Annotated in this window: 32 protein-coding genes and 1 pseudogene; 20 read left to right on the top strand and 13 right to left on the bottom strand. The window is 70.2% G+C overall.

The annotated features are described in order from the left end of the window. Positions 1 to 90: 90 nt before the first annotated feature. A complete protein-coding gene (locus ACZ3H8_RS36790; RefSeq protein WP_467409224.1) occupies positions 91 to 582 on the bottom strand; it encodes a MarR family winged helix-turn-helix transcriptional regulator in 492 nt (163 codons plus the stop codon). A gap of 518 nt (positions 583 to 1,100) precedes the next feature. Between ACZ3H8_RS36790 and ACZ3H8_RS36785 the strand changes: the two genes are divergently transcribed. Further along, on the top strand, positions 1,101 to 2,312 hold the full coding sequence (locus ACZ3H8_RS36785; RefSeq protein ID WP_467409223.1) for a PIN domain-containing protein: 1,212 nt from the start codon (positions 1,101 to 1,103) through the stop codon (positions 2,310 to 2,312). Positions 2,313 to 2,616: 304 nt separating this feature from the next. On the opposite strand, the pseudogene ACZ3H8_RS36780 reads toward ACZ3H8_RS36785, so the two are convergent. Both ACZ3H8_RS36780 and rpmG read right to left on the bottom strand, forming a co-directional pair. Continuing rightward, positions 2,617 to 2,772 (bottom strand): annotated as a pseudogene (locus ACZ3H8_RS36780) (50S ribosomal protein L31); the annotation flags it as partial. Between the two features lie 31 nt (positions 2,773 to 2,803). Then, positions 2,804 to 2,968 (bottom strand): 50S ribosomal protein L33, encoded by a 165-nt coding sequence (gene rpmG / locus ACZ3H8_RS36775; protein ID WP_467409220.1) that lies wholly within the window; start codon positions 2,966 to 2,968, stop codon positions 2,804 to 2,806. Positions 2,969 to 3,036: 68 nt separating this feature from the next. Here rpmG and rpmB point away from each other — a divergent pair, with 68 nt between their 5' ends. Further along, positions 3,037 to 3,273, top strand: a complete 237-nt coding sequence (rpmB, locus tag ACZ3H8_RS36770) for a 50S ribosomal protein L28 (RefSeq protein ID WP_467409219.1) — start codon at positions 3,037 to 3,039, stop codon at positions 3,271 to 3,273. Further along, positions 3,273 to 3,578, top strand: a complete 306-nt coding sequence (rpsN, locus tag ACZ3H8_RS36765; RefSeq protein ID WP_467409217.1) for a 30S ribosomal protein S14 — start codon at positions 3,273 to 3,275, stop codon at positions 3,576 to 3,578. Before rpmB ends, rpsN begins: the two co-directional genes overlap by 1 nt. Before the next feature lie 260 nt (positions 3,579 to 3,838). On the opposite strand, the gene ACZ3H8_RS36760 is transcribed toward rpsN, so the two are convergent. The 5 genes from ACZ3H8_RS36760 to ACZ3H8_RS36740 form a co-directional block, all read right to left on the bottom strand. Then, positions 3,839 to 6,022 (bottom strand): heavy metal translocating P-type ATPase, encoded by a 2,184-nt coding sequence (locus tag ACZ3H8_RS36760; protein WP_467409215.1) that lies wholly within the window; start codon positions 6,020 to 6,022, stop codon positions 3,839 to 3,841. Between the two features lie 2 nt (positions 6,023 to 6,024). Next, positions 6,025 to 6,336 carry a DUF1490 family protein gene (locus tag ACZ3H8_RS36755; protein ID WP_467409213.1) on the bottom strand — a complete coding sequence of 104 codons (312 nt, stop codon included), beginning with the start codon at positions 6,334 to 6,336 and terminating at the stop codon, positions 6,025 to 6,027. Between the two features lie 104 nt (positions 6,337 to 6,440). Then, positions 6,441 to 7,364 (bottom strand): metal ABC transporter permease, encoded by a 924-nt coding sequence (locus ACZ3H8_RS36750; RefSeq protein ID WP_467409210.1) that lies wholly within the window; start codon positions 7,362 to 7,364, stop codon positions 6,441 to 6,443. Next, positions 7,361 to 8,245: a metal ABC transporter ATP-binding protein gene (locus ACZ3H8_RS36745; RefSeq protein ID WP_467409208.1), complete on the bottom strand. Its 885-nt coding sequence runs from the start codon at positions 8,243 to 8,245 to the stop codon at positions 7,361 to 7,363. Before ACZ3H8_RS36745 ends, ACZ3H8_RS36750 begins: the two co-directional genes overlap by 4 nt. After that, a complete protein-coding gene (locus ACZ3H8_RS36740) occupies positions 8,245 to 9,177 on the bottom strand; it encodes a metal ABC transporter solute-binding protein, Zn/Mn family (RefSeq protein ID WP_467409207.1) in 933 nt (310 codons plus the stop codon). The genes ACZ3H8_RS36745 and ACZ3H8_RS36740 overlap by 1 nt, the downstream gene beginning before the upstream one ends. A 198-nt stretch (positions 9,178 to 9,375) precedes the next feature. On the opposite strand from ACZ3H8_RS36740, the gene ACZ3H8_RS36735 reads away from it, so the two are divergent. Continuing rightward, a complete protein-coding gene (locus ACZ3H8_RS36735; protein ID WP_467409205.1) occupies positions 9,376 to 9,774 on the top strand; it encodes a YybH family protein in 399 nt (132 codons plus the stop codon). A 487-nt stretch (positions 9,775 to 10,261) separates the two neighbouring features. Here ACZ3H8_RS36735 and ACZ3H8_RS36730 read toward each other — a convergent pair whose 3' ends face one another. From ACZ3H8_RS36730 to ACZ3H8_RS36715, 4 genes are all read right to left on the bottom strand, one after another. Further along, positions 10,262 to 11,431, bottom strand: coding sequence for a GTP-binding protein (locus ACZ3H8_RS36730; protein ID WP_467409204.1), 1,170 nt, complete (start codon positions 11,429 to 11,431; stop codon positions 10,262 to 10,264). A gap of 5 nt (positions 11,432 to 11,436) precedes the next feature. Then, positions 11,437 to 11,607: a 50S ribosomal protein L32 gene (rpmF, locus tag ACZ3H8_RS36725; protein WP_398507852.1), complete on the bottom strand. Its 171-nt coding sequence runs from the start codon at positions 11,605 to 11,607 to the stop codon at positions 11,437 to 11,439. A 148-nt stretch (positions 11,608 to 11,755) separates the two neighbouring features. Beyond that, positions 11,756 to 12,148, bottom strand: a complete 393-nt coding sequence (locus tag ACZ3H8_RS36720) for an SCO5389 family protein (protein ID WP_467409203.1) — start codon at positions 12,146 to 12,148, stop codon at positions 11,756 to 11,758. 60 nt (positions 12,149 to 12,208) lie between these two features. Then, positions 12,209 to 13,168 carry an ATP-binding protein gene (locus ACZ3H8_RS36715; protein WP_467409201.1) on the bottom strand — a complete coding sequence of 320 codons (960 nt, stop codon included), beginning with the start codon at positions 13,166 to 13,168 and terminating at the stop codon, positions 12,209 to 12,211. 479 nt (positions 13,169 to 13,647) lie between these two features. Between ACZ3H8_RS36715 and ACZ3H8_RS36710 the strand changes: the two genes are divergently transcribed. The 4 genes from ACZ3H8_RS36710 to ACZ3H8_RS36695 are packed head-to-tail and all read left to right on the top strand — an operon-like array spanning position 13,648 to position 19,419. After that, entirely contained in the window at positions 13,648 to 15,219 is a 1,572-nt protein-coding gene (locus ACZ3H8_RS36710; protein ID WP_467409200.1) for an ABC transporter substrate-binding protein, read from the top strand. Continuing rightward, positions 15,216 to 16,190, top strand: a complete 975-nt coding sequence (locus tag ACZ3H8_RS36705) for an ABC transporter permease (protein ID WP_467409199.1) — start codon at positions 15,216 to 15,218, stop codon at positions 16,188 to 16,190. Before ACZ3H8_RS36710 ends, ACZ3H8_RS36705 begins: the two co-directional genes overlap by 4 nt. Further along, entirely contained in the window at positions 16,187 to 18,670 is a 2,484-nt protein-coding gene (locus tag ACZ3H8_RS36700; RefSeq protein WP_467409197.1) for an ABC transporter ATP-binding protein/permease, read from the top strand. The genes ACZ3H8_RS36705 and ACZ3H8_RS36700 overlap by 4 nt, the downstream gene beginning before the upstream one ends. Further along, positions 18,667 to 19,419: a thioesterase II family protein gene (locus ACZ3H8_RS36695; protein ID WP_467409195.1), complete on the top strand. Its 753-nt coding sequence runs from the start codon at positions 18,667 to 18,669 to the stop codon at positions 19,417 to 19,419. The genes ACZ3H8_RS36700 and ACZ3H8_RS36695 overlap by 4 nt, the downstream gene beginning before the upstream one ends. Here ACZ3H8_RS36695 and ACZ3H8_RS36690 read toward each other — a convergent pair. Beyond that, on the bottom strand, positions 19,403 to 21,037 hold the full coding sequence (locus ACZ3H8_RS36690; protein ID WP_467409193.1) for an MFS transporter: 1,635 nt from the start codon (positions 21,035 to 21,037) through the stop codon (positions 19,403 to 19,405). The two genes, ACZ3H8_RS36695 and ACZ3H8_RS36690, sit on opposite strands and share 17 nt — an antisense overlap. A 126-nt stretch (positions 21,038 to 21,163) precedes the next feature. Between ACZ3H8_RS36690 and ACZ3H8_RS36685 the strand changes: the two genes are divergently transcribed. The 12 genes from ACZ3H8_RS36685 (at position 21,164) to ACZ3H8_RS36630 (ending at position 48,728) form a co-directional block, all read left to right on the top strand. Next, positions 21,164 to 28,735: an amino acid adenylation domain-containing protein gene (locus ACZ3H8_RS36685; protein ID WP_467409191.1), complete on the top strand. Its 7,572-nt coding sequence runs from the start codon at positions 21,164 to 21,166 to the stop codon at positions 28,733 to 28,735. Then, a complete protein-coding gene (locus ACZ3H8_RS36680; protein ID WP_467409190.1) occupies positions 28,732 to 29,832 on the top strand; it encodes a saccharopine dehydrogenase NADP-binding domain-containing protein in 1,101 nt (366 codons plus the stop codon). Before ACZ3H8_RS36685 ends, ACZ3H8_RS36680 begins: the two co-directional genes overlap by 4 nt. Next, positions 29,829 to 32,069: a Gfo/Idh/MocA family oxidoreductase gene (locus tag ACZ3H8_RS36675; RefSeq protein ID WP_467409188.1), complete on the top strand. Its 2,241-nt coding sequence runs from the start codon at positions 29,829 to 29,831 to the stop codon at positions 32,067 to 32,069. Before ACZ3H8_RS36680 ends, ACZ3H8_RS36675 begins: the two co-directional genes overlap by 4 nt. Positions 32,070 to 32,106: 37 nt before the next feature. Beyond that, positions 32,107 to 32,811, top strand: coding sequence for a VOC family protein (locus ACZ3H8_RS36670; RefSeq protein WP_467409187.1), 705 nt, complete (start codon positions 32,107 to 32,109; stop codon positions 32,809 to 32,811). Positions 32,812 to 32,814: 3 nt separating this feature from the next. Then, a complete protein-coding gene (locus tag ACZ3H8_RS36665; RefSeq protein ID WP_467409185.1) occupies positions 32,815 to 34,221 on the top strand; it encodes an FAD-binding oxidoreductase in 1,407 nt (468 codons plus the stop codon). Next, positions 34,218 to 39,653, top strand: coding sequence for a non-ribosomal peptide synthetase (locus ACZ3H8_RS36660; protein WP_467409183.1), 5,436 nt, complete (start codon positions 34,218 to 34,220; stop codon positions 39,651 to 39,653). Before ACZ3H8_RS36665 ends, ACZ3H8_RS36660 begins: the two co-directional genes overlap by 4 nt. A 29-nt stretch (positions 39,654 to 39,682) precedes the next feature. After that, a complete protein-coding gene (locus ACZ3H8_RS36655; protein ID WP_467409181.1) occupies positions 39,683 to 41,023 on the top strand; it encodes a salicylate synthase in 1,341 nt (446 codons plus the stop codon). A gap of 2 nt (positions 41,024 to 41,025) precedes the next feature. Further along, entirely contained in the window at positions 41,026 to 42,621 is a 1,596-nt protein-coding gene (locus tag ACZ3H8_RS36650) for a (2,3-dihydroxybenzoyl)adenylate synthase (RefSeq protein ID WP_467409180.1), read from the top strand. Continuing rightward, the gene (locus ACZ3H8_RS36645; protein ID WP_467409177.1) at positions 42,618 to 44,417 is read left to right on the top strand and encodes an ABC transporter ATP-binding protein; all 1,800 of its coding nucleotides are present in this window, start codon (positions 42,618 to 42,620) and stop codon (positions 44,415 to 44,417) included. Before ACZ3H8_RS36650 ends, ACZ3H8_RS36645 begins: the two co-directional genes overlap by 4 nt. After that, the gene (locus ACZ3H8_RS36640) at positions 44,414 to 46,174 is read left to right on the top strand and encodes an ABC transporter ATP-binding protein (protein WP_467409176.1); all 1,761 of its coding nucleotides are present in this window, start codon (positions 44,414 to 44,416) and stop codon (positions 46,172 to 46,174) included. The genes ACZ3H8_RS36645 and ACZ3H8_RS36640 overlap by 4 nt, the downstream gene beginning before the upstream one ends. A gap of 1,178 nt (positions 46,175 to 47,352) precedes the next feature. Beyond that, complete coding sequence (locus tag ACZ3H8_RS36635; protein ID WP_467409174.1) at positions 47,353 to 48,459, top strand: chymotrypsin family serine protease; 1,107 nt, start codon at positions 47,353 to 47,355, stop codon at positions 48,457 to 48,459. A 50-nt stretch (positions 48,460 to 48,509) separates the two neighbouring features. Beyond that, a complete protein-coding gene (locus tag ACZ3H8_RS36630; RefSeq protein WP_467409173.1) occupies positions 48,510 to 48,728 on the top strand; it encodes a hypothetical protein in 219 nt (72 codons plus the stop codon). Positions 48,729 to 49,026 lie beyond the last annotated feature (298 nt).

Here is a 49,026-nt window from a genome sequence, read left to right as displayed (position 1 = left end):
AGCGGCTCCAACTTCGGGCCCCGACGAGGAACTGACGCACCAGCAGCAGAAGTCACACAACAACTAACGATCAACTACTGACGCAGGACACTAGGAGTCCCCGTCGCCCTCAACGTTGGCGACCATCCTGCGCAGCACCTTGAGCGCGGCCACGTACTCCTCATCGCTGATGCCCTCGTGGACCACGGCGCGCAGCTCGGTCACCAGCTCGCGCAGCCGCACCCTGGCAGCCTCCCCGGCATCGGTGAGGTGCAGGCGCTGCCCGGCGTCGATCCGGAGCCAGCCGCGGTAGAGCAGCTGGTCAACGACCCGCGCAATCTCGTGCTGCCCGTCCGCAAGGGGGGTCAGCTGGCTGACGACCTCCTCGCGGCCCGGCGCTGCGGACCCGCCGTTCACGCGGTTTAACACCCAGTACTGCGGCTGCGTGACGTCGATCCTGGCCATAGCGTCACGCAGATGCCTGGTGACGGCTGCGTGGGCGAGGCCGCTCCAGTAGCCGATGGGCTGGGTGGCCAGTACGTCGTCGGTGGCGGCCGGATCGGCCGGCGCCTGGTCGGTGGTGGTGTCAGTCAGCGGTTTCATGATCGCGACGCTATATCCACCTAGCGCAACACCGCCGAACCTGCGTCAAACGTCTCCAACTCGCCATCGCCTACCGTGCCGCACTCCACCTCGCCGCCATCCTCATCTGGACCCGACGCTGACCAAAGAGACAGACCCTAGCGCAGCATGGTGACGCATGACCGGCAAGGCACCTGCGTCCCCGTCGCCCTGATCGTGGTTCTCGCCGAAGGGGACACGTGCCTAGATGGCCGCCAGGACTTGTGACGGCGGCCAGCTCAGTCGGCGGAGTGCTGTGCGTAGGCTCGGGCCTGGGTGAGGGCGAGGCGGTAGGACTCGATGCCGGTCTGGATAAGGTTGCCGCCGAAGGCGAGGTGGTCGGCGATGGCCGCGCATTGAGCGAGTCGGGCCTGCCGGCTCGTCCGGCTTCATGGGGTGCGTCGATGAGCTACCGGTCTGTCCCGACGATACTGCGTGGTCGCGGTACGGCCCCGACTGGGAAAGTGGATGGCTCATCACACCTGGGGATGGAGCGCATTTTGATCATTCTGGACACCTGCATCATCCGCGGCCTCGGCCTTGAGAGCGCGAGCGCCGAACTGCTCAGGACGATCCGCGAGTCCGGAATCGAGGATGTCGCTGTTCCCTGGATCGTCATGGAAGAGCTGGCAGCACAGCATGCTGTGACCTACATGGCCAAGTACGCAGCCGCCGTCGGCGCCCTCGAAACGCTGCAGCGGGCCACCCCTTGGGAGCTGCCCGGGATGATGACCGCCCGCAACCCCGAAAGGGTCCGCGAACACTGGCGCGCGGCATGTCGAGGCATCGTCAACGTGATCCCCACCAGTGATGCTGTGCTCCGCGAGGCGGCCCTCCGCGAAGCCAACGCGCTGCCTCCCGCGAGCAAGGCGGACAAGGCTGGCGGACGCGGCCCCAAGAGCGGTTATCGTGACGTCGCCGTCTGGCTGTCGGCGATCGAGTACGCCAAGGCTCACCCCGCCGAGACGGTCTACTTCGTCAGTGCCAACACCAGGGACTTCGGCGACGGCTCAGCCTACGAATACCCCATGGACCAGGACCTCGACGGCCTGAAGGATCGGTTTGTCCACCTCATCGATGTCGACGCGGTCGTTTCACGCATCGCGGAACCGACCGACGTCCCCGTTGAGCGCATCCGTGAAGTGCTTGCAACCTCGGAGGTCTGCGCCACCCTCAGCGACCGCGCCTTTGACGGCATGCAGGCTCACCTCGGGCGGTCGCCCTACGAGATGTCCACGTTCCGCACCGGCGACCTCCGACGCCTAGCGCAAGAGTGGCTGGCCGGTTGGACCGAACCGCCGGTCGCCGTCCTCGACTCCGTCCGAGACATACAGACCTATAAGGTCGCCGAAAACGAGTGGTGCACTGCCACCGTCCGCTGGATTCTCGGCGGCCCGGCCTTGGTCCTGACTCCTAGCATCGCCGTGGCGTCGGCCTGGAGCTCCTGGGAGACTCGCGTCCTGTTCACACCGCAGGACGGCTCCCGGCTAGTGGTCCTACGCAGCGGCCCCTCAGCTGAAGTGACATCGGAAGAAGCAACACGATTCCTCAACGCTGCCCCGAGTCGTCCCGAAGGATTCCCCTCGCCACACCAGCCCACGGACGTCCGGAAATTCAGTGGCATTGGATTCCACGAATTGCCTGGCGACCTGGGCGCTGAGTTCGAGAACATCGTGAACAGGCTGCTCGCCGTACAGCCCACCGGAGAGTGACTGCCTCCCTGGGGCGACGCTGCACGGCGCACCGCTGCTGACACCCTTTGGGCGCGCTAACCTCCGCGTTTCGCTTGATGCCTGTTGAGCTGGATTGATCGTGCTCGCGGTGGTTGTGCGCTGTTGATCGCGGTGTGGGCATGGCGAGGGCCCGACGCACGGGCCGGGTGCTCCAGGGTTCCTTGGGTTGTGGGCGGGCGGCGGTGGGTTCGCCGGTCAGGCTGCCGGTCGGGCTAGAGCTGCGAGGCGGGCGAATGCGGCCGTGAGCTCGTGGCGCCAGGGCCAGGTTCCGGCGATCCGCAGGGTTCGAGATCTCGACGTCGACGACGGGGTACGTGTTGGCGTCCTCCCACTCGATGGTCTTGTCGCTGGTGGCGGTGGAACGAGTGAGGAAGGCGGAGCCGGCGGCTTTGTCGCGGAAGACAACGGGGCCGTACGGGGGGTGGATTCCGGGCTTCATGGTGTGGTCCTTCAGCGCAGGGGTGGTGGGGTCAGCGTTCTTCGCGGAAGTCGACGTGCTTGCGGGCGATCGGGTCGAACTTGCGCAGGACGATGCGGTCGGGATCGTTCCGCCGGTTCTTGCGGGTGACGTAGGTGTAGCCGGTCCCGGCGGTGGAGCGGAGCTTGATGATCGGGCGTACTTCGTTGCGGGCCATGGGGGCTAGTATATGATAATGGTTTCCATTACCAAAAAGAAGCCGTCTCAAGAGAGGCAGGTAACACCTTGTCCGCTCACTGCCAACTGACCGGCGCCCAGCCGGGCTTCGGCAACAACATCTCCCACTCGCACCGGCGTACGTCCCGGCGCTTCGACCCCAACATCCAGCGCAAGCGGTACTGGCTGCCCGGCGAGGGCAGGCATGTACGCCTGACGCTCAGCGCCAAGGCGATCAAGACGATCGACAGCATCGGTGTCGAGGCGGCCGTGGCCCGTATCCGCGCCCGCGGGGTGAAGGTCTGATGGCCAAGCAGAGCAAGATCGCGAAGAACGAGAAGCGCAAGGCGATCGTCGAGCGGTATGCCGCCCGTCGGGCCGAGTTGAAGGAGCTCATCCGCCGTCCGGGCACCCCGGAGACGGAGCGGGACGCTGCTCTGACGGAGCTTCGACGGCAGCCGCGCGACGCCAGTGCGACCCGAGTGCGCAACCGGGACAGCGTGGACGGCCGGCCCCGGGGACACCTGCGGCGGTTCGGGCTGTCCCGCGTCCGCATGCGCGAGCAGGCCCACGCCGGATTCCTCCCCGGAGTCACCAAGTCGTCCTGGTGATGGTGCCGTCCTCGCGGCGGATTGGCTGTACTGGCCGTGACTCGGCGGAGTCACGGCCAGCAGCTCATCGGTCCGGCATGTGGATGAGGGCGCGAGCCCGGCAGGCTCAGATCTCGCGGCAGGGGTGAAAACGCCAGGCCGCACCTCTTCGCTGAGAAGTGAGTGGAGTGAAGCAACAGAACTGACCCGTGTGCCGGAAGCAACTTTGTGCACGTCCCCATTCGGTCGCCGCTGGGCGCTGCTCGTACGCGGGGCAGGTGTCAGCGGACCCGGCGGTCTGCCAGGGGGGCCGCCTTCAGCCCCTCGTCGGTTGTGCGGGGTAGATGTGGGGTGTGGTTGACCAGGCGGGCCGAGTTTCCGACGACCGCGATGCTGCTGGTGTTGTGCAGCAGGGCGGCGAGGACGGGGTTCATGGAGCCTCCGGCGCCAGCGATCAGGCCGACGAGGTTGACGCCGATGGCGAGGCCGTAGTTCTGGCGTACGACGCGCAGGGTGTGGCGGCTGAGTTCGACGACAGCGGGGACTTGGCGCAGGTCGTTGCCGGCGAGGGCGATGTCGGCGGTTTCCAGGGCCACGTGCGAGGAGTGTTCGCCCATGCTGATGCCGACGTCGGCGAGGGCGAGGGCGGGGGCGTCGTTGGTGCCGTCGCCGACCATGGCGACGGTGTGGCCTTCGGCCCGCAGGTCGCGGATCAGCTGGAGTTTGCCCTCGGGGAGGGCGTGTGCGTGGACTTCGGTGATGCCGAGAGTGTCGGCGACGACTTGTGCGGTCTCCGGTGCGTCACCAGTGAGCAGCACCACGCGGGACACACCGAGGTCTCTCAGCTGCTGGATGACAGTGTCGGCTCCGGCGCGTACGGCGTCGGACACGCCGAGCATGCCGATCAGGTTGTCGTCGTGGGCGAGGCAGATGACGGTCTCGCCGCCGGCCCGGAGCCGTTCGGTCCAGCCCTGGGCCTCGTCGGTCAGATTGACGCCGTGCTGGCGCAGCAGGGCGGGGCTGCCCACCAGCAGGCGGGTGCCGTCCAGTTCGGCGCGCATGCCCATGCCGAGGACGACCTCGCAGGCTTGGTGGATGGGCACGTGGAGGTGTTGTTCCTCGGTGCGGGCGACGATGGCCTGGGCGAGCGGGTGCCGGGCGTGCAACTCGCCTGATGCGGCCAGGCTGAGGACCTCGTCGGCGGTGAAGCCCTCGTGGAAGGTGACCACGCTGGTGACCAGGGGTCGCCCGAAGGTGAGTGTGCCGGTCTTGTCGAAGACGACGGCCGTGACCCGGCCGACGCCCTCCAGGTGCGTACCGCCCTTGATGAGGGTGCCGCGGCGGGCCCCGTTCCCGATGGCCGCGCTGATGGCGGTCGGCGTGGCCAGGCCCGCCGCGCACGGGCAGGCGATCAGCAGCATGGTCATCGCACGGCGCGCGTCACGGGTGAACACATAGGTCAGCGCGGCCAGGGCGAAGGAGACGGGGACGAAGCGCCGGGTGAATCGAGCAGCCACGGTCTGGATCGGCGCCCGGTCCGCCTGGGCCTCCTCGACCCGGCTGATGATCCGGCCCACCGTGGTGTCCCGCCCGACCGAGTCGGCCCGGACCGTGAGCGAGCCGGAGGTGACGATCGTCCCGGCGTAGACATGCGTGCTGGCCCGGGCGTAGACGGGCAGGGCTTCACCGGTGACTGCGGCTTGGTCGACCAGGGCCTCGCCGGAGACGACATGTCCGTCGACCGGGATCCTGTGGTGCTCGTACACGGCGACCACGTCACCCGGCTCGACGTCCTCCAGTGCCACCTCGACCTCGACACCCTCCCGCACGAGCCAGACGCGCTCCTCACCGATGGTGAGCAGCTCCTCGATGGCGCGCCGGGTGCGGCGCAGGGTCAGGTTCTGGAGGAACTCACCGATGTTCAGCAGCCACAGCACGGTGAGGGCCACGACGTTCTCGCGGAGCACCAGCGAGATGACCGTCGCCGCCGTGACCAGGGTGTCCGTCCCGGGAGAACGGCGTCCGCGCAGCGAGCGCAGCGCGCCCCGGAAGAAGGGCAGACCGGTGAAGAGCGTGACCGCGCCGAGGAATCCCGAAGAGCCGACGGTGATCCGAGGCCGGCGCAGCAGGCGGCGCAGTGCCACCAGCGCCAGGACCGCGCCGCCGACCACCAGCCGAGCGACCTCACCGGTGGAGGAGTCGGGCGTGGACCGGGTGGGCTTGGCCGGTGCGGACGCCGACGGGGCTTCCTCAAGCGCGGCTACCAGCCGGTCGATGTCCAGTTGGTCCGGAGCCACCCAGATCACGACGCTGCCGGTGCGGGGGAAGATCCGCAGCGCGCGGAAGCCGCTGACGCCCATCAGGCGCTCGTCGACCAGTCCGGCGCTGCCGGGGCGGGCCCGTACCCACGGAACGGTCAGACGGGCACGGCCTGCGGCCACCGAGCGTACGACCACGCCAGCCATGATCAGTGCTCGTGTCCGTGATCGTGGTCCTCGACGCTGACCGCTGAGGGGGGAGGTACCTCCTCGCCCAGCGTGGTCCGGGCTTCCGCAACCATGTCCCCCGCCTTCAGCCGGGCTTCCTCGGCGGCCGACGCGAGCCAGCGGCCGGCGACGATTCCGTTCGCGATACCTCCGACCAGCGCTTTGCGGGCAACCGGTTTGGCCTCGGGAAGGCGCCTGGCCGCCCCCCGGATGATCAGGCCGCCTACCACTCCGGAGATGGCGTAATGAGCGAGGCGGCCTGCAGCGGCACCAGCGAGAGCAACGGGATGCATAAAAGGCTCCTTCCGTCTATGCCGAACGGGCTCGACGGACCTCTCTTCAAGTGTGCGCCCGTACGGCGAGCCGGGGCGAACGGGGACCACGGCAAGCGGTCCCGTCAGACCCGTGCCGCGGTCTGTTCCGGCGCGGAAAGCATGGCCCCGGGCGCCCGGTTGGCCCGCCGTGTGCTCGCCAGACGACAGACCAGGTAGATCACGAACGAGATGGTCGTGACGTACGGGCTGATGGGGACGGTGCTCCCGAGGGCGAGCAGAATCCCTCCCTCCATCGAGATCAGCGCGAAGGCGACGCTCAGCACGGGCAGCAGCACGGGAGAGGCGGTGATCCGCGCGGCCGCCGCCGCCGGAGTGACCAGCAGCGCGAGCACCAGCAACGCTCCGACAATCTGTACGCACAGGGCGACCGCGAGGCCCAGGACCAGCATGAACACCAGAGACAGCGCGCGTACCGGAACGCCCCGCGCCTCGGCTACCTCCGGATCGACGCTGGCGAAGGTCAGCGGCTTCCAGACGATCGTGACAGCGACGAGCACCACCACGGACGTGCCGACGAGCCAGGACATCTGCGGGGTGTCGACGGCGATGATCTGGCCGGTCAGAATGCCGAACTTGTTCGCCGCGCGCCCTTTGTAGAGCGACAGGAAGAGCACGCCCAGGCCGAGCCCGAACGGCATGATGATGCCGATGATCGAATTGCGGTCCCGGGCGCGGACACCCAGGACACCGATCGCTCCCGCCGCCAGCAGGGAACCCGCGATGGACCCGGCCACGATGTTCACTCCCAGCAGCAGCGCCGCCGAGGCGCCGGCGAATGACAGCTCGCTGATCCCGTGGACGGCGAACGGCAGATCGCGCATGATCACGAATACTCCGACCAGGCCGCCGACCAGGCCCAGGAGGGCCCCGGCCAGCAGCGAGTTCTGAACGAGGCCCAGCAGTTCGCCGTAGTTGTCGAAGTTGAAGATCTGATGCCAGACGCTGGAGTCCTCACTGCCGGACGCGAGCAGCCCGAGCCCTGTCACGGCCGTCCACCCCCGTTCGGACCGCTGGCGTGGTTGTGCACGGTGGCAGCGTCAGGTGCCCCGACGACGATGATGCGGCCCCTGACACGCACCACGTCGACCTGTGTTCCGTACAGCTGCGACAGGGCGGTGGAGGTCATCACCTCGTCCGTCGTCCCGATCCGGAATCCGCCCCGGGCCAGATACAGGACCCGGTCCACCAGCCCCAGGACGGGGTTGATCTCGTGCGTCACGAAAACCACGGCGGTGTCGGCGGCGCGGCGCCGCCGGTCCACGAGAGTGGTGACGGTGCGCTGATGCTGCAGATCGAGAGAGAGCAAAGGCTCGTCACAGAGCAGGATCCGCGGGTCGGTGGCCAGTGCCTGCGCGATGCGGACGCGCTGCTGCTCGCCGCCCGAGAGCTTTCCGACGGGAACATCCGCATAGGGCGTTGCTCCGACCGAAGCCAGGATGTCGTCCACGCGGCGGCGGATCGTGCGGGGGGCGAGCGACAGCCCCCAGCGATGGCCTTCCATACCGAGCTGCACCAAGTCACGGGCCCGCAGCATCGTGTGTGCGGGGAGGGACTTCTGCTGAGGGACGTAGCCGATATGTCTGCTGCCGCGCCGCGGAGCCCGGCCGAGAACCGTCAGTGACCCCGCGGTGAGCGGCTGCCGGCCCAGGAGCACGCGCAGCAGGCTGGTCTTGCCCGATCCGTTCGGGCCCAGCACCGCGAGGAACTCCCCGGGGCACACATCGAGGTCCAGGTCGCGCCACAGCACCCGGTCGCCATAAGCCAGTGCGGCGCCCCGCAGAGTGATCACCGGTGCGGCGGGGGCGGCGCTCCCGGGGGCGGCTCTGCCTCGGTGGGGGAGCGGTACGACGGCCTCCGTGCGGTCCATCAGCTGTCCAGGGCGCTCTTGAGTGCGTCGACGTTGGCCGTCATCCAGCTGATGTAGTCCTCGCCCTGCGGCAGGGTCTCGGTCACGGGAACCACCGGGATATCGTTGTCCTCGGCGGCCTGCTTGACCTTCTCCGTCTGGGGGCCTGTGGTCTGCTCGTTGTACACCAGCGCCTGAACCTGCTTGTCGGTGAACAGATCCAGCGTCTGCTGGAGAGTCCTCGCAGAGACCTCCTCACCCTCCTCGACGGCTTCGCTGAAGTCTGAGGGCGTGCTGTTCCGCAGCCCGCTCGCCTCGATGAGATACAGCGGGACAGGTTCTGTGACCGCCACGGCGGCGCCCGCGTGGTACGCCTTGATCTGCCCTTCCTTGTCCTGGAGAGGCGTCAGCTTCTCCTTGAACGCGTTCGCGTTCTGCTGGAAGACGTCCGCGTCGGCGGGAGCGGCCCTGGCCAGGGAGTCCGCGATCCGGTCGGCCAGCTTTCCCACCGTGGGGAAGTCGTACCAGACGTGCTCGTTCAGTTCGCCGCCCGTCGGCGGGGTCTTTCCCGAAACGTCTACGGCGTCGATGACGTCGGCCGAGGAGTTTTTTGCGCTACGGAGCATCCTGCCGATGAAGTCGTCGTAGCCGCCGCCGTTCTCGACGACGACCTTCGCTTTGGACAACACCAGCTGGTTCTGCGTGCTGGCTTCGTACGAGTGGGGGTCCTGTGCCGGGTCGCTGATGATCGAGACGACATCGACCTTGTCGGCGCCGATCTGCTCGACGATGTCCCCGTAAACGTTGGTGGAGGCGACCACCGGTATGACGGACGACGGGGTGGCGCTCGGCGTGCTGTCGACGGGGGCGGCGTCCACGGAGCTGCCGCAGCTGGTTATCAGCGCCAGGGCGACACCGATAAGCAGAGCCGGGCCGCGGACTGAGGACTGCATACGCGTCCTCCCAACCGAAGCGAAACCGAAACGGTTATCACTTGAATTATCGCCCCATCGCTTGACGCCCTCCACAGGAGTGGAATGGGACCGGGCATGGTCGAGGAGACCGATGAGCCACGGTCGTCGAGCCGGTCCTCACTTCATACGCACTCGAAGAACGTCGCCGAAGGGCGGCATCCTTGAAGGGACGCAGCCGTGGATGATGACGAGACGCAGATCCGGGCGCTGATCGAGCGTTGGGCGGAGGCCGTGCACGCCGGGGATTTGGACGGTGTCCTCGTCGATCACTCGGACGACATCGTGATGTTCGATGTGCCGCCACCAAAAGCCGGAGTACGGGGCATTGACCTCTACCGTGAGACGTGGCCGCCGTTCTTCGAATGGCAGCGGCAAGGTGCTTCGTTCGAGATCGTCTCGATCGACGTCACGGCGGGGGACGATGTCGCCTTCGCGCACGCACTGCTGCGCTGTGGAACTCAAAAGGAGCTGCTGGAAGACCCCGATAGCCGGCTGCGTCTGACGGTCGGGCTGCGCAGGGAGGGGGGACGCTGGGTCGTGGCGCACGAACACCATTCATTCCCGAGCCTGGACTGACGAGGCGGATCTGTCCGTCCTGGAGCACATCGCCGCCGGGCGTGTTCTGTGCGCCGGTTCATGCGCCGGGCGTCAGTGCGCTGGGCGACGGCCACGCAGACGGTCTGCCAGGCACGGAAGCCGGGGTGAGTCAGCCAGTCTGCTGCGCGGCGGCCCAGGCGAGCCCGACGACGGCCGGTGCTGAGACAGCGCCTGCTGCAAGGACGGACGCCCGGGCGGGGCGACCCGACGTAGTGCCTGTCCCGGGCTGCCTGGGGGTGTCGACCCGCAGGTCTTTCACCAACCCGTCCGCTTCGTTCACGCCGGCTCCGGTTGTCTGAGAGAGGCATCACGATAACCGCGGGATGCTCTCATCCCCGGAGATTGGCTGATGCTCGCCATCGTCGGACACACGGTCGAGCCGGCATGGTCCACCGCCCTCGTAGGGCGGGTGGGCGTACCGGGTTGGGCAGTGCCGTGGCTGCGACCACTGCCCAACCCGGTGGCTTCACATGTGCGGTACGAGTTCGGGGTGCTCGTGCTCGCAGGCGTCGTCGATGCCGTAGGTGTCCCACGCGGGGAACGGATCGGCGGCCTGGAGGCTTTCGCCATCTTTCATGAGGCAGTCGGCAACGGCGGCCTGAAGTGCCTCGGTGCGCAAGCCGGTACCGATGAAGACCAGTTCCTGGCCCTGTGCGCTCGCCGCGTCCCGGGCGCCGGAGGGTTCGAAGCGGGCGACGGAGCCGGCCTGTGACCACAGGCCGGTCACGCCCGGGCGGCTGGCCAGCCAGAAGAACCCCTTGGAGCGCAGGATCTGACCGAAGGTCCCGCTGTCGAGTCCCTCGGTGACGAACGTCCACAGGCGGCCAGGGTGGAACGGCACCTGGGAGCGGAAGACCGTGCTGGAGATGCCGTACTCCTCTGTCTCCGGCACGTGATCGCCGTTGAGTTCCATGACCCAGCCCGGGGCCTGTTGGGCCCGCTCCAGGTCGAACAGCCCGGTACCGAGCACCTCGCTCAATTCCACGCGCCCACGGGTCGCGGTGACGATTCGTGCCACCGGGTTGAGGCGGGTCAGGGCGGCCCGGAGCTTCGCCGCCTGCCCCTCGTCGACCAGGTCGAGCTTGTTGACGACGATGACGTCGGCAAACTCGATCTGGTCCATCAACAGGTCGCTGACCGTGCGCTCGTCGTCCTCGAACTGGTCGAGTCCGCGCTCGGCGAGCCCGTCCCCGCCTTCCAGTTCCGGCAGGAAGTTGGCGGCATCGACCACCGTGACCATGGTGTCGAGGCGAGCCAGGTCGCCGAGGGTGGCGCCGTCGTCGCGGGGAAAGGCGAAGGTGGCGGCGACGGGCATCGGTTCGGAGATGCCGCTGGACTCGATGAGGAGATAGTCGAAGCGACCCTCGCGGGCGAGACGGTCGACCTCCTCGAGCAGGTCGTCGCGCAGGGTGCAGCAGATGCACCCGTTGGTCATCTCGACCAGGCGTTCCTCGGTCCGCGACAGGGCGGCCTCGCCGCCGCGCACCAGTGCGGCGTCGATGTTGATCTCGCTCATGTCATTGACGATGACCGCGACGCGCAGGCCCTCGCGGTTGCTCAGAACATGGTTGAGCAGAGTGGTCTTGCCCGCTCCGAGGAAGCCGGACAGGACGGTGACGGGCAGTCGTTCGGCCATGCCCGTCAGCCTTCGGGGCGCAGCAGACCGCGCTCGTACGCCTTGGCCAGCCGCTGCGGCACCAGATAGGCGGCGCCGTCGACCGTGATCGGCACCAGCTGCGGCGTGATCGCCTTCCACTGAGCGCGGCGGTGACGGGTGTTGCTGCGGGACATCTTCCGCTTGGGTACAGCCATGGTTCGGGTCCTCTCTGGATGGCGCGACGCAGACGCTACATGAAAATGGATTCCATTTCTAATGTGGTCGGGCCTGCCGTCGGTGCTCGGCCTTGACGTACACCCGGGACGAGCTGCGCGGTCGTGCCCGGCGGGTAGCGCTCGGCGATCAGCAGTCGCGGAACTCGGGTGACTGGTTGAGGATCTGCGAGCGCAGTGAGGTGAACCTGGTGTGAGTCTTGCCGCCGACCGCCTCGGGGCGGAAGACGGCGACACGGTGGCAGTTCATGAACGCCAGGGTGACGCCGAAGTGCCGCTCAAGGCTGCCGCGGATGGCGTCGCTGGACAGGGCCCGCAGCAGCTGGCCGCGCTCCCTCTCCGAGGGCGGCGGTGTGTGATTGTCGGCGAACTCGGCGACGCCGTCGCGCAGCTCGTCGACGAGGCCGGCGATGAGGGTGTAGGCGTACGGCAGAGAAGTGCGGACGGTCTCTGCGAAGTCCTGTTCACGGACCTCGCCGTGTTCGGCGTCTGCGAGCAGCTGCGGGGAAACATCGAGTGACATGAAATGCGAGTCCTGTCCGTTGGTGAATGGCTGCGGGTGGTGGCAGCAGGAGAGGCTTGCTCAGGAGGCGGGCGTCAGTGCACCGGGGCCGTGCCGGAAGCCGGGGTCGACCTGTTCGGCGAGGTCGGTTCCGGTGGCCTGATTCGCCCAGGCGGTGGCGTTGCGCACGTGGAAGGCGACGGCGTGTTTCTGGAAGGCCGCCCAGTCCTTGGTGCAGACGTCGACAGCGGTACGCAGTTGGCGCAGGGCGTGGAGGTTGTGCGGCTCGAGCTCGCCGTGGCCGCGGCCCTGTTCCTGGGCCCGTACCCATGCAGAGTGCTCGAAGTGGGCCAAGAGATCGTCGCCGACCTGCTCCTTGAGGAAGAGCAGGTCGTCCTCGCCGGAGACCTTGTTGCCGACGACCGCGATCGGGATCCCGAATTCGCGGGCGTGGTCCCGGTACTGGCGGTAGACCGAGACCCCCTTGCGGGTGGGCTCGGCGACCAGGAACGTCATGTCGAACCGGGTGAACAAACCGGAGGCAAAGGCGTCCGCGCCGGCGGTCATATCGACGACGACGTACTCGGCGGGCCCGTCGACGAGGTGGTTGAGATAGAGCTCCACCGCTCCGAGTTTGGAGTGGTAGCAGGCCACACCGAGATCGCTCTCGTCGAACACACCGGTCACCATCAGCGGAACCCCGCCTACGCTCTGCAGGTGGTTGCTGTGCACTGTGTCGTCGCCTAGCAGACGGAGCAGGCGCGAACCCCGTCCGGGCGGGGTGGTCTTGATCATCGCTTCCCGTGAGGGGATGCGCGGATTGTTGCCGCGCAGATAGTCCTTGATTTCGTCCAGGCGGGAACTGAGGGGTGGGGCGGTGAAGGGTTCACCGTCGCCCAGGCCGAGGGCCCCAGCGAGGTGTTGATTGATGTCGGCGTCGATGGCGACGACGGGCGCTCCTGAGTGCGCCAGATGGCGGGAGAAGAGGGCGGACAGCGTGGTCTTGCCGCTGCCGCCCTTTCCGACGAACGCGACACGCACAACTAGTCACCTCTATTGAAAATGAAAGTCATGTGGCTAGGTTTAATGGGACGGCTGAGCCCCTGTCAAATCGCTGTGAACTCAACCGCCGTACAGGAAACTCGAGTTGGGCGCCATGGTCGCTTGGCCCCGCTCGAAGCCTCAGCGTTCTCCCGGCGGCCCCGCGAAGCAGGCGAGGGCCATTAAGTCCGACGAGGGCGGTGGACCCTTCGTGGCTGAGGGCACTCAGCGGCAGAGGCAGACGTCCGGCCAGGTCCCAGATGTCCAGGCGGAGATGAGCACGCCGGCGATGACAAGGTTCTGTGCCACCGGGCGGCGGGTCGGGCGGGACAGGGTGATCGCAGTGGCCAGCCGCCCTCTGAGATCTCGCCGTCGGCGGGGCCATCCTCGGTTCCAGTTATTGAAAATCGTTTTCGTTTTCTGTTAGCTTGCGCGTAGTAACTGGAACGCGCCGGGTGACCGGTTCGGTGGAAGGGGCGATGGTGGGGGATCGACACATAGCGCGCAGGTCCGTACTGCGAGGCATCGGAGGCGGAGCCGTGGCGGCCGCGGGTGGCGGGCTGTTGGTCGGCTGCGGAGGTGACGGCGGCGGGACGCCCGCGGCCGACGATGGCAAGCCGCGGCAGGGCGGACGGTTGCGCGCGGCCTTCGCGGGGTCGAGTGCGGAGTCTGCGAGCGTCATCCAGGCGACCGCGACGCCCGTCGACTACGTACGGGCGCGCATCGTGTGGGACACGATCGGCGAGATCGACGGCAGCAAGCCGGTGTGGCGTGTTGCCGAGTCCGTCGAGCCCAACGACGACGCGACGGTGTGGACGGTGCGCCTCCGGGACGGCATCACCTTCAGCGACGGCAAAGCCCTCACCGCCGACGACGTGCTGTTCAGTCTGAAGACCTTCGCCTCGCAGCCGACCACCCAGAGTGCCTTCCTGGCCGGGCTCGACGCGAAGGCGTCCAAGGTTCGCGACAAGCGCACGGTCGAGCTGCATCTGAAGAGCACGGACGGCTTCTTCGACCTGGCGCTGGCCCAGTCGATGTTCGTGTTCCCGGACGGCACGAAGGACTTCGCGAAGGCCCCGGGCTCCGGGCCCTTCGTACTCAAGAAGTGGGCGCGGAGCAACAGCAGTCTGCTGACGGCGCGCAAGGACTACTGGGGGAGCGGCGGGCCGTATCTCGACGAGATCGAGCTGCTGTCCGTCACCGAGGCCGATGCGCGCCTGAACGGCCTGAAGGCGGGGCAGTTCGACTACGCGGGAGCGCTGACCCTGCCCACTCTGCGCGCCGAGGCGAACAACTCCCGCCTGCGGATCACCACCGCGCCCCGCGAGCTCTGGGGCGAACTGGCCTTTTCCCTGAACCTCTCCACCGCGCCCTTCACGCACGCCGAAGCTGTCGAGGCGGTGCGGTACGCGATCGACCGCGAGGCCATGGTGCGCACGGTCACCCTCGGCCGGGGCGAGATCGCCGACGACGCGATGGGCCGTCACCAGTCCTGGTACGACAGCTCCCTGCCGCGCCGCGACCACGACCCGGACCGGGCACGGCGCCTGATGTCGACGGGCGCGCTGAAGGGCACGAAGCTGTCCATCCGTACGAGCAACTACGAGTACGGACCGCTGGAGGCCGCCACCGCGTTCGTCGAGCAGGGACGTAAGGGGGGCCTGAACGTCGCTGTGGACAAGGTCCCCGCCGCCGACTTCTACACCGACATCAAGTCCCTGCTTGCCGCCCCGCTCAAGACCAGCTTCTACCACCCGCTGCCCCTGCCGCTCGCCCTGAGCCTCTACTACGGGCCGCAGGCGCCGTACCCCTTCACCGGGCCGTCCGACGACACCCTGAACGGCCTGATGGGCGCCATGCACGCCGCGGTCGGCGATGCCAAGCGCACCCGCGCCGTCCACGACGTGCAGCAGCACCTCTACAAGCACGGAGGCGACGTGGTGTTCGCGCGCGTCCCCACCGTCGCGGGGGCCACGACCGCCGTACACGGGGTGCAGGCGCATGGCTTCTTCGACTACCCGTCGCTGCGTGACGCCTACCTCGCCTCGTGACCGGCATACCGGGGAAGAGCCCGGTCCTGTGGTGGCTGCGGCGGGGCGGCATCGCAGCCACCACGCTCCTCGCCGCCTCGCTGCTGGTCTTCGCGGCGACGCTGCTGGCACCCGGTGACGCGGCGGCGGCACGGCTCGCCGGGCAGGGTGCGAGCCCGGGGCAGATCGCCGAACTGCGGCACAGCCTGGGCTTGGACCGGCTCGCCTGGGAGCGCTACGGCAGCTGGCTGTGGGACGCGCTCCACGGTGACCTCGGCCGCTCGTACGCCACCGGGGAGACAGTTTCCGCGCTGATCGCCGAACGGGCCGGGAACTCCCTGCTGTTGGGGGTGGTCGCGGCCGCCCTGCTGGTGCCGTCGGCCGTGGGGCTCGGACTGTGGGCGGGGCTGCGTGCCGGACGGCCCCCCGACCGGCTGGTCTCCACGGCCACGCTGGCGCTGGTCAGCCTGCCCGAGTTCGTCATCGGAACACTGCTCATCCAGCTCTTCGCGGTGGGCGCCGGCTGGCTGCCCGCCGTGTCGGTCCCGGCCGCGGGGCAAGGGCCGCTGTCCCAGCCGCAGATCCTCGTACTGCCCGTGCTCACGCTGCTGTCGGTCTGCCTGGCGCAGAATGTGCGTCTGATCCGGGCCGGGGTGACCGAGGTCGCGGCCTCTGACGCGGTGCGGGCGGCACGGCTCGGTGGAGTGCCGGAACACCGCGTGGTGCTGAGGTGGGTGTTGCCGGCGGCGGTCGTCCCGGCCATCCCCGTACTCGCCCGCTATCTGGCCTATCTGCTCGGCGGCACGCTCGTGGCCGAGACGCTCTTCGGCTACCCGGGGCTCGCGGCCGCGCTCGTGGGCGCCACAGCCGCACGGGACGCCCCCGTCGTCCTGGGCGTCAGCATGCTCGCCGCCTCCGTGACCGTGACCTTGAACCTGCTGGCGGACACCCTCGCCGCAGCCCTCAACCCCGCCGCCAGGAGGCCGAGTTGACCCCGCCGATCCGGCGCACCGCAGGCACCCGGTCCAGCCGGCTCCCCAGGCGGGCGGGAGCCGTGGTCGCGGGCGCGGTCCTGGCCTTTGTCGTTCTCCTGGCCCTGATCGGCCCGTGGCTCGCCCCGCATGCGCCGGGTGCCGTCCTGGACATGCCGTACGCGCCGACCGGCGGCGATGCGCCGCTGGGCACCGACCATCTCGGTGGCGATGTGCTCAGCCGCTTCCTGGCGGGCGGACGGTCCCTGGTGCTGCTTGCGCTCGGAGCTCTCGCCGTCGCGTACGCGCTGGGGGCAGCCGTAGGGATGCTCGCTGCGCTGCGGGGCGGAGCCATAGACGCGGTCGCACTGCGCCTGGTGGACGTGCTGCTCAGCCTCCCGTCGTTCCTGCTGCTCAGCGTAGTTGTGGTGGCCGTTGGGCGAGGGACGAGCGGGGTGGCGGCCGCGACTGCGGTGGTGCTGTTCCCGGAGATCGTCCGCGTGGTGCGGGCCGCGGCGCTGCAGGCTCTTCAGCACGACTACGTCGAGGCCGCCGTCGGGCGCGGCGAGTCGACTCGCCATGTCCTTGCCCGCGAGGTGCTGCCCAACCTGGTGCCGGTGCTCGCCGCCGACGCCGGGGTGCGGTTCGTGGGAGCGGCGTTCACGGTCGCCACCGCGGCGTTCCTCGGCTACGGAGCTCAACCCCCCGCCGCCGACTGGGGGTTGATGATCCTGGAGAACCGCGACGGCCTCGCGCTCCAGCCGCTCGCCGTCGTCCTTCCCGCGACCGGCATCCTCGTCCTGCTGCTGAGCGCCAACCTCCTGGTCGACGCCGTGCTTCCGGCGGACCTGGCGAAGGGACGACATCGCAGCGCACCGATGCTCGCAGACACGGCCGCGGACACCGGGACCGGTGACGCGGTGCTTCGCGTCAGGGACCTGACCGTCGAGGCCGACGGGATACGTGTGCTCGACAGGGTCGACCTCGATGTGCCGCGCGGCCGCGTGCTCGCCCTCGTCGGCCCGTCGGGGTCCGGCAAGACGACGCTGGCGCTTGCCGCGTTCGGCGAGCTGCGCCCCGGTCTCACGCCGTCATCCGGATCGGTGTGGCTCGCCGGACGGTCCGTGCTCGGGCTGCGCCCCCGGCAGCTGCGGCGGCTGCGGGCCCGGCATGCCGCGTACGTACCCCAGGACCCGCGTACCTCCCTGGCGCCGACGCTGCGCGTGGGCGACCACATCGGGGAGTTCCTCCGGGCGCGGGGGGTGCCACGCGCCGATAGGTACGAACGCGTCCGTGCTGCGCTGCGTACCGTCCAACTCCCCGACGACGACGCCTTCCTGCGACGTCGGCCACACCAGCTCTCCGGCGGGCAACGGCAGCGCGTGGCCCTGGCCGCCGCGCTCGCGCACCGCCCCGACCTGCTGGTTCTCGACGAACCCACCAGCGCCCTGGATCCGGTCACGGCCGCCGCGCTCCTCGGCGACCTCGCCAGGATCCGCGAGCAGGGCGGCCCGGCCGTCGTGCTGATCGCCCACGACCTGGCACATGTGGCCGCGGTGGCCGACGACGTGGTGGTCCTGGAGCGCGGACGCGTGGTCGAACAGGGGCCGGTGGAGGAGGTGTTGGCGCGGCCGGTGAGCGAGCCTGCCCGGCGCCTGGTCGTTGCGGCCCGCGCCGCCGCAGCGCCCCGGTCCACGGGTACCGAGGTCGTGGGCGAGCCGGTGCTTTCCCTACGCGGACTGCGCGCCGACCGCGGCCGACGGAACGTACTCGACGGCATCGACCTGGCCGTCGCCGCCGGCGGCTGCCTGTCGGTGGTTGGGCCATCGGGAGGCGGCAAGACCACGCTGCTGCGCTGCATCGCAGGGCTGAACGCCGACTGGACGGGCGAACTCCGGCTGGACGACCGGGACCTGCAACACGGGGTGCGCCGCCGCACTCGCGATGACCTGCGCCTGCTGCAGCTCGTCCCGCAGGACCCGTATGACTCGCTCAACCCGCGCCACACCGTGGAGCGAATTGTCGCCCGCCCGCTGCATCTGTTCCGGCCCGGGCTCGATGGTGGTGGGCGCAGGGCCGAGGTGCACCGGCTGCTGGAACGGGTCGGTCTCGACGCCGCCCACGGGTCGATGCGGCCGGGACAGCTCTCCGGCGGGCAGCGGCAACGTGTTGCGCTGGCACGGGCGTTGGCCGCAGACCCGCGTGTGCTGCTGTGCGACGAGGCGACCAGCGCACTGGACGCCCCCACAGCCGCCACCGTGCTGGCCCTCCTCGACGAGCTGCGGCGGGACCTCGGTCTCGCCCTGGTCGTGGTCACGCACGACATGACGGTGCCGGTACGGCTGGGCGGCGACCTCGCGGTCCTCGCCGACGGCCGGATCAGGGAGTCGGGGCCCGTCGAACGCGTCGTGGCCGATCCCTCTGATCAGGTGACCGCCCAACTTCTTTCCGCCATCCCCCTGTTGCCGATCTCCGCGCCGTACGAGAGGACGAGCCCGTGACACACCCCGGAACGCCCTGGCTGCGCCGGCCCCGGCCGCAGCCGCACCCGGCCGTGCGGCTGGTGTGCCTGCCCCACGCCGGCGGGTCGACCGCGCTCTACCGGGTCTGGAAGGACCTGCTGCCGCCCGAGGTCGAGCCGGTCCTCGTCTGTCCGCCGGGCCGCGAGGACCGGCTCGACGACCCGCTGCCCAAGGAGCTGCCAGAGCTGGTCGAGTCACTCGCCCGGGCCGTGGCGCCGCTGCTCGACCGTCCCTGGGCGGTGTTCGGGCACAGTATGGGGGCAGCGGTCGGGCATGAGCTCGTCCTGCGCCTGATCAAGCAGGGGCACCGGGCGCCGGAGCACCTCTTCGTCTCTGCCCGGGAGGCGCCGCAGCACCACCGCGGCGGCACCGTGCACCTACTGGACGACGACGCCCTGTCTGCCGAGTTGATGCGACTCGGAGGCACGCCTGCGGAGCTGTTGGCGATGGCCGAGGTACGGCAGTTGGTGCTGCCCGCGGTCCGCGGCGACTATCGGCTGATCGAGACGTATGCCGCGAACCCCGAGGGTCCGGTGCCGTGTCCGGTGACCGCGCTCATCGGCGCGAGGGACACCGAGCTGACCGCCGAGGAGGCCGCGGGCTGGGAGAAGTGGACCACTGGCCACTTCCAGCTGCTGACCTTCCCCGGCGGTCACTTCTATCTCTCGGACCGGCCGCAGGCGGTTGTCGACGCGGTGTGCCGCCGCCTGGTCATTCCTGCGCGGTAGCGATAGCCGTGTCTGCGGTCTCTGGCTCGGTCTCGTACGTGTCCTTGTCGCGTACGAGCACCAGGCTCGCCGCGGCCGCCACCAGAGCCGCGTTCCCCGCGACGAGGAAGATCTGCGAGAGCGCCTCGGTATAGGCGCTGCGAGCCAAGGCAAGCACCTGGCCGCGTGCCTCCTGCGGCACGGCAGCGGCGACCGCGTCGAACTGGCCTGCCGTGACCAGCCGTCGCAGTTGCCCGGCGACAGAGTCCGGAACGGCGTGCTCACCGAGCGCGGTCGCGGACATGACGTCGTTCACCTTGCTCGTCAGCACGACGCCGAAGAGTGCGACCCCGGTGGCGGTGCCGAGGGGGAAGAAGCTGTTGGCCGCGCCCGAGGCGGTGCCGGCGCGCGAGGGCGGTACGACGTTGACGGCGAGCGACAGCAGATGGGGAAGGGTCAGACCGGCTCCGAATCCGATCAGGACCAGCATGGGGAGCAGCGCCGTCCAGTCGTCGTCCGACGAGATGTCCACCGCCAGCAGCACGCCGACGCCGACCGCCGCCATGCCCAGGGCCAGTACGCGCGACACCGGCAGCAGCTTCGTCAGCAGCCCGCTCAGCGACGCCCCGATCACGATGGCGATCGACTGCGCGAGCAGCACCAGGCCGATCTCGATCGGCGTGAGGTGCAGCATGCCGCCCAGCCACAGGGTGAGGAAGGGCAGCATGCCGAAACTGAAGATCCGGGCGGCAAAGCTGAGCAGCAGCGCCCCAGCGAAGGTGGGGATCGCGAACAGTCGCAGATCCAGCATCGCGCGCGGGCCCAGCCGCCACTGCACCGCCACGAACGCCACGGCCAGCAGCGTCCCCGAGATCAGTGACGCCAGTACGCCGGGTTCGGACCAGCTGTCCTCCGAGCCTGCCAGCAGGCCGTAGTTGAGGAGGAACAGCGCCAGCACCGCCAGGACCGCTCCGGCGTAGTCGATCTGCCGCGAGCCGCCGGAGGCACCGCTCTCCGGGACCTTGCGCACCGTGCCGTACAGGATCAGCACGCCGATCGGCACATTGACGGCGAAGAGGTAGGGCCAGCTCAGCCACTCCACGATCGAGCCGCCGACCAGCGGGCCCAGCGCCGCGGACACGGCGCCGCCGGCAGTGAACAGCCCGATGGCCGTGGTGCGGGCCCGCGCCGGAGCCCCCTCGAACACACCGGATATCAGGGCGAGCGAGGTGCCCAGCACCATGGCGCCACCCGCGCCCTGCACTGCACGGGCCGCGATCAGGGCGCCCGCGTTCGGAGCCAGCGCGCAGGCGGCCGAGGCGAGCGTGAAGACCGCGACCCCTGCGAGGAAGATCCGCCGACGGCCGATCAGGTCCGACACGGATCCCGCTGTGAGCAGCAGTGCCGCGAAGCTCAGCGTGTACGCGTTGACGATCCACTGGAGGCTGTCCAGCGAGGCACCCAGGTCCGCGCCGATCTCGGGCATCGCCACGTTCACCACGGTGATGTCGAGCGTCATCAGCGCGGCGGCGAGCGCCGTCACGGCAGTCGTCCATCGCCGTGCGTCGCGCACGGCAGGCGGAGTTTCCGCCAACTCCGTTGTCTCGCGGCCTTGTTGGGTGGCTTCTGCTTCAGCCATGACCTTCCTCTCTTGTCTGTCCGTGGGTGGTGACGCTAGCGAGAAACTCCGGACTTGTAAATGAAAATCGTTTCCATTAGCTTGGGTGGCCGGATCGAACCGTGTACTCGAGGGGGATGAATCCAGGTGACGCAGGAACGCGCGGACGCAGTGATCGATCTGTCCGATGCCGTCGGTGAGCTGCTCGGACTGCGCGCCGAGGACATCGACGAAGACGCCCATCTCATCCAACTCGGGCTGGACTCACTGGCGATGATGCGACTGGCAGGGCGATGTCGCCGTGCGGGCCTCGACATCGGATTCGCCGATCTCATCGCCGAGCCGACGCTGGCCGCCTGGCGGCGACTCGTCGCCGAACGCCGGACGGGCGGTGAGGACTCCACTGCCGGACACGTGGACGAGTCGGAACCCTTCGATCTCGCCCTCATGCAGCACGCCTACTGGGTGGGGCGCGCAGACGGACAAGAACTCGGGGGCGTGGCCGCGCACTTCTATCACGAGTTCGACGGGCGGCAGGTCGATCCGGCTCGCCTGGAGGCTGCGGTACGAGCCGTCCTCGCTCGGCACGGAATGCTGCGCGTGAGCATCCTCGACGACGGCCGCCAGCGCATCCTTTCCGACAGTCCCTGGCCCGGGCTGCGCGTGCACGACCTGCGGGAACTTCGCGCCGCGGACGCCGAACAGCGCCTCGCCGAGCTGCGCGGGGAGCTGTCGCACCGCCGCATGGACATCACGGCCGCGGAGGTCTTCGACGTCCAGCTGTCGCTGCTGCCCGACGCGCTGCGGTCGGAGGGCACAAGGCTCCACGTCAATCTCGACATGGTCGCCGCCGACGCGCTGAGTCTGCGCGTGCTGCTGGCCGACCTCGCCCGCGCCTATGCCGACCCCGCGACCTCGTTGCCCGTACTCGACTACAGCTATCCGCGCTACCTGGCCGAACGTAGTGCCGCTCGCGAGACCCCATCCCGTGAGGCGGCCTTCGAGGCCGATCGGCGTTACTGGCAGAAACGGCTCCCCGAACTGCCGACGGCGCCTCAACTGCCGGTCCCTGCACGAGAGTCCGAGGCCATCACCGTCGTACGGCGGCACCTGCACCTCGACGCCGAGCGCAACCGTCGCTTCGAGCAGGCGGCCCGCCGCCACGGCCTGACCCCCGCCATGGCGCTCGCCACGGTGTTCGCCGAAACGCTGCAGGCATACAGTGCCGAGCCGGACTTCCTGCTCAACCTGCCGCTGTTCGACCGCGAGCCCCTGCACGACCATGTCCCCTCGCTCGTGGGCGACTTCACCTCGTCGGTGCTGCTCGCTTGGAACGGGGCGGCCTCCGGCACCTTCGCCGAGCGCGCCGCACGCCTCCAGGAACGCTTCCACCAGGACGTCGCGCATGCCGGCTACTCGGGCGTGGAGGTGCTGCGCGACGCGTCACGCCTGCACGGCGAGCGCGTCCTGGCCCCCGTCGTCTATACCAGCGCGCTCGGCCTGGGCGAACTGTTCGCCGACGCCGTGCGGGAGAGCTTCGGCGAGGCGTCCTGGATCATTTCCCAGGGCCCGCAGGTATGGCTCGACGCACAGGTCACCGAGGTCGGCGGCGGACTCCTGGTCAACTGGGACGCGCGTCAAGACGCGTTCGCGCCCGGCGTCCTCGACGTGATGTTCGACGCCTATCGCGCGCTGCTCGACCGCCTGCTGGACCACCCCGACGCCTGGAGCCGGCCCGTTCCGGCCATGCTGCCCTATGAGCAGCTGGCAGTGCGGGCCGCGGTCAACGACACGTCGTGGCAGCCCGGCGAGGCGCGCCTGCACGACGGCTTCTTCGCGCGGTCAGCGACGGATCCCGACGCACCCGCGCTGCTGTGGGGGAGCGCAGGATCGCTTACGTACGGCGAACTCGCCCGCCGGGCACTGGAGGTGGGCGGGCTCCTGCGGGCTCGCGGCGTTCTGCCTCAAGACGTGGTGGCCGTCACCCTGCCCAAAGGCCCCGACCAGATCACCGCCGTGCTCGGCGTCCTCGCAGCGGGCGCCGCCTATCTGCCCCTCGGCGTCGACCAGCCCCCGGCTCGCCGCGAACGCATCCACGCGTCGGCCCGAATACGCCTCGTGCTCGACGACCTCACCCTGCCGGACGGCATCGAGCCGCTTCCCGCACCCGTCCCCGGCAGCCCGGCCGACCTCGCCTACGTGATCTACACCTCGGGCTCCACAGGTGAGCCCAAGGGCGTCGAGGTCACGCACGCGGCCGCCGTCAACACAATCGCCGATCTCAACAACCGTTTTGCCGTGGGGGCTTCGGACCGCACTCTGGCCGTGTCCGCGCTGGACTTCGACCTGTCGGTGTATGACATCTTCGGCACGCTCGCCTCGGGCGGCGCGCTCGTCTGCGTCGAGGAACCCGCCCGCAGGGAAGCCACGGCTTGGGCGGACTTGACCCGCGCTCACGGGGTGACCGTCGTCAACTGCGCCCCCGCCCTGCTCGACATGCTGATCACCGCAGCGGGCGGCGACGGACTGCCGACGCTCAGGCTCGCGCTGCTCGGCGGCGACTGGGTGCCGCTCGACCTGCCTGGCCGGGTGCGCGCCGCCGCGCCGGACTGCAGTTTCGTGGCGCTGGGCGGCACTACTGAGACCGCCATCCACTCCACTGTCTGCGAGGTCGGCGATGTGCCGGCCGAGTGGGTGTCGGTGCCCTACGGGACACCGCTGCGGGGCGTCCGGTGCCGGGTCGTGGATCCGCTCGGCCGTGACTGCCCGGACTGGACGCCCGGTGAACTGTGGATCGGCGGCGCCGGTGTGGCGCGCGGCTACCGGGGCGACGCGGCCCGCACCGCCGACAAGTTCCGCGAGGTCGACGGGGTGCGCTGGTACCGCACCGGCGACCGGGGCCGCTACTGGCCCGACGGCACCCTGGAGTTCCTCGGCCGCGCCGACCACCAGGTCAAGGTGCGCGGCCACCGCATCGAACTCGGTGAGATCGAGGCAGCGCTGGCCGCGGCCCCCGGCGTGGAGAAGGCCGTCGCGGTCGTCGGGGACGACCGGCGGCTGGGTGCAGCCGTGACCGGTGTCGCCGACCCGGCGCAGCTGCGTGCGTACGCCGCCGAGCGGCTGCCGGCCGCGATGGTGCCCGAACGGGTCGCGGTCCTCGCCGAGTTCCCGCTCACACCCAACGGGAAGGTCGACCGCAAGGCGATCGCCCGCCGCGTCGGACAGTGCGCAGAAGCCGAGGCCCGCACGGTCACTCCGCCGCGCGGCGAGCGCGAACGGCAGGTCGCGCAGGCATGGTCCGCCGTCCTCGGGGTCACCGACGTCGGACGCGAAGACGACTTCTTTGCCCTCGGCGGCGACTCGCTGCTCGCCACCCGTCTCGTCGCCCGGCTGCGCACCGAGGGCTACGGCGATGTCCGCCTCTCTGAACTCTTCGCCCACCCCGCTCTCGCCGACTTCGTCGGCAGCCTGCGCCCCGACGGCACACATCGCACCGAGCAGACGGTGACAGCCGATCCCGCGCGGCGGCACGAAACCTTCCCCCTCACCGACGTGCAGCGCGCCTACTGGCTCGGGCGCGGAGAGGACTTCACGCTCGGCGGCACCGGCTGCCACTTCTACCGCGAGTACGACGTCGACGACCTGGATGCGGACCGGCTGGAGTCGGCCCTGAACCGGCTCGTCGAGCGCCACGAGATGCTGCGTGCCGTCGTCGACGAGAGCGGCGAGCAGCGGATCCTGCCAGAAGTGCCCCGGTTCACCGTACAGATCACGGATGCGGGGCCAGACGCCGAGGCAGCGTTCGCCGCCTTGCGCGAGAACACCTCGCACCAGGTCTTCGACCCCGGCATCTGGCCGCTGTTCGCCGTTCGAGGTGTGCGCGCGGGCCGTCGTACGCGGCTGGGCATCGGGATCGACAACATCGCGCTCGACGCGCTGAGCATTCTCGTCTTCTACGCGGAACTGGCCACGCTGTACGCCGACCCGAACGCCCAACTACCGCCCGTCGACGTCTCGTTCCGCGATTACATATGCTCCACCGTCCCCGACCCCGAGGCAGTCGCCGCCGCCCGCTCGTACTGGACCGACCTGCTGCCGCAGCTGCCTTCCGCACCGGCGCTGCCGCTCGCCAAGGACCCGTCGGCTGTCGAGCGCCCTCACTTCACGCGCCGTGAGGCGCTCATCGAGCCGCAGCGGTGGCAGGCCCTCGCCGAACGAGCGCGGGAGCACGGCCTCACCCCGTCCGGAGTACTTCTGGCCGCCTTCGCCGAGGTGCTCGGCCGGTGGAGTGCCCGACCTGAACTCACTCTGAACCTCACCCTGTTCGACCGCCGTGACGTGCACCCGGACATCGGCAACGTCCTCGGGGACTTCACCTCGCTGATGCTCGTGTCGTCCCGCCCGCAGGCCGGCGAGAACTGGCTGGCGCGCGCCCGTCGCGTCCAGGAGGAGCTGTGGCGCTCCCTGGACCACCGGGAGGTCTCCGCCGTCTGGGTGCTGCGTGAACTCGCACGCCGCAGCGGTGAACCGGAGACCACCATGCCCGTCGTCTTCACCAGTGCGCTCGGTGTGGGCGGCGAGGTCCCGGGTGCGCCCTTCGACCGGCAGGTGTGGGGTGTTTCGCAGACGCCGCAGGTGTGGCTCGACCATCAGGTCACCGAGGACGCCGACGGTGTCCGCCTCAACTGGGACGTCGTCGAGGAACTCTTCCCCGACGGCTGCGTCGACGCGATGTTCGCCGCGTATCTGCGACTGGTGGACTGGCTGGCCACGGACGACTGGACGACGCCCGCGCCCGACCTGCTGCCCGCCACGCAGCGCACCACCCGCACGGCCGTCAACACGACCGGCACCGGCGTCCCGGGACTGCTGCACCGCGACTTCTTCCGCAGGGCCGCCGATCAGCCGCACCGCACCGCCCTGCTCTGGGGCGACGACGACCGCATGAGTTATGGCGAGCTCGCCGACCGCGCGCTGCGGCTGGCGACCGTGCTCGTCGAGCACGGAGTCCGGTGCGGGGAGACCGTCGCGGTCAGTCTTCCCAAGGGGCCCGACCAGATCGTGGCGGTACTCGGAGTGCTGGCCGCCGGGGGCTCGTACGTCCCGGTCGGCATCGACCAACCCCGGGCCCGGCGCGAGCGCATTCACAGCCTCGCGGGCGTACGCCTCCTCATCACCGAAGCGGACTCCGCGTCGGCCGTGACCGACGGGGTCCTGGCCGTGCCGGTGGACGCGGCGCCCTCGATGGACGTGGCCGCGGCCCCCGTCGACGTACCCGCCGACGAACTCGCGTACGTCATCTTCACCTCCGGCTCCACCGGCGACCCGAAGGGTGTCGAGATCACCCACCAAGCGGCCGCCAACACCGTCACGGACATCAACGAGCGCTACGACGTTGGCGAGTCCGACCGGGTACTCGCGGTGTCCGCGCTGGACTTCGACCTGTCCGTGTACGACATCTTCGGGCCGCTCTCGGCAGGCGGCGCTCTCGTGCTCATCGACGAGAACGACCGGCGCGACGCGCGCAGCTGGCTCGACCTCGTGCGCCGCCACCGGGTCACGCTGTGGAACACCGTGCCCGCCCTGCTCGACATGCTGCTCACCACCGCGGAGGGCGCACAGCCGCCCGACCCCCTGCGGCTCGTGCTCGTCTCCGGCGACTGGGTTGGCCTCGACCTGCCGGGACGGCTCGCCGAGCAGTGCCCGTGGAACCGGTTCGTCGCCCTCGGCGGGGCGACCGAGGCCGCGATCTGGTCCAACGCGTACGAGGTTGTTGATGTCGACCCCGCATGGCGCTCGATCCCGTACGGACATCCCCTCCGTGGCCAGAGCTTCCGGGTCGTCGACGCGCACGGACGCGACTGCCCGGACTGGGTACCCGGCGAGCTGTGGATCGGCGGCGCCGGGGTGGCCCGGGGCTACCGCGGCGCGCCGGAACTCACGGCGCGGCAGTTCGTCGGCGACGGAGGCGAGGGAGCGGATCGCTGGTACCGGACCGGTGACCTCGGGCGGTACTGGCCGGACGGGACCCTGGAGTTTCTCGGCCGCGCCGACCAGCAGGTCAAGATCCGCGGCCACCGCATCGAACTCGGCGAGGTCGAGGCGGCGCTGCAGGACGCGCCCGGCGTTGGGCGCGCCGTCGTCACTGTCGCCGGAGAGGGTACGGCTCGCCGCCTGGTCGCCGCCGTCGTCCCCGCCTCCGGCTCCGCGCAGGGCGGGCTCGACAGCGTACAACTGCCTGCTTCCACTCGTGAGTTCCAGGACCGCGCCCGGCGCGAGGAGAGCGTTGCTGCGGAGTCGTTCCTGGCCCGCCTCCTCGGTGTCGCCGACCTCACGGGGGAGATCTCCCCTGCGCAGTGGGCGGCCCGCCTGGAGGTCGCCGAGGAGCATCTGCCGGTGGTGCGCTTGTGGCTCAGGTGGCTCGCGGAGCGCAAGGTCCTTGTGGAGGACGGCGGGACGTACGCAGTGGGGCCGGAGGCCGCTGCGGTACTGAAGCCCAGTGCTGGGACCGAACAGAGCACAGACAGCTATGGCGCCCTGATCGCCCGAGCCCATCAGCGGCTCATCGAGCGGCTCGGCGACTACCGGGAGATCCTCGCGGGGCGCCTGGACGCGGCCGTGCTGCTCGACGACGACGTACTCGCTCCCGCGCGCCTTGCCGCCGCCGACCCCGGCAGTGGTGCCGCGATCGATGAAGTCGCCCGGCAGATTGAGGAGTTGCCCGCTGAAGCAGGACGCCCTATCGAGGTCGTCGAGCTCGGCGGCGGGGACGGGAGCTGTGCCGTGCGGCTGCTGAGCCGGCTCGCGCCCGAGCAGGTGCGGTACACGCTGCTGGACAGCAACCCTGCCCTCGTCGCAGCGGCCGAGCGGCGTCTCGCGACATTGCCGCACGACGTCGCCTGCCACCGGATGCAGGGCCTGGCCATACCCGACGACATGCGGCACCGCTTCGACGTCGTGCTGGCCGACCAGGTGCTGCACCGCAGCCCGGACCCCAGGCACGGACCCGCGCTGGCCTCCCTGCCCGCGCGGCGCGGCGGGGTACTGCTGGCCGTCGAACGGTCCGAGCTCACGCCCGTCGCCCTGCTCACAGCCGCTCTGCTGGACGGCGGGTACGCGGCCTTCGACCGCGAGCGGCGGGCCGCGGGCACTCCGATCCTGCCCGTCGCCCGCTGGGCCGAGCTGCTGAGAGCGGCCGGGTTCCGGGACGTGACCCATCGGCCCGTGGGCGACTCCTTCACCGAGCTGCTGACAGCCCGCCGCCCCGAAGACGCCGTCGACCTCGACCCGACCGCGCTCCGAGATCACGCCGCGGACCGGCTGCCCGCGCACATGGTGCCCGACCGGATCGCCGTCCTGCCGTGGCTGCCGCTCGGCGCCAACGGCAAGGTCGACCGCAGGTCCGTCGCCGCCCTGACCGGGGCCACGCAGGACGAGGACCCGGACGAGCCTCCGCAGGGCGACCTGGAGGAAGCAGTCGCGGCGATGTGGGCCGAGCTGCTCGGCGTACCCGCGATCGGCCGCAGGCAGAGCTTCTTCGTGCTCGGTGGCGACAGCCTTCTCGCGACCCGCTTCCTCGCCCTGGTGACACAGCGGTTCGGCGTACAGCTGCCACTGCGGCGCCTGTTCGCGGGGCCGACGCTGGAGCGGGTCGCGCAGGCCCTCGCGGAGGAGCAGGCACAGGGACACCACGAGGAGACCGAGGAGGGAGCGCTGTGATCGGCATCATCGGCGGCTACGGCGCGGTCGGCGGCCACACGGCGCGGCTACTTGCCCGGTGGGGAGCAGGGCCGCTGCGGATCGGCGGACGCGACGACATCCAGGCGAAGCGATTCGTCACCACGCACCTGGCGGACACACAGGCGGAGGCGGCCACCGTCGACATCGACGATGCCGGCTCGCTCGCCTCCTTCGTACGGGGCTGCGACCTCGTCGTCCACTGCGCGGGCCCCTCGCACCGCACCTCGGAGCGGGTCACGTTCGCCGCGCTGATGGCGGGCGCCCACCTCGTCGATGCCGGAGGCGGCGGTCGGCTCGAAGGCGTTCGGACGGCCGTCGGCGAGCGCACGGCGCTGTACGAAGCCGGCGCGCTGCCGGGCCTGTCCGGGCTGCTGCCCCGCTGGCTGGCAGCCGAGCACTTCGACTCCGTGGAGGGGCTCGTCGCGTATGCCGGGGTGCTGGACCGCTTCACCCCGACCGGCGCCGACGACTACCTCGACGGCGTGCTCGACGGAGCCAACGAACCGCTCGCGGCATGGCGGGACGGCGCCCGCCGCCCCGGCGCGCTGCAGCGCCTGACAGGGCAGCAACTGCCGTACTTCACCCGCGAGGTGGTGGCCGCTCCCTACCTGGACGCCGAGGGCGAGCGGCTGGCCCGCGACCTGTCGCTCACCCACGGCAGCTGGTACACGGCCGTGGACGGCGAGCATCTGTCCGCCGCGCTCGACACGGCTCGCGCCCTCGACCGCGCCGACGCCGTGGCGGCCCTGTGCCGGGCCACCGCGCTCGACGCCGCGGGACGAACTCCCTACGTCACCCTGTTCGCCCAGCTCGACGGAACCTCCGAGGGGCGGCCCGTTACCCGTACGGCCGTCCTGCGCGCGCCAGGCATCTCGCGGCTCACCGGTGCTGTCACCGCGGTCGCGGCCCTCGCCGTCCTGCGCGGCGAGGTGCCGCACGGCACACGCTGCGCCGACGCCGCCCTCGACCCGGCCGCCGCCGTCGCGCGCCTGTGTGCCGAACCCGGCCTGTGCGACGTGACGGTGCACGACGCGGCAATCCACGAGCTGACCAATGTCGAGGAGGGTGTGCTGTGAATACGACCATGAACGTGACAGGTGCCCGCAGGCTCAGGACGGTCGTGTGCGGGACCACATTCGGCCAGTTCTACCTGGCCGCCCTGGCCGGGTTGCCCGATGAGTTCGAGATCGTCGGCGTGCTGGCCGCCGGCAGCGAGCGGTCCGTGGCATGCGCCGCGCGCCACGGTGTTGCCCTGTACACCGACGTGGACCAGCTGCCCGACGACGTCGACCTTGCCTGCGTCGTCGTACGCTCCGGCGTCCTGGGCGGCTCCGGCACCGACCTGGCACTGCGGCTGCTGCGCCGCGGTATCCACGTCGTCCAGGAACAGCCCGTGCACCACGACGACCTGGTCGCCTGTCTGCGCGAGGCGCGCCGGCACGGGGTGCGGTACCGGCTCGGCGACCTGTACGTGCGGCTGCCGGAGGTACGGCGCTTCACCGCCGCCGCCCGCACGGCACTGGCCCGGCAGCCCGTCGCGTACGTCGACGCCGCCTGCGCCTCGCAGGTCGCCTTCCCCCTGCTGCACATCCTGGGCGAGGGGCTCGGCAACGTACGGCCGTGGCAGGCGCGCGTCGCGCCCACCGAGGGCGACGCGCCGTTCACCGTCCTCACCGGCACGATCGGCGGCGCGCCGCTGACGCTGCGCGTGCACAACCAGATCGACCCCGACGACCCCGACAACCATCTGCACCTCCTGCACCGCGTCACGATCGGCACAGCAGGCGGCAGCCTCACCCTCGCAGACCCGCACGGCCCGGTGCTGTGGAGCCCGCGCCTGCACATCCCGGAACCGGTGAAGAACCGTTTCGACTTCGAGGCCCCCGGCACGGAGCATCTGGCGGAGCCGAGCACGTCCCCGCTGGGCCCGGCCAAAGCGCCGGACTACCGGCACCTGTTGCGCGAACAGTGGCCGGCCGCCATCGGCGAGGACCTGCGTGCGGCGCGCGCCGTGATCCTCGGCGACCCGGCGGCCGACCGGCCCGACCAGTACCACCTCACCCTGTGCCGGATGTGGCAGGACCTGACGAAGGAAATCGGCTATCCGACGCTGCTACCTGGGCAGACCCATCAGCCGCTCTCCGCACGCGAGTTGACTGCGGCAAGGGCGGAACCCGACCCGCGGGAGCTGATCCGGTACGCCGTCGCCGCGGCCGAGCGCCGGGTGGGCACGGTCGACCGCCGTCTTGTGGACGACTTCGTGCGGCAGCTCGACGACGCGGTGCTCTCGTCGATGGTCGTAGCCCTTCAGCACTCGGGCGCTCTCGACGATCCCGGGCGCACGCAGTCGGCGGCGGAGATCCTGGCGGCCGCCCGCGTGGCGCGCCAGCACCACGCCCTGATCCGGCGCTGGCTGAGGGTCCTCGCCGACCGCAAGGTGATCGAGCGGGAGGGAGACGGATTCCGCGGTACGCCGCCGGTGGACGCGGACTCCGTCGACCGGGCCTGGGACACGGCTGCCACAAGCTGGCAACGCCGGCTCGGCGCACCCGAGTTCATTGCCTACCTGCGGCGCAACGCCGAACGCCTGCCGCAGCTGATGACCGGTGAGCAGCAGGCTGCCCTGCTGCTCTTCCCGGAGGGCCGGACCGAGATCGCGGACGCCGTGTACGGGGACACCGTCACCGCTCGCTACCTCAACACCGCAATGGCTAGTGCCGTACGTACCCTCGCAGCGGTCCGCAACACTGCGCGCCCGTTGCGGGTCCTCGAGGTCGGGGCGGGCACCGGAGCGACCACGGCGGCCGTCGCCGCGGCCCTCACGGAAGGCGGGCGGCGTACGCCGCCGGTCGACTACCTGTTCACCGATGTCTCGCACTTCTTCGTCGCGACGGCCAAGGAACGCTACGCCCGGCACCGCTGGATCCGGCACGGCCATTACGACATCGACCGGGATCCGGCCGTCCAGGGGCTCGCGCCGGGCAGCGTCGACGTCGTCATCGCGGCGGGCGTGCTGAACAACGCGCGCGACACCGATGCGACGGTGCGGTCCCTCGCCGGACTGCTCGCTCCGGGAGGCTGGCTGTTCATCACCGAACCGACCCGGGAACACCTGGAAATCCTGGCCTCGCAGGCGTTCATGATGACCGCCGCCGAAGACGCCAGACGAGCTTCGGACACCACGTTCCTCTCCCGCCGTCAGTGGCTCGACGTCCTGGCGGGAGCCGGAGTCGGGATGGTCGTGACCGCGCCGGACGAGGACCATCCGCTGGCGCCACTGGGGCAGCGGTTGTTCGCCGCCCGCCTCGGCTGATCGCCGCCGAGCGAAGAGACAAGAGGGGGAGAGAACCGTGCTGAGATGCAGCCATGTCCTGTGCAAGGTCGACGACGTCCGTTCGGTCGTACGGGACTACGAGGAGCTCGGCTTCACCGTCGAGTGGGGCAGCGCACCCGAACGCGCCCACAACGCACTGCTGTGGTTCGAGGAAGGGCCGCACATCGAGTTCTTCGAACTGCCGCCATCGTTCCGACTGTTGAAGTGGCCCATGGGTGCCGTGTACGGAACGGCGGCCGGGGAACGGCTGGCCCGGTGGGCGCGCCCCGGGGAAGGCTGGCGGGACCTGGCGCTGGAGACCGACGACACGGCACTGGGCGGCGTGCACACGACGTTGCGCACCGGGGGAGTTCCCGTGTCGCGCGTCATGAAGGGCCGACGCACCCGCCCCGACGGAGACCGGGTGCGCTACGAGTTCCTCGCCGCCCGGCCCGCCCGGCTGCCCTTCGTCGTCTCCGCGTACGACCCGCCGCAGCGTCCCGCCGTCGTGCACCACCCCAACGGAGCACGGCACATCACCCGCATACGCCTGGGGGTGGCGGACCACGACCGTGGCGTCTTCGACGCGCTTGCCGCACACATACGGCAGGACGGCCCGCTCGCCGTGGAACCGGCGCCGTCCACGGGGGTCCTCGGGGTCGAAGTCGACGGCCTCACCGGCCAGTTGGATGCCGTCAAGCTGCACGGCGCCGTCCTCACCGCGCCCGTACGGAAGGAGTAGCCGGTGGAGACCGCATCCACTACCCGCCCCCACCTCCCCGGATTCCGCGGCAGGATCGTCACCCCGGGCACGCCCGGATACGAACGGGCTCGCCGCGTCCGCAACGCCCGCGCCGACCGGCGGCCGTCCCTGATCGCCCGCTGCACCGACGCAGACGACGTGATCGCCGTCCTCGCCCATGCCCGCGGCCGTGGACTGCCGGTCGCCGTCCGCGGCGGCGGAGCCAATGTGGCGGGCTGGGGCACCTGCGACGCCGGCGTGGTCGTCGACATCGGCGAGATGAAACGCATCGACGTCGACCCGCTGTCCCGTACCGCTGTCGCTGAACCCGGCCTGACGTGGGGCGAATTCGACGCCGCCACACAGGAGTTCGGGCTCGCGGTGCCCGGGCCGCGCAACACCGACGTCGGCATCGCCGGGCACACCCTCGGCGGCGGCGTCGGAGACCTGTCCCGCCAGTACGGGCTCACCAGCGACAACGTCACCTTCTTCGAGCTGGTGACCGCGGACGGCCGGCACCTTCGAGCCGACGCGGAGCACCACCCCGACCTGTTCTGGGCCCTGCGCGGAGGCGGCGGCAACTTCGGCATCGTCACCCGCTTCGGCTTCCGGCTCCACCCCGTCACCGGCGTCGTCGCCGGGGCACTCGTCCACCCGGCTGCCCAGGCGCGCACAGCCCTCCGCGCGGCACGCGACTGGCTCACCACCGCCCCCGACGCGGCGTCTCTGATCGCCATCATGTGGACCGCGCCGCCGCTGCCGTTCGTACCCGAGCATCTGCACTTCGAGCGGTGCGCCGTGCTGATCCCGAGCTGGTTCGGGCCGCCTGAGCAGGCCGACGAGGTGCTGGCACCGCTGCGGCACGGCCCCGCCCGTCCGGTCTCCGACAGCGTTGCCCCACTGCCGTACACCGCCTACCAGCGACTGCTGCCCTCACCGCCCGACTACGCCCGCCAGCACGTCTACAACCGCGGCGAACTCCTCACCGAACTGTCCGACACGACGCTCGACCGGCTCCTGGGCCACTGGGACACGGCCGGTCCGAACTTCTCCGTCGTCCTTGGCGCGCTCGGCGGCGCCATCGTCCGGGCTCCCGCGGGGCCGACTGCGTTCACCCACCGCAGCGCCCAGTGGTTCGTGGAGATCTGCGCCCAGTGGTACGGCGACGCCGACAGTCCCGAACACGTGGAACCCGCACGCGCCGGCTGGCAGGACCTCCAGGACGTGACCGAAGGCCCCTACGTCAACCTGCTGCCCGACCCCGAGTCGCAGTGGGTGCGCGTCGCGTACGGAGAGGCGACGTACACACGCCTGGCGCGCCTGAAGGACATGTGGGACCCGGACAACCTCTTCCGCTTCAACGCCAACATTCCGCCGCTCGCCGCCCAGGCCAAGGAGACCGACCGATGACCATCGCATCCACCCCTGGCGAGCTGATCGCGCAGCTGCGGCAGGCGGGCGCACAGCTGTGGGAGGAGGACGGCACCCTCCGTTACCGCGCCCCGAAGGGAACGCTGAGCGCCGGACAGCTCCAGGCACTCAAGGACAACAAGGCCGACGTGCTGGTGTGTCTGCGTGCCGAGGCCCGGCCCTCAGCCCTCATATCCGACCCGGTGGCTCGCCACGAGCCGTTCCCGCTGACCGACGTGCAGGCCGCCTATCTGCTGGGCCGCAATGAGGTCTTCGGCTACGGCGGCGTCGCCTGCCACGTCTACCTCGAAGTCACCTACCCCGACCTGGACCCGGCCCGCACCGAGGACGCCTGGAACCGGCTCGTCGAGCGCCACGACATGCTGCGCGCCGTCATCGACCCCGCGGGCCACCAGCACGTCCTGCCCGCCGTGCCGCGGCTGACCGTGCCCGTCACCGACGTGTGCGGGGCAGAAGCCGAGGGCGCGCTCCTGATGGCGCGCGAGGAGATGGGGCATCGTGTGTACGACAGCACACGGTGGCCGCTGTTCGAACTGAGGGTCACGCGTACCGACTCGCGGGCCGTACTGCACCTGTCGATGGACTTCCTCATCGCGGACTGGGCGAGCATCTGGCTGCTGCTCGCCGAGTTCGAGACCCTGCATGCCGACGTGGGCGCCCAACTCCCCGCTCTCGACGTGCAGTTCCGCGACTACTTGCTCGCCGAGCGCGGTCTGCGCGAGTCCCCGGCTCACCAGCGCGACCGCGACTACTGGTGGTCACGGCTGGACACGCTGCCGCCCGCCCCCGACCTGCCGCTCGCCGAGGCAGAACCGCAGCAGCCGCGCTTCCGACGCCGCTTCCTGAAACTGGACACGCCCGCCTGGGACCGCCTGAAGGACCGCGCCCAGCGCCGCGGCCTCACCCCGTCCTCCGTCGTGCTCGCCGCCTACGCCGCGGTGATCGGACGCTGGAGCCGCAATCCGCGCTTCTGCCTCAACCTGACGGTGCTCAACAGGCTGCCGCTCCACGAGCACATCGACCGCATCGTCGGCGACTTCACCACCGTCAACCTCCTCGCCGTCGAACCGGGGGCAGGCGCCCCCTTCGGCGAGCGGGCCCGCGCACTGGCCGGGCAGCTCTTCGACGACCTCGACCACCGCCTGTGCTCCGGAGTGGAGGTGCTGCGCGAACTCGCCCGCCGCCGGGGCCGCGAAGCCGCCCTCATGCCGATCGTGTTCACCAGCGCCATCGGCCTCGGTGACGGTGGCACGGGCCGCCGGGCCCAGGGCCGCCTGGACGGCTTCGGCATCACCCAGACACCGCAGGTGTTCATCGACTGCCAGGCCATGGACGACTCCGAAGGGCTCCAGGTCAACTGGGACGTCCGCGACGGTGTGTTCTCCGACGGCCTCGTGGACGACATGTTCGACGCCTTCGACACCCTCATACGCGGCCTCGCCGACGGCGACGAACTCTGGGACACCGACGACGTCGTGGCGCTTCCCGCATGGCAGACCGAGGAGCGCCGTAGCGTCAACGACACCGCGGCCGAGCTGCCCGACGGCCTCCTGCACCACAGCGTGCTCGTCCAGGCAGCCCGCACCCCCGACCGGCCCGCGGTGATCGGCCCGGACACGACCCTCAGTTACCGCGAACTCGCCGCCCGCGCAACCGCCGTCGCCGAAACCCTGCGCTCCGCGGGCTGCACCGCCGGGGAGCGGGTTGCGGTCGTCATGGACAAGGGGGTCGAGCAGGTTGTCGCGGTCCTCGGAACCCTGCTCGCCGGCGCCGCATATCTGCCCGTCGACACCGGTCAGCCTCCATTGCGCCGTGCCGCCATGCTCGCCGACGCCGGAGCCCGGCACATCCTGACCCAGTCGTGGGTGGACTCCGACTGGCCCGAGAACAATCACGTCGTCGCCGTGGACGCGCTCGCCCCCGCGTCGCAGGCGGCCGAGCCACCGTATGTAGGCGACCCGGACGCACCGGCGTACGTCATCTACACCTCGGGCTCCACAGGGCGGCCCAAGGGCGTCGTGATCAGCCACCGGGCCGCGCTCAACACGATCGTGGACATCGGCCGCCGCTTCGGCGTCACGGCCGACGACCGGGTGCTGGGCCTCGCCAACCTCGGCTTCGACCTGTCCGTGTACGACATCTTCGGCCCGCTGTCGGACGGCGGCGCCCTCGTCCTGCCCGACCCGCAGCGGCGCACCGACCCGTCCCACTGGGCCGACCTGATCGCCCAGCACGGTGTCACCGTCTGGAACTCCGTACCGGCGCTGATGCAGATGCTGGCGACCTACCTGGAGTCGGAGCCGGGCATCTACCTGCCCGCGCTGCGGCTGGCGCTGCTGTCCGGCGACTGGATCCCTGTGTCCCTGCCCGGCACGCTGGGCGGTCGCCTGCCCGGGCTGGACGTCGTCGCGCTCGGGGGTGCCACCGAGGCGGCGATCTGGTCCATCCACCACCGCTGCCAGGGCAGTTACGAGGGACGGCACAGCATCCCGTACGGCGTGCCTCTCGCCAACCAGGGCTTCCGAGTGCTGGACGCCCAGCTGCGGGACTGCCCGGTGTGGGTGGCCGGGGAGCTGTACATCAGCGGGCACGGGCTCGCCGAGGGTTACCTGGGCGATCCGGAGACCACAACTCACCGGTTCGTCACCCACCCGCGTGACGGACAGCGCCTGTACCGTACCGGCGACTTGGGCCGTTTTCTGCCCGGCGGCGAGATCGAGTTCCTGGGCCGTGAGGACACCCAGGTCAAGGTGCGCGGCCACCGGATCGAGCTGGGCGAGATCGAAGCGGCGCTGCTGGAGCATCCGGCAGTGTCCGCCGCGGCCGTCGTCGTCGACGGCACGGGGGAGGAGAGGGCGCTCCTCGGCGTCGTCGAGCCCGCGCCAGCCGAGAGGCCCACTGAAGGTGCCGGATCCCTGGCGCCCGTGGTGAGCGAGGCGGCCGACGGTGCCCTTCCCGGTCTGGACCACGGCCGGGTGGCCGCCCACACGCGGGCCTTCGACGAGGCGGTCCTGACCTCGATGGCGTACGCACTGGGGGAGTTGGGGCTGTTCCCGGCCGCCGACGAGAAGCCCTCGGAGCAGCAGCTGCGGGACGCGGGGATCGAGCCGTGCCACGACTGGCTGGTGCGCCGCTGGCTCGCGGTGCTGGACGGACACGGCGTCAGCGACGCCGACGAGCACATCGTGACCCGCCGGTGGGCGGAGGCCGAGGCGGCGTGGAGCGGCGAGATCGCCGACCGTGACTTCCTGGCCTACGTGAGGAGCAACGCCGACCGGCTTCCGGAGCTGCTGACCGGCCGCCAGGATCCCGTCAAAATCCTCTTCCCGGACGGTGACTTCACCACCGCCCACGCCCTCTACCGGCGCAATGCCATGGCCCGCTACCTGAACCGAGCAGTCGCCACCATCCTCGAACACATCGCCGCCGAGCATCCCGCGGGTCGACCGCTGTGCGTCCTTGAGGCGGGCGCCGGCACCGGCGGCACCACCCAGGACGCGCTGAAGGCGCTCGCGGACCGGGAGTTCACGTACCTCTTCACGGATGTGGCGGGCTTCTTCCTCCCCGAGGGACGCCGTCGCTTCGGCGACCGCCCGGGGATGCACTTCGGGGTCTTCGACATCGACGCCGACCACCGCGCCCAGGGAATCGCTCCGAACGCGTACGACGTGGTGCTCGCCGCCGGAGTGCTGGAGAACGCCCGCGACATCGAGGCGTCCCTGGCCCGCCTCGCCGAACTCGTGGCTCCCGGCGGCTGGCTGGTGCTCACCGAGCCCACCCGCGAGCATCCGTGGATCCTGGCCTCCCAGGCGTTCATGATGACCGAGCCGGAGGACGCCCGCGCCCTCGGCGGCCCCTCCTACCTGGCCCGTGACCAATGGCTCGACCTGCTCACCGGGATCGGCGCCGAGCAGGTGCTGAGCCTGCCCGACGACGGGCACGCACTCGCCCCGCAGCACGTCCACCTCTTCGCCGCTCGTATGAAGACCGACCGGGCGTACGTCACTGAGGCCGACCTCGCGGGGTTCCTGCGTGAACGGCTGCCCGCCCATATGCGCCCGTCGCATCTCCAGATCGTGGACGCGCTCCCGCTGACCGGGAACGGCAAGGTCGACCGGCGCACGCTCCAGGGCTGGCGGCCCGCGGCCGGCGACGCAGTGCCTCAGCAGACCGCCGAGGCACCCGCCGATGCCTTCGAGTCCCGCCTCGCCGCCCTGTGGGCCGACGCTCTGCCCAGCGGACGCATCGGCCGCACCGACAACTTCTACGACCACGGAGCCGACTCGCTGATCATGGCCCGCATGGCCGGCCGACTGCGTGAGGAGCTTCCCGAGGCGTCCGGCATCCCCTTCGACACGATGCTGCGGCAGCTGCTCAACCACCCCACGCTCGCCGAACTCGCCGCGTTCCTGCGCACCAGTGACGGTGTTAAGGTGGGACCCGCCCTGCGCCGCGCCACCACGGGCAACGCCGCCCTGATGCCCTTCAGCACCACCGGCGACGGCCCGCTGCGCGTGATGTTCCACGCCGGACTCGGCACCATGGACTGCTACCGGCCGCTGGCGGCCCATCTCGTCGGGCAGGACCTCGGTCCGGTCCTCGGTGTGGTCATCGAGGACACCGAGCGATACTGCTCCCAGGACCCGGCCACGGTCATCGAGCGTGCCGCCGACGACTACGCCGAGCGGCTGCTCGCCGAGGGACACGACCGGGTCCAGCTCATCGGCTACTGCCTGGGCGGCCTGTACGCCACCGAAGTGGCCCGGCGCCTCGACGAGCGCGGCGTGACCGTCGAGGACCTGGTGCTCATCAGCAGCCACCCCGTGGTCGTCGACGTCGAGGACGACCTGATGATCGAAATCCTCTTCGTGCCCAACCTGCACATCTCCCTGGCACAGACCGGGTTCGGCGACATCGACGGTGACACCGTCGTACGCGGTTTTATGCACGTCATCGAGCGCAATGGGGGCAAGGTCCCACTGGGTGCTTTGGAGGAGGTCGCCGGGGATCCGGAGCTGGACCGCGCCGGCGACTTCTTCCGGCGCCTCGGCTCGTACACGCGCGAGGAGCGGTTCGCCGTGTACGCCCGTACTGCCACGGAGGCCGGTGGCGAGCAGGTGCCGCCGGAGATGGTCGCCGCGATGTTCACGGTGTTCCGGCAGAGCTTCCTGTCGGCGCGGTTCACGCCGGAGCCGTACGCGGGCGACATCCGCTTGCTGAGGCCGCGCGGCGCCTCCGGCTTCGCGCCCGGCATGGACGAGGCGACGCTCGCCTTCTGGCGCGACGTGTGCATCGGCGACCTCCCCGTCACCGACATCGACGGCAACCACTTCAGCTGCATCGAGGACTCGTACGTCGCGCACGTCGCCGACCTCGTGGCCGCCCCGCTGCGCACATCGCGGAACCGCTGACCGACTCCCTTGGCACGCAGGAGACCACCATGGCCGAGCACTACCAACATGCCCGTGTCGACGGGCCGTTCGACCCCCTTGCCGTCGTCGCCCACCTCGTCGGCTCGGGACTGCTCAACGACTACGTCGTCTACGAGCGCGAACAGCGCTGGTACGTGGCGGGCAACCCGATGGGCGAGATACGTGTCGACGCCCATGCGGTGCGCACCAGCTTCGCCGGACTCCAAAACGGCACCGGGGCCGAGACCCGCCGTGAGCAGGTGCTGCCCTGGTCGGGCACACCCTGGGAGCGAATACGTTCCGCGCTCGACGAGACGCCCACGGAGGGCTGGAACGCCTACGGCTGGCTCTCGTTCGAGCTGGCAAGCGGGGCCGGCGACAGTCCGGGAGCCGAAGCGCTGGCTCATCTCATCGTTCCCGGCACCGAGTTGACGATCACCGAGGACGGCATCGACGTCCGGACCGTCGACCCTGACCTGCCCGACCGCCTCCGCAAAGTGCTGGCCGACACCCCGCGACACGCCACCCCACGGACTCCGAAGCCCGTCGACGTCCACCACCCGCGCAGCACGTACCACACCCATGTCGCCCACGCCGTCTCCGAGATCAGCCGGGGCAGGCTCGACAAGGTCATCCTCTCGCGCACCGTCTCCGTGCCCTACGCCGTCGACATGACCGCCACCTACGTGACCGGCCGGACCGCCAACACCCCCGCGCGCTCCTTCCTCCTCGACCTCGGCGGGATGCAGGCCGCGGGCTTCAGCCCCGAAACAGTGATCGAGGCGCCCGGGGACGGCACCGCCCTCACCCAGCCGCTGGCCGGGACCCGTGCCCTGACCGGCGACCCCGACACGGACGCCGCGCTGCGCACGGAGCTCCACCGCGACCCGAAGGAGGTCTACGAGCACGCCACGTCCGTGAAGCTGGCGATGGAGGAGCTGTCCTCCGTGGGCATCCCGGACAGCACGCGCGTGGGGGAGTTCCTCACCGTCAAGCCGCGCGGCAGCGTGCAGCACCTCGCCTCCCGCGTCACCACCGACCTGGCCGACGGCCGCACCGCGTGGGACGCGCTCGGCGCCGTCTTCCCGCCGGTCACCGCGTCCGGCATCCCGAAACAGGCTGCCTACCGGCTGATCCGCGAACTGGAGGAGGAACCGCGCGGCATGTACGCGGGCGCCGTCCTGCGGGCCGGCTCCGACGGGTCGCTGGACGCGGCTCTGGTGCTGCGCGCCGTCTACCAGCGCGGCGGCCGGGCCTGGCTGCGCGCGGGCGCAGGAGTGGTAGGAGCCTCTCGTCCCGCCCGCGAGTACGAAGAGACCTGCGAGAAGCTCCGCAGCGTCGCCCCCTACGTCGTCCCGAAGGAGGGCTGACCATGCTCGACGGATTCACCGGCTGGCCCAAGGAGTTCGCCGGCCGCTACCGCGAACGCGGCTACTGGCGCGGCCGCACTCTCGGCTCCCTGTTGCGGGAGCGGGCCGCGGCCACGCCCGACGCCGTCGCTGTCGTCGACGGGCAGCGGCGGTGGACGTACGGCGAACTCGACCGGCGCGTCGACCGGCTGGCGGCCGGGCTGCACGGAATCGGCCTCGCACCCGGCGACCGTGTGGTGGTGCACCTGCCGAACATTGCGGAGTTCCTGGAACTGTCCTTCGCGCTGTTCCGTCTCGGCGCTGTTCCCGTCATGGCGCTGCCCGCCCACCGGGAGGAGGAGATCGGGCATCTGGTCGCCCTCTCCGAGGCGGTGGCGTACGTCGTCCCCGACACGCATCTCGGCTTCGACCACCGACCGCTGGCCCGCGTCGTACGCGACCGGTCGCCGGGCCTGAGCCACGTCCTGGTCGTCGGCGACGCCCAGGAGTTCACCTCCTTGGCGTCGATCGCCGCCGACCCGCGGCCGCTGCCGGAACCCGACCCGTCCGACGTGGCGCTGCTGCTCCTGTCCGGCGGCACCACGGGAGCACCGAAGCTCATCCCGCGCACGCACGACGACTACTTCTACAACGCCACCGCCAGCGCCCGTGTGACCGGCGTGGATTCCGCCACGCGGTATCTGGCGGCACTGCCCGTCTCCCACAACTTCCCCCTCGCCTGCCCCGGCCTACTCGGCACGCTCCACGCGGGCGGCACCGTCGTCATGTGCCCCAACCCCAGCCCGGACGCCGCGTTCCCGCTCATCGCCCGCGAACGCGTCACCGTCACCGCGCTCGTGCCCTCGCTCGCCCTGCTGTGGCTGGAGGCCGCCGAATGGGCTGCGGACGATCTCGGCAGTCTTCAGCTGCTGCAGGTGGGCGGCTCCCGGCTCAAGGCCGAGACCGCCCGGCGCGTCGCCCCCGAGCTTGGCTGCCGTCTCCAGCAGGTCTTCGGCATGGCCGAAGGCCTGCTCTGCTACACGCGCCCGGACGACCCCGAAGAGCTTGTCCTCGACACCCAGGGCCGCCCCCTCTCGGACGAGGACGAGATACGCATCGTCGGCGCCGACGACCGCGACGTGGCGGACGGTGAGGTGGGCGAACTGCTCGTCCGCGGCCCGTACACGCTGCGCGGCTACTACCGGGCACCCGAGCACAACGCGAAGGCGTTCACCGAGGACGGCTTCTACCGCAGCGGCGACCTGGTGCGGCGGCTGCCGAGCGGGCACCTCGTCGTGGAAGGCCGCATCAAGGACGTCATCAACCGAGGTGGTGAAAAGGTCCCGGTCGAGGAGGTCGAGAACCACCTGCTCGCCCATCCGGCCGTTCACGACGCCGCGGTGGTCGGGCTGCCCGACGCGTTGCTGGGGGAGCGCAGCTGCGCCTGCGTCATTCCCCGCGGAACGCCACCCAGCCGCGCCGACCTGGCCGCCCATCTCACGGCACGCGGTCTCGCCGCGTACAAACTCCCCGACGAGGTAAGGGCGTTGACGTCCTTCCCGCGCACCGCCCTCGGCAAGGTCGACAAGGCCGCTCTCGTCCGGCAGATGTCCGCATGAGCGGCCTGCGCACCGTCCTTGACCTCGTCGCGCTCTCTTCGCACGTGCGTCGTCGCCTCCAACGGGCCGCTGTGCTGGGCCTGTTGAGCGGAGCCTGCTCTGTCACGGGTTTCGTGTGCGTGGCGTACGCCGTCGGGGAACTGCTCACCGACGACCCGTCCGGCACGATCGTCACCCGCTGGACCCTGGGCGCGCTCGTCGGCCTGCTCGGCGGCTTCGGAGCCCGCGCTCTGGCCGAGCACCTGGCGCACGAGGCCAGCTACGAGCTTGAGGTCGTTCTGCGCCGCCGGCTCGCTGACGCCCTGGCGCGTATGCCACTCGGCGAGGTGCAGCGCCTCGGCGCCGGGCGGATCAAGAAGATCGTCCAGGACGACGTGAAGTCCCTGCACAACGTGGTCGCCGACGCGCTGCCGTTCCTCGGCTCCGGCATCGCCCAGCCGATCGCCGCACTCCTCACGCTCGGCGCGGTGCAGTGGCGGATGCTGCTCGCCGTACTGCTGATCATCCCCGTGGCCTTCGTGTGCTTCTCGCTGATGGCCCGCGACTACGGCACCCAGCGCGAGCGCTACAACACGGCCAACGAGAACGTGAACGCGGCCGTCGTCGAGTTCGTCCAGGGCATGCCGGTCGTGCGTACCTTCGACGACGGCAGGGCGTCCTTCGGCCGCTTCTCCACCGCCGTCGAGGAGTTCACCGAGGCCGTCGCCGCCTGGATGGCCACCACCCGCTCATCGGGACTGCTGCACCGGCTGTTCATCGTGCCGCTGCCCACCCTGCTCATCGTCGCCGTCACCGGCGTACCGATGCTCGCGGCCGACTGGATCTCGCTCACCGACCTCCTGCTCGCCCTGCTCATCGGCACCCTGCCCATCGAAGCGGTCTCACCCCTGATGCATCTGACGAACCACATCAACGACGCCAGGGCGGGCGCCGTCCGAGTACGGGAGCTCCTGGACGCACCGCCGCTGCCCGAACCCGACCACCCGCGCGAGCCGAACGGCTCGGCCATCACCTTCGAGTCGGTCACCTTCCGCTACCCCGGCCGCGAGGACCGGCCAGCCCTGGACAGCATCGACCTCGACATCCCCGAAGGCACGGTGTGCGCGCTGGTCGGCGCGTCCGGATCCGGCAAGTCCACGCTCGCCCGGCTGATCCCCCGCTTCCACGACGTCGACTCGGGCGCCGTGCGCGTCGGGGGCGTGGACGTGCGCGACACGCGCAGCGAGGTGCTGCTGCGCCATGTCGCGCTCGTCTTCCAGGACCCGTTCCTCGTGACCGGCACCGTCGCCGAAAACATCCGGCTCGCCCGCCCCGACGCCACCGACGACGAGGTCCGCGCCGCTGCCGAGGCCGCCGCCGCCCACGACTTCATCGGGCGCGAACTCCCCGACGGCTACAACACCCAGGTCGGGGAGCGCGGCGCCCACCTGTCAGGCGGCCAGCGCCAGCGCATCACCATCGCCCGCGCGATCCTCTCGCACGCCCCGATCGTCATCCTCGACGAGGCAACCGCCTTCACCGACCCCGAGACCGAAGCGGCCATCCAACAGGCCGTCGCCCGCCTCACCCGGGGCCGCACCGTCCTCGTCATCGCACACCGGCTGTCGACGATCACCGACGCCGACCAGATCGTGGTGCTCGACCAGGGCCGCATCGCCGAACGCGGCCGCCACGCCGAACTCGTCGCCGCGGGCGGCCGCTACGCCGACCTCTGGTCGAGCCACCAGCAGGCCGCCGCCTGGGGTATGACCGGCAGCCGCACGCACCAGGTCCGCACCAGGGAGGTCACCCCATGAAGCGCATCCTGCGGCTGATGCTCACCGCGGCGGGACCGTACGCCCCGCAGTTCCGCGCCACACTGCGCACGTCGCTGGCGGCGACCGTCCTGCAGGCTGCCGCGTATGCCTGCTTCGTACCGCTGCTCGCGGAGCTGTGCCGCGAGCCGGTGCGCACCGGCTCGGCCTTGGCCTGGGTCGGACTGCTCGCGCTGCTCGTCGCCGCCGAAGGCGCCCTGCGCGTCCGCGAGATGGCGTTCACCTACGACTACTGGCACTTGGTTACGGGCTCCACCCGCCTCAGGTTGGGCGCAGCACTGCGCGCGATGCCGCAGCAGGAGCTGAGCCGACGCGCCGCGGGCGACCTCACCCAGGTCGTCGGCGGCAACGCGACGACGGCCGCCACCGCGGTTTCGTCCCTGGCCGCGCTCTTCGTGCAGCTCGTCACCGTCCCGGTCGTCCTCGGCGTGGTCGTCGTCGCTCTGGACTGGCGGCTCGGTCTGGTGCTCGTCGCGGGCGCGCTGGCGGCCCTTCCCCTGGTACGCCGGGTACAGCGCCGCTCCGGATCCGGGTTCCGGGAGGTCGACGAAGCCGACGGTGAGAGCGCAGCACGGATCGTGGAGTATGTGCAGGGCCTGCCGGTCCTCAAGGCCACCGGCCAGGCGGGTGCCGACTCGCCACGGCTGTTGCCCGTGCTGACCCACCAGCACCGCGCCCAGGCCGCATCGAACCGCTCCGCGGCCTTGCCCGTCGCGGGCACCCAACTCCTCGTCCAACTCGCTCTCGTGGCACTGGTCGCACTCGGCGCCGCACTCGTCCTCGACGCCCAGCTCACCCCCGCGACCCTGCTCGCCGTCACGGTCGCCGCGGCCCGCTTCGCCGAACCCCTGAGCCTGGCCGCCGTCATGACCAAGCTCTTCGAGCTCTCCGAGGCGGCACTCGCGCGCATCGACGAAGTGCTGCGGGTGCCCCCACTGCCGCCGGCCGAAGGCGGACGGCCACCCGCCGCCTTCGACATCAGCTTCGAGCACGTCACCTTCGCGTACGACGGCCAGAGCGAACCCACCCTGAAGGATGCCGACTTCACCATCCCGGAACGCAGCCTGACCGCGCTCGTAGGCCCCTCCGGCTCCGGCAAGACGACCGTGACCCGGCTCATCGGCCGCTACGCCGACCCGCAACACGGCACCGTGCGCATCGGCGGAGTCGACCTTTCCACGCTCGAACCGGACGACGTGCTGCGGCACATCGCCGTCGTCTTCCAGGACGTCTATCTCTTCGACGACACGATCCGCGCCAACATCGCCCTCGCCCGGCCGGACGCGACCGACGCCGAGATCGAGGGCGCTGCCCGCGCCGCCGGCATCCACGACTTCGTCGACCGGCTGCCCGACCGCTACGACACGCGCGTCGGCGAGATCGGCTCCGCCCTCTCCGGCGGCGAGCGCCAGCGCATCTCGATCGCCCGCGCCTTCCTGAAGGACGCCCCGATCGTGCTGCTCGATGAGCCCACGGCCGCACTGGACTGCACGTCCGAGAGGGTGGTCCAGCAGGCCATCGACCGGCTGGTGGCCGGAAAGACCGTGGTCGTCATCGCCCACCGCCTGTCCACGGTCGTCGGCGCCGACCAGATCCTTGTCGTCGAGGGCGGCCGCATCACCCAGCGCGGTACCCACACAGACCTGCTCACGGACCCCGACGGCCGCTACGCGCGCATGTGGGCCGCCCAGTCGGCCTCCCGCGACTGGCAGATCCCCGGCAGCGTTCATGCAGCGTGACGGCCGAGTCGACGGGCAGTCGGCTGGTGGCGACCGCGGATTGAAGTGCTGAAGGACCCGGAGGCGGGCGCCGGTGGCCCCTGACATTGGCGGAGCCGCAGCGCGCATCCGCGGCCGCGACGCCGACCGGCGCGAGTTCTACGCCACCCATGTGCGCGCCGACGAACGGCGACGCTCTGCCGAGGGCCAGCCGCCGTCGGCAGGGCGGACTGGTCCGGAACTCTCACAGCGTGCGAGACGACTGCTGAGGTGCGCAGGTCGCGCCAACAGGCATGACAACAAGGGGTGTTGAAAAGAGATGGAAGCTGAGCGTGGGCGGAGTCGGCGCGGGTGCTGCACCGCCAAGCTCTACCCGGGGCTCTTCGCCCACTGGAAACTCCTCCGGCCTCGAACGACCGGGTGATGGGAGCCGTGTGAATCGAGAGGTTCACGCACGGTTCTGAGAGAGCCGGGAGGTGAGATCCCTCCCGGCTACTCGCTAGGCGAGGTACGGAGGATACGAGATTCGAACTCGTGAGGGGTTGCCCCCAACACGCTTTCCAAATGTTCGTCCGGGTGTCCGGGGAGGTGCGGGAACGTCCTGACCTGCGGCGGAGATGTTGGCGAACGGGCTTCTGAACGGTCCCGGATGCAGGTGAATGAGACCCGAACTCAGACCAAGGACTGGCGACTCCCGCCCGTGCGGTGACTTGGTCCTCGTGGCGCCAACGGACGCTCACTTTGAACCCACGAGAACAGCCCAAGACGGCCATCGCTTCATACGGTCTACAGGCTTGCTAGCTTCCGCAGGCTCCGTTGCCGCCACCATCGCAAACCTGAGCACTTCCTGGCCTTCACCGGCGTCTCCTCAGCCCTCATCGGCTACCGTCAACTCGCCAAATGAGACGACGTAGTGACAGCGCTTCGAGCAGCGACCGGACGGCAGCATCATCGCAATGGGCGATGCGCTGCACACATGGGTGCGCGTAGCTGAGCTGCAAGCCGCCTCGCGCCCGAGCGAATGGCGCCCGGGCTGCAGTGATGACGTGAGCGGCCTTCTGGGGGATTCCGGAGGGTGGCTGCGTGAGCTGTCCGGCACAGTCCCACGCCCACGTACGGGGGACGGTGCCCGGCATATCAGCCGGACTGGCGTAGCTGTGGCGGCCTACGATCCTCGGTTCGGTGAAGGAGACTGCCTCATGTTGCAGCGAGACGAGCTGTGCCACCCCGACTTCCAAGCCCTGGCCAAGATTCAGGCAAGCGAGGAGGCGGGGCTGCTGGCGAAGCCGAACGTGGTCGGCGTCGCCCTCGGCTACAAATACACCGGCGGTAAGAAGACCAACCAGAAGGCTCTGGTGGCGTTGGTCGAGACGAAGCTCGACAAACAGATGCTGGGCAAGGGCGAGCTGGCGCCGGCAAAGATCGGGGAGACGCCGGTCGACGTGCAGGAGGTTGGCATCATCCATGCCGGCCTCGGTCCTGGCCTGACCACGAACGTACCCATGTTCATGATGGACGGCATGATGGAGGTGGGTCGGGAGCGGGAGGCCCTGGAGGAGCGCGAGCCATCGGCCATCACACGCGAACGGATCGGGCCCGGCATGGTCACCATGAGGCCCCAGGTGCTCACCCACAGGGTCCGCCCCGCGTGTGGCGGGGTCAGCATCGGCCACTACAAGATCACCGCAGGGACGCTCGGAACCTGCGTGTACGACGCGCAGTACTTCCCCGGCGCCCCGCCGAAGTACTACGTGCTGTCCAACAACCACGTACTGGCCAACTCCAACGACGCCAAGATCGGCGACCCGATCCTCCAACCCGGTCCGTACGACGGCGGCAGTGCGACGGCCGACACGATCGCATGGCTCAGCAGGTTCGTACCGATCAAGTTCATCCAGAACGGAAATGTGCCGCTCAACTACGTGGACGCGGCCATCGCCGAGGGCGACTTCCGGGACCTGGACAGGCGGATCTACTGGGCGGGCGACGTCAAGCGCATCAACTCCGCCCCGCAGATCGACACCCTGGTGCAGAAGTGCGGCAGAACAACCAACTACACCACCGGCCGCGTGCTCAACATCAACGCCACGGTGGACGTCAACTACGGCAACGGGCGGGTGGCCCGGTTCGCCAACCAGATCATCACCACGCCCATGTCAGCAGGCGGCGACTCCGGCAGCATGGTGTGCGACCTGGAGGAGGGCGCGGTCGGGTTGCTGTTCGCGGGTTCGCCCTACGCGACCATCATGAATCCCATCCCGCTCGTGCAGCAGCTGCTCGGAATCCGCGTCACCGAGACACCCTGACCGGCTCTCGCGGTACGGCGACGGTTCGAGACTGCCCAGATGGAAGGACCATGAACGAGAGCAAGTTGTCCGCCGCCCTGGCCAAAGCCAGCGGCTGGGTCGGCCAGGTCGCCGGGGTCGTCGCGGTTGGCCAAGGCGAGCAGCCCGACGGTGCCCCCACGATCGACGTATGGGTCACCAGCCTCGCCGAGGCAGGACCTCTCCCGGATGAGGTGGGCGGCTACGTCGTCCGTGTGCGGGAGACCGGTGGTCCCATCGAGGCCCAGTGAGCCCCTGCATTCACGGTGAGTGACAAGAAGAGAGAAAAAACAGCGGAGGACCCGCGCCGTAGATCGGTGCGGGTCCTTATGCATGCGCGCCTGGGTCACGTCCCAGAGCGGACAACAGCATCGAATCAAGCCTCCACAGACCCCGGAGCGGTTCACCCTGATCCAGGTGGAAGTGGTGGCTGTGCCCCATGACGCACCTCCACACAAGCGAGCGCCCATGGGCCCCTGGCCGACTGAGGAAGATTCGGAGAGCGACAATTGTGGTGGGTGCCGTGCCGGTCGGTTACGGAGTGCAGGT

The organism is Streptomyces sp. NPDC002868, assembly GCF_055563295.1.
This window is presented reverse-complemented; position numbering and strand designations above follow the sequence as displayed.

What these genes read in the sequence shown, in the direction of transcription:
- ACZ3H8_RS36690 (WP_467409193.1), bottom strand. Translation starts at nt 21,037, where the DNA reads ATGGCTGAAGCAGAAGCCACCCAACAAGGCCGCGAGACAACGGAGTTG.
- ACZ3H8_RS36740 (WP_467409207.1), bottom strand. Translation starts at nt 9,177, where the DNA reads ATGCAGTCCTCAGTCCGCGGCCCGGCTCTGCTTATCGGTGTCGCCCTG.
- rpmG (WP_467409220.1), bottom strand. Translation starts at nt 2,968, where the DNA reads ATGGCCCGCAACGAAGTACGCCCGATCATCAAGCTCCGCTCCACCGCC.
- ACZ3H8_RS36655 (WP_467409181.1), top strand. Translation starts at nt 39,683, where the DNA reads ATGGCCGAGCACTACCAACATGCCCGTGTCGACGGGCCGTTCGACCCC.
- ACZ3H8_RS36650 (WP_467409180.1), top strand. Translation starts at nt 41,026, where the DNA reads ATGCTCGACGGATTCACCGGCTGGCCCAAGGAGTTCGCCGGCCGCTAC.
- ACZ3H8_RS36710 (WP_467409200.1), top strand. Translation starts at nt 13,648, where the DNA reads ATGGTGGGGGATCGACACATAGCGCGCAGGTCCGTACTGCGAGGCATC.
- rpsN (WP_467409217.1), top strand. Translation starts at nt 3,273, where the DNA reads ATGGCCAAGCAGAGCAAGATCGCGAAGAACGAGAAGCGCAAGGCGATC.
- ACZ3H8_RS36635 (WP_467409174.1), top strand. Translation starts at nt 47,353, where the DNA reads ATGTTGCAGCGAGACGAGCTGTGCCACCCCGACTTCCAAGCCCTGGCC.
- ACZ3H8_RS36640 (WP_467409176.1), top strand. Translation starts at nt 44,414, where the DNA reads ATGAAGCGCATCCTGCGGCTGATGCTCACCGCGGCGGGACCGTACGCC.
- ACZ3H8_RS36720 (WP_467409203.1), bottom strand. Translation starts at nt 12,148, where the DNA reads ATGTCACTCGATGTTTCCCCGCAGCTGCTCGCAGACGCCGAACACGGC.
- ACZ3H8_RS36630 (WP_467409173.1), top strand. Translation starts at nt 48,510, where the DNA reads ATGAACGAGAGCAAGTTGTCCGCCGCCCTGGCCAAAGCCAGCGGCTGG.
- rpmF (WP_398507852.1), bottom strand. Translation starts at nt 11,607, where the DNA reads ATGGCTGTACCCAAGCGGAAGATGTCCCGCAGCAACACCCGTCACCGC.
- ACZ3H8_RS36730 (WP_467409204.1), bottom strand. Translation starts at nt 11,431, where the DNA reads ATGGCCGAACGACTGCCCGTCACCGTCCTGTCCGGCTTCCTCGGAGCG.
- ACZ3H8_RS36760 (WP_467409215.1), bottom strand. Translation starts at nt 6,022, where the DNA reads ATGGCTGGCGTGGTCGTACGCTCGGTGGCCGCAGGCCGTGCCCGTCTG.
- ACZ3H8_RS36755 (WP_467409213.1), bottom strand. Translation starts at nt 6,336, where the DNA reads ATGCATCCCGTTGCTCTCGCTGGTGCCGCTGCAGGCCGCCTCGCTCAT.
- ACZ3H8_RS36645 (WP_467409177.1), top strand. Translation starts at nt 42,618, where the DNA reads ATGAGCGGCCTGCGCACCGTCCTTGACCTCGTCGCGCTCTCTTCGCAC.
- ACZ3H8_RS36790 (WP_467409224.1), bottom strand. Translation starts at nt 582, where the DNA reads ATGAAACCGCTGACTGACACCACCACCGACCAGGCGCCGGCCGATCCG.
- ACZ3H8_RS36660 (WP_467409183.1), top strand. Translation starts at nt 34,218, where the DNA reads ATGACCATCGCATCCACCCCTGGCGAGCTGATCGCGCAGCTGCGGCAG.
- ACZ3H8_RS36745 (WP_467409208.1), bottom strand. Translation starts at nt 8,245, where the DNA reads ATGGACCGCACGGAGGCCGTCGTACCGCTCCCCCACCGAGGCAGAGCC.